The organism is uncultured Psychroserpens sp. (assembly GCF_947494225.1).
In the GTDB taxonomy this organism is placed as follows: domain Bacteria; phylum Bacteroidota; class Bacteroidia; order Flavobacteriales; family Flavobacteriaceae; genus Psychroserpens.
Window position 1 is genome coordinate 1 of record NZ_CANLUG010000006.1, and the last position, 57,671, is coordinate 57,671.

The 57,671-nt window shown below is 34.4% G+C and carries 47 protein-coding genes and 2 tRNA genes (1 of these 49 running past the window's edge); 29 read left to right on the forward strand and 20 right to left on the reverse strand.

Going from position 1 to position 57,671, the window contains the following annotated elements; translation table 11 throughout:
* The 6 genes from Q0893_RS13620 to Q0893_RS13645 form a co-directional block, all read left to right on the forward strand.
* Positions 1-4,737: LamG-like jellyroll fold domain-containing protein (locus Q0893_RS13620; protein ID WP_299276569.1), on the forward strand; the 4,737-nt coding region annotated here is incomplete at its 5' end.
* Positions 4,738-4,868: 131 nt separating this feature from the next.
* On the forward strand, positions 4,869-5,684 hold the full coding sequence (locus Q0893_RS13625; RefSeq protein WP_298903080.1) for a T9SS type A sorting domain-containing protein: 816 nt from the start codon (positions 4,869-4,871) through the stop codon (positions 5,682-5,684).
* A 70-nt stretch (positions 5,685-5,754) separates the two neighbouring features.
* Complete coding sequence (locus Q0893_RS13630; RefSeq protein WP_298903079.1) at positions 5,755-6,921, forward strand: PLP-dependent aspartate aminotransferase family protein; 1,167 nt, start codon at positions 5,755-5,757, stop codon at positions 6,919-6,921.
* Entirely contained in the window at positions 6,914-7,804 is an 891-nt protein-coding gene (gene rlmF, locus Q0893_RS13635) for a 23S rRNA (adenine(1618)-N(6))-methyltransferase RlmF (protein WP_299276575.1), read from the forward strand. The genes Q0893_RS13630 and rlmF overlap by 8 nt, the downstream gene beginning before the upstream one ends.
* A 43-nt stretch (positions 7,805-7,847) precedes the next feature.
* Entirely contained in the window at positions 7,848-8,564 is a 717-nt protein-coding gene (gene bshB1, locus Q0893_RS13640) for a bacillithiol biosynthesis deacetylase BshB1 (RefSeq protein WP_298903076.1), read from the forward strand.
* 131 nt (positions 8,565-8,695) lie between these two features.
* Positions 8,696-8,771, forward strand: a tRNA-His gene (locus Q0893_RS13645).
* A gap of 54 nt (positions 8,772-8,825) precedes the next feature.
* On the opposite strand, the gene Q0893_RS13650 is transcribed toward Q0893_RS13645, so the two are convergent.
* The 5 genes from Q0893_RS13650 to Q0893_RS13670 form a co-directional block, all read right to left on the reverse strand.
* A complete protein-coding gene (locus Q0893_RS13650; RefSeq protein WP_299276580.1) occupies positions 8,826-9,956 on the reverse strand; it encodes a sterol desaturase family protein in 1,131 nt (376 codons plus the stop codon).
* Between the two features lie 163 nt (positions 9,957-10,119).
* Positions 10,120-11,694, reverse strand: a complete 1,575-nt coding sequence (locus Q0893_RS13655; protein ID WP_299276583.1) for a M28 family peptidase — start codon at positions 11,692-11,694, stop codon at positions 10,120-10,122.
* A gap of 95 nt (positions 11,695-11,789) precedes the next feature.
* Complete coding sequence (locus Q0893_RS13660; RefSeq protein WP_298903073.1) at positions 11,790-12,827, reverse strand: M28 family metallopeptidase; 1,038 nt, start codon at positions 12,825-12,827, stop codon at positions 11,790-11,792.
* Positions 12,828-12,906: 79 nt separating this feature from the next.
* Positions 12,907-13,248 carry an FUSC family protein gene (locus tag Q0893_RS13665; RefSeq protein WP_299276588.1) on the reverse strand — a complete coding sequence of 114 codons (342 nt, stop codon included), beginning with the start codon at positions 13,246-13,248 and terminating at the stop codon, positions 12,907-12,909.
* Between the two features lie 4 nt (positions 13,249-13,252).
* On the reverse strand, positions 13,253-14,032 hold the full coding sequence (locus tag Q0893_RS13670) for a DUF3108 domain-containing protein (protein ID WP_298903070.1): 780 nt from the start codon (positions 14,030-14,032) through the stop codon (positions 13,253-13,255).
* Between the two features lie 186 nt (positions 14,033-14,218).
* Between Q0893_RS13670 and Q0893_RS13675 the strand changes: the two genes are divergently transcribed.
* The 14 genes from Q0893_RS13675 to Q0893_RS13740 all read left to right on the forward strand — a co-directional run bounded on the left by Q0893_RS13675 (position 14,219) and on the right by Q0893_RS13740 (position 31,032).
* Entirely contained in the window at positions 14,219-15,076 is an 858-nt protein-coding gene (locus Q0893_RS13675; protein WP_298903068.1) for a universal stress protein, read from the forward strand.
* A gap of 92 nt (positions 15,077-15,168) precedes the next feature.
* Positions 15,169-15,486: a DUF6660 family protein gene (locus tag Q0893_RS13680; protein ID WP_298903066.1), complete on the forward strand. Its 318-nt coding sequence runs from the start codon at positions 15,169-15,171 to the stop codon at positions 15,484-15,486.
* Between the two features lie 49 nt (positions 15,487-15,535).
* The gene (locus Q0893_RS13685) at positions 15,536-17,722 is read left to right on the forward strand and encodes a TonB-dependent receptor (protein ID WP_299276596.1); all 2,187 of its coding nucleotides are present in this window, start codon (positions 15,536-15,538) and stop codon (positions 17,720-17,722) included.
* Between the two features lie 2 nt (positions 17,723-17,724).
* Complete coding sequence (locus Q0893_RS13690; RefSeq protein WP_298903063.1) at positions 17,725-18,138, forward strand: Fur family transcriptional regulator; 414 nt, start codon at positions 17,725-17,727, stop codon at positions 18,136-18,138.
* Positions 18,139-18,199: 61 nt separating this feature from the next.
* A complete protein-coding gene (locus Q0893_RS13695) occupies positions 18,200-20,152 on the forward strand; it encodes a heavy metal translocating P-type ATPase (RefSeq protein WP_299276601.1) in 1,953 nt (650 codons plus the stop codon).
* Positions 20,153-20,217: 65 nt separating this feature from the next.
* Positions 20,218-20,631 (forward strand): hypothetical protein, encoded by a 414-nt coding sequence (locus tag Q0893_RS13700; protein ID WP_298903060.1) that lies wholly within the window; start codon positions 20,218-20,220, stop codon positions 20,629-20,631.
* Between the two features lie 108 nt (positions 20,632-20,739).
* Positions 20,740-24,447 carry an efflux RND transporter permease subunit gene (locus Q0893_RS13705; protein ID WP_299276605.1) on the forward strand — a complete coding sequence of 1,236 codons (3,708 nt, stop codon included), beginning with the start codon at positions 20,740-20,742 and terminating at the stop codon, positions 24,445-24,447.
* Positions 24,444-25,682 carry a TolC family protein gene (locus tag Q0893_RS13710; protein WP_298903058.1) on the forward strand — a complete coding sequence of 413 codons (1,239 nt, stop codon included), beginning with the start codon at positions 24,444-24,446 and terminating at the stop codon, positions 25,680-25,682. Before Q0893_RS13705 ends, Q0893_RS13710 begins: the two co-directional genes overlap by 4 nt.
* Positions 25,682-26,419, forward strand: coding sequence for a heavy-metal-associated domain-containing protein (locus Q0893_RS13715; protein ID WP_299276610.1), 738 nt, complete (start codon positions 25,682-25,684; stop codon positions 26,417-26,419). Before Q0893_RS13710 ends, Q0893_RS13715 begins: the two co-directional genes overlap by 1 nt.
* 2 nt (positions 26,420-26,421) lie before the next feature.
* Positions 26,422-27,006, forward strand: a complete 585-nt coding sequence (locus tag Q0893_RS13720; protein WP_299276613.1) for a DUF2911 domain-containing protein — start codon at positions 26,422-26,424, stop codon at positions 27,004-27,006.
* 1 nt (position 27,007) lies between these two features.
* Positions 27,008-27,718: a PepSY domain-containing protein gene (locus tag Q0893_RS13725; protein WP_299276616.1), complete on the forward strand. Its 711-nt coding sequence runs from the start codon at positions 27,008-27,010 to the stop codon at positions 27,716-27,718.
* 6 nt (positions 27,719-27,724) lie between these two features.
* On the forward strand, positions 27,725-29,497 hold the full coding sequence (locus tag Q0893_RS13730; protein ID WP_299276619.1) for an efflux RND transporter periplasmic adaptor subunit: 1,773 nt from the start codon (positions 27,725-27,727) through the stop codon (positions 29,495-29,497).
* A gap of 190 nt (positions 29,498-29,687) precedes the next feature.
* A complete protein-coding gene (locus Q0893_RS13735; protein ID WP_299276622.1) occupies positions 29,688-30,512 on the forward strand; it encodes a hypothetical protein in 825 nt (274 codons plus the stop codon).
* A gap of 79 nt (positions 30,513-30,591) precedes the next feature.
* Positions 30,592-31,032, forward strand: a complete 441-nt coding sequence (locus Q0893_RS13740) for a heavy-metal-associated domain-containing protein (protein WP_299276625.1) — start codon at positions 30,592-30,594, stop codon at positions 31,030-31,032.
* Positions 31,033-31,129: 97 nt separating this feature from the next.
* Here Q0893_RS13740 and Q0893_RS13745 read toward each other — a convergent pair.
* Positions 31,130-31,214 (reverse strand) — tRNA-Ser (locus tag Q0893_RS13745).
* A gap of 178 nt (positions 31,215-31,392) precedes the next feature.
* Between Q0893_RS13745 and Q0893_RS13750 the strand changes: the two genes are divergently transcribed.
* The 4 genes from Q0893_RS13750 (at position 31,393) to Q0893_RS13765 (ending at position 35,417) form a co-directional block, all read left to right on the forward strand.
* The gene (locus Q0893_RS13750) at positions 31,393-32,022 is read left to right on the forward strand and encodes an NAD(P)H-dependent oxidoreductase (protein ID WP_298903048.1); all 630 of its coding nucleotides are present in this window, start codon (positions 31,393-31,395) and stop codon (positions 32,020-32,022) included.
* A gap of 84 nt (positions 32,023-32,106) precedes the next feature.
* Positions 32,107-32,526 (forward strand): thioredoxin family protein, encoded by a 420-nt coding sequence (locus Q0893_RS13755; RefSeq protein WP_298903047.1) that lies wholly within the window; start codon positions 32,107-32,109, stop codon positions 32,524-32,526.
* A gap of 7 nt (positions 32,527-32,533) precedes the next feature.
* A complete protein-coding gene (locus Q0893_RS13760; protein WP_299276631.1) occupies positions 32,534-33,733 on the forward strand; it encodes a DegT/DnrJ/EryC1/StrS aminotransferase family protein in 1,200 nt (399 codons plus the stop codon).
* A 121-nt stretch (positions 33,734-33,854) separates the two neighbouring features.
* Positions 33,855-35,417, forward strand: a complete 1,563-nt coding sequence (locus tag Q0893_RS13765; RefSeq protein ID WP_299276634.1) for a family 16 glycosylhydrolase — start codon at positions 33,855-33,857, stop codon at positions 35,415-35,417.
* On the opposite strand, the gene ribB is transcribed toward Q0893_RS13765, so the two are convergent.
* Genes ribB through Q0893_RS13785 form a run of 4 tightly spaced genes read right to left on the reverse strand, consistent with a single transcriptional unit; the run spans position 35,414 to position 42,067 of the window.
* A complete protein-coding gene (ribB, locus tag Q0893_RS13770) occupies positions 35,414-36,568 on the reverse strand; it encodes a 3,4-dihydroxy-2-butanone-4-phosphate synthase (RefSeq protein WP_298903042.1) in 1,155 nt (384 codons plus the stop codon). The two genes, Q0893_RS13765 and ribB, sit on opposite strands and share 4 nt — an antisense overlap.
* Before the next feature lie 41 nt (positions 36,569-36,609).
* Positions 36,610-38,967, reverse strand: coding sequence for an LptF/LptG family permease (locus Q0893_RS13775; RefSeq protein ID WP_299276639.1), 2,358 nt, complete (start codon positions 38,965-38,967; stop codon positions 36,610-36,612).
* A gap of 15 nt (positions 38,968-38,982) precedes the next feature.
* On the reverse strand, positions 38,983-39,624 hold the full coding sequence (locus Q0893_RS13780; RefSeq protein ID WP_298903038.1) for an outer membrane lipoprotein carrier protein LolA: 642 nt from the start codon (positions 39,622-39,624) through the stop codon (positions 38,983-38,985).
* A 40-nt stretch (positions 39,625-39,664) separates the two neighbouring features.
* Complete coding sequence (locus Q0893_RS13785) at positions 39,665-42,067, reverse strand: DNA translocase FtsK (protein ID WP_299276644.1); 2,403 nt, start codon at positions 42,065-42,067, stop codon at positions 39,665-39,667.
* Positions 42,068-42,186: 119 nt separating this feature from the next.
* On the opposite strand from Q0893_RS13785, the gene Q0893_RS13790 reads away from it, so the two are divergent.
* The gene (locus Q0893_RS13790; protein WP_298903036.1) at positions 42,187-42,639 is read left to right on the forward strand and encodes a hypothetical protein; all 453 of its coding nucleotides are present in this window, start codon (positions 42,187-42,189) and stop codon (positions 42,637-42,639) included.
* Here Q0893_RS13790 and Q0893_RS13795 read toward each other — a convergent pair.
* The 4 genes from Q0893_RS13795 to pheT all read right to left on the reverse strand — a co-directional run bounded on the left by Q0893_RS13795 (position 42,636) and on the right by pheT (position 46,899).
* A complete protein-coding gene (locus tag Q0893_RS13795; RefSeq protein WP_298903034.1) occupies positions 42,636-43,004 on the reverse strand; it encodes a diacylglycerol kinase in 369 nt (122 codons plus the stop codon). The two genes, Q0893_RS13790 and Q0893_RS13795, sit on opposite strands and share 4 nt — an antisense overlap.
* Positions 43,004-43,504 carry a thiol peroxidase gene (gene tpx, locus Q0893_RS13800; protein ID WP_298903032.1) on the reverse strand — a complete coding sequence of 167 codons (501 nt, stop codon included), beginning with the start codon at positions 43,502-43,504 and terminating at the stop codon, positions 43,004-43,006. Before tpx ends, Q0893_RS13795 begins: the two co-directional genes overlap by 1 nt.
* A gap of 110 nt (positions 43,505-43,614) precedes the next feature.
* Entirely contained in the window at positions 43,615-44,427 is an 813-nt protein-coding gene (locus Q0893_RS13805; RefSeq protein ID WP_298903031.1) for a phosphatase PAP2 family protein, read from the reverse strand.
* Positions 44,428-44,472: 45 nt separating this feature from the next.
* Positions 44,473-46,899 carry a phenylalanine--tRNA ligase subunit beta gene (pheT, locus tag Q0893_RS13810; RefSeq protein ID WP_299276650.1) on the reverse strand — a complete coding sequence of 809 codons (2,427 nt, stop codon included), beginning with the start codon at positions 46,897-46,899 and terminating at the stop codon, positions 44,473-44,475.
* A 201-nt stretch (positions 46,900-47,100) separates the two neighbouring features.
* Here pheT and Q0893_RS13815 point away from each other — a divergent pair, with 201 nt between their 5' ends.
* Positions 47,101-48,315: a peroxiredoxin gene (locus Q0893_RS13815; protein WP_299276653.1), complete on the forward strand. Its 1,215-nt coding sequence runs from the start codon at positions 47,101-47,103 to the stop codon at positions 48,313-48,315.
* A gap of 17 nt (positions 48,316-48,332) precedes the next feature.
* Here the strand turns inward: Q0893_RS13815 and Q0893_RS13820 are convergent, their stop codons facing one another.
* The 6 genes from Q0893_RS13820 to Q0893_RS13845 all read right to left on the reverse strand — a co-directional run bounded on the left by Q0893_RS13820 (position 48,333) and on the right by Q0893_RS13845 (position 53,897).
* Entirely contained in the window at positions 48,333-48,914 is a 582-nt protein-coding gene (locus Q0893_RS13820) for a peroxiredoxin (protein WP_298903027.1), read from the reverse strand.
* A gap of 3 nt (positions 48,915-48,917) precedes the next feature.
* Positions 48,918-49,499 carry a tRNA-(ms[2]io[6]A)-hydroxylase gene (locus Q0893_RS13825; protein ID WP_298903026.1) on the reverse strand — a complete coding sequence of 194 codons (582 nt, stop codon included), beginning with the start codon at positions 49,497-49,499 and terminating at the stop codon, positions 48,918-48,920.
* Between the two features lie 27 nt (positions 49,500-49,526).
* Positions 49,527-50,498, reverse strand: a complete 972-nt coding sequence (locus tag Q0893_RS13830; RefSeq protein ID WP_299276658.1) for a kelch repeat-containing protein — start codon at positions 50,496-50,498, stop codon at positions 49,527-49,529.
* 32 nt (positions 50,499-50,530) lie between these two features.
* Positions 50,531-51,760, reverse strand: a complete 1,230-nt coding sequence (locus tag Q0893_RS13835; RefSeq protein WP_299276661.1) for a hypothetical protein — start codon at positions 51,758-51,760, stop codon at positions 50,531-50,533.
* 5 nt (positions 51,761-51,765) lie between these two features.
* Positions 51,766-52,683: a WD40 repeat domain-containing protein gene (locus Q0893_RS13840; RefSeq protein WP_299276664.1), complete on the reverse strand. Its 918-nt coding sequence runs from the start codon at positions 52,681-52,683 to the stop codon at positions 51,766-51,768.
* Between the two features lie 113 nt (positions 52,684-52,796).
* Entirely contained in the window at positions 52,797-53,897 is a 1,101-nt protein-coding gene (locus Q0893_RS13845) for an AraC family transcriptional regulator (protein ID WP_299276668.1), read from the reverse strand.
* Between the two features lie 245 nt (positions 53,898-54,142).
* On the opposite strand from Q0893_RS13845, the gene Q0893_RS13850 reads away from it, so the two are divergent.
* The 3 genes from Q0893_RS13850 to Q0893_RS13860 all read left to right on the forward strand — a co-directional run.
* The gene (locus Q0893_RS13850) at positions 54,143-55,234 is read left to right on the forward strand and encodes a DUF2911 domain-containing protein (protein WP_298903019.1); all 1,092 of its coding nucleotides are present in this window, start codon (positions 54,143-54,145) and stop codon (positions 55,232-55,234) included.
* Positions 55,235-55,378: 144 nt separating this feature from the next.
* Positions 55,379-56,221: a helix-turn-helix domain-containing protein gene (locus tag Q0893_RS13855; RefSeq protein WP_366915893.1), complete on the forward strand. Its 843-nt coding sequence runs from the start codon at positions 55,379-55,381 to the stop codon at positions 56,219-56,221.
* A 72-nt stretch (positions 56,222-56,293) separates the two neighbouring features.
* Positions 56,294-57,671, forward strand: partial view of a M20/M25/M40 family metallo-hydrolase gene (locus tag Q0893_RS13860; protein WP_298903017.1) — the 5' portion only. It continues 266 nt past the right edge of the window; the window shows 1,378 of its 1,644 coding nt (coding positions 1-1,378); it begins with the start codon at positions 56,294-56,296; its stop codon lies off the right edge, out of view.

The following is a 57,671-nucleotide window of genomic DNA, read 5'->3' on the forward strand; positions in this document are numbered from 1 at the left end:
TTAACAGCACCAACAGCCACAGATAACTGTGGAGGCACAGTAACTGTAAGTCATAATGCAACACTTCCAATTTCAGGCGAAGGGACAACAACGATAGTGACATGGACTTATGATGATGGTAATGGAAATACAAGCACGCAAGATCAAAATGTGATTATAGATGATACAACTGGACCAGTTGCTCCTAGTTTGCCAACGATTACTGGTGAATGTAGTGCGACCGTTTCTGTACCAACAACAACAGATGGTTGTTCGGGAACTATTACAGGAACCACAAGTAATCCTTTAGTATATAACTCGCAAGGCTCTTTTGCAATCACATGGAATTTTGATGATGGCAATGGTAATGCAATTGATGTGGTTCAAAATGTAGTCATCAATGATACTACAGATCCAGTGCCTGTTTGTCAGGATTTAACTGTTCAATTAGATAATATAACTGGAACCGCTACGATTACGGGAGCGCAAATTGATGACGGATCAACAGATAACTGTGGTACAGTTAATTTCACATTATCTCAAAGTGTATTTGATTGTACAGATATAGGAACTAATGTCATTGTACTTACTGTTGATGACGGAAATGGGAATTCTGCTATTTGTACATCTACAGTGACTGTGGTTAGTCCAACAATAACAGGAGGGACTGTATTAGGTTACTTAAATAATACAGAAACTATAGCTGACGCCGATAATTTGGTAGAAGTAACGGCATGTCCAGATGAACCACAAAATGCAACGTTTAATTTGTCAGGTCACACAGGAAATGTGGCGTATTGGCAAGCATCAACTAATGGTGGTCTTATTTGGACTAACATCGCAAATACAACAACATCTTACTACTTCGCTGATATATTGGAGACAACATTGATAAGAGCCGTTGTGCAGATAGGATCTTGTCAGGCGACATCTTCTATAGTTAGAGTCGTTGTGATACCACCAGACATTCCGCCAACAATTATTGGTCCAGATACATTTGATACGTGTTTAGGAGCAGATATTACGGTTGTAGCCCAAAGCTCATTTGCTACTAATCCAGAATTAAATGATGGTGGTGAATTTAACCAAGCTAATTTACCAGGTTGGTTAGTTGATGGAAATGACGGTGTCTCTGGGTGGAGTGCTTCAGGCAGTAATACATCACCGACCCCTTGGAGAGGTATTAGTAATGGTAATGCGAATAATTCTAGTAATATTACTGAAGGCGTAAGGTATAAAAATCAAGGAGGAGGTAAGTTTGCCATAACTTATGGTGATTTTAACGGAGCCGATCCGTCACCACCTGTAACAACACTTGAGACTGCCGTATTTAATACGTTAGGTTTGTCTTCTGCTAGTATTGATTTTCAATCGGCATATTACCTACAGTCTGGTGCCGTTGGAATGGTTGAGTTATCAGTTGATGGAGGCGCAACATATCCAATAAGTTTAATGAGCTTTAGTGGGCCTGGTGATTCAGGTGGATTTGTGAATTTAGGAGGAGGAGCTAATAATGTACCAACGATTGACCTTCAAGATGCAGGTAATGCTGTGTCTCTTGATTTAACAAACTATATAGGACTAACTAACCTTAGAGTAAAGTTCACATTCACATCAACAGTTGGTAGTTCATGGGCTATTGACGGCATTACGATTCCTCAAGCTCCAGTTGATGAAGTTATTGAATGGGAAGATGGTACAGGAACTGTAGTAACAACAGGAGCAACAACAACGATTACACCTGTGACACCTGGAATTCAGACTTATGGTGTAACTTCTCTAATAAATGGATGTAGAGCAATAGGTTCAGAAGGAACCGAATTTATTGATGTTAATGCATCTCTGGCTTATGCTGGGGAGGATATTACCCAGATTATAGGAGAGTGTGGAGAAGACATCAACTTAAACGCTTATGATAACAACTTGACCGCAGCTCAAAATGTTTCCAATGGTGTGTCTAATCCAGCCGTGTTTACAACAGGAACTTATCCTGGAACGGGAGAAGCTGGCGTATGGTCTGCAACACAAACATCAGGTTGTGGTGGGAACTATACTTTCTCTGATGTTGGTAGTCCAACTTCTAAATTTTCGGCAGACCCAGGAACATATCAATTAACATGGACCGTTCCTACTATTGGCTGTTCAGATAGTATCGAAGTAATTATTCAGAGTTGCCCAACGATAGATTTCGACGGAACTAATGATTATATTACGTTCAAGGATAATTATAATCTAACAAATCAGTTTAGTATTGAAACTTGGATTAAGCCTGAATCTGTTACAGGAACACAAACGTTGTTTTCTAAACGTGATGCCAATAACTTATCTACGGGATATGATTTAAGGTTAGTAGGAACGACAGTACAGTTTAATTGGAATGGTGCTGGTTCAATTCAATCTTCTTATCCAATATCAACAAATAGATGGTATCATATAGCGGTTACTAATAATAGTGGTAGTTATAGATTATATATTGATGGTGTCGAAGTAAGTACACCAGTGGCAGGTTCTGCCCCTTCAACAAATACAATGAATAGTTTAGCAGGCGCAATGGATCAAGCTAATAACGCTCCAAATCGACCAGTGAATTATTTTAACGGATGGATGGATGAGCTCCGTATTTGGAATACAGCGTTGACAACAGCTCAAATTCGTCAGATGATGAATCAGGAGATTCAAGATAATACTGCAGTAAGAGGGACAGTAGTTCCTTTAGATATTGCTGGTTTATCTTGGGCAGATTTAGACGGATATTATAGAATGGATGTGAATTGTGGTACTCTAGTGGCTAATAAAGGGATTAGAGGGCTATTAAGAAATATGACTTCTGCACAACAAGAAACCGCTCCTTTACCATATACGTCTAGAGTAGATGGTCAAAATTGGGCTACAGATAATACATGGACAAACTTTAATGTTTGGGATGCACCTAACAGTTTAGGTATTGATAATGCCACACCAATTGATTGGAATATTGTTGAAATATCTCATGATATCAATTCTGGAAATAAAGATATTACTGTTTTAGGGTTGATTTCAGATACACCAAATAAAGTTCTTGATATTAAGGATCCTGGGTCAGCTCAGGATGAAACAAACGACGGACAGTCATTGCGAGTTACACATTACCTGAAGTTAGATGGAGATATTGACCTATTTGGTGAGTCTCAATTACTACAAGATGAAGGCAGTATTTTGGATGTTACTAGTGCTGGTAAGTTAGAACGAGATCAACAGGGTACAGCCAATCTATATAATTATAATTATTGGAGTTCTCCTGTAAGTACATTAAGCATTGCATCAAACAATAATCCATTTAATGTAAATGGTATTTTAAGGGATGGATCGAATTCAAATAGTCCTCAAACCTTACAATGGACTGGAGCTCATGACGCTAATGGAACAACAACACCTATTACCTTGAGTAGTTACTGGTTGTTTGCTTATGAAAATTATCCTTTCGATAGTTATGCGTCATGGAGAGGTTTAAGCGAGACCGACAATATTGCTACAGGTTTAAGTTTTACAATGAAAGGGAGTGGTGTAGGAAACCCTGTAAGCGCTGTTCAAAATTATGTGTTTATAGGAAAACCAAATAATGGAACAATTACAACGCCCATAACTATTGGTAATCAAGCCTTAATTGGAAACCCATATCCATCGGCAATAGATGCCAATGCTTTTATTCTTGATAACATTCCTGGAGGAAATCCAGGTACATCTCAAAGTACAGATGGAACTTTGTATTTCTGGGAGCACTACACATCAAACTTTACTCATATTTTAGAAGACTATGAAGGTGGTTATGCCACATATAATTTAACTGGTGGAAATCCAGCAGTATCGCCACCATTAGTAAGCGGGAATGGAACACCAACCAAATTACCTGGACGATACGTACCAGTATCACAAGGGTTCTTTGTTACAGCGAGTAATGTTGGTGGTAATATTCAATTTAAAAATAGTCAGCGTACGTTTGTAAGAGAAACATCGGCAAGCTCAACGTTTATAAGATCCAGTAATCCAAATTTGTATTCAACAGATGAAGATCCTAATACAGATATTAAACGTGTACGTCTAGAATTTAAAACAACTGAAGGTGCCAAACGACCATTATTACTTGGTTTTGTTCCAAATAATCTTGCTACAGATGGTATAGATTATGCCTATGATGCAGAAAATTCTGATTCGGTATTTCCTAATGATATGTTCTTTAGAATTCAGGAAGGAGATTTTACAACTCAAGGTGTTGGTGATTTTGATGATACCAAGGAATATCCTTTGGTGGTCTATGTTGATACTCCTGGATTATATGAAATATCCCTTATAGGTTTAGAAAACTTCGAAGACGCTATTAACGTCTATATCTATGATGCTCTCTTAGATGACTATGCTGATATAAGCAGTAATACTTTTCAGATCGCTCTAGATGCAAATACCTATGAGAATCGATTTTATGTAACATTTTCTTCGGAAACAGCCTTATCTATTCCAGAGGAAGACTTAAACAAACATCTCATTGCATTCTTTAATACTACTCAAGAAATTTATGTGAATATGGCTAACATTTCAGATGTTAAGACTATAAAACTTATAAACTTATTAGGCCAGGAAGTTCAAAATTGGGATAACACATCGACATTCGTGATTGATGGAGCCATTAGAATTCCGGTGAAGAATATAGCTGAAGGTTCATATATCATCAAAGTAAACACTAATGATGGTATTTATAACACTAAAGTTATTATTAAAGAATGATATAAATTCTTACAAATATAAATCCATTAAATGCATTTCATCGAATATTTATGCATTTAATGGATTTTTTTATATTTAATTACTACATTGGCGCTTAACTAAAACTAAATTTTCATTAAAGCCCTAATGTAATGAAAACGATTGCCTACATCTGTTTAGCAGTGCTGTTATGCACTACTTTAGAACCAGTACATGCTACTGCAAATCATAATGCACCCACTGTAAATTCTGAAATTCAACGTGTTCGAATTGATATTACAACACCACTAGGTTATACCCGACACTTACTTTTAGGGTTTACCCCTGATAATGCGGCGACAGATGGTTTTGACTTTGGCTATGATGCTCAAAACATAGATAATTATAATAACGATTGCAATTGGCTTATCAACGATAATCGTTACGTTATTCAAGGCGTTGGCTCGTTTCATGAAAGTAAAACATATCCCTTAGGTTTATTTTTGACAGATTCTGGCGATGTTGAGTTTTCTCTGTTAGGATTAGAAAATTTTGATGATACTATAAATGTTTACATTTATGATGCTATGGATGATTCGGTGACTTCAATTTCCGATAGTAATTTGGTAGAAACCATTGCGCAAGGAAATCACTTAAATCGTTTTTTTATTGCATTTACAAATGATGTCAACTTAATGAGTTTTGCTAATAGTCAGTTATCGGTAAATGACTTCAATCAACAAACTACTGAAATTAGCTACATTTCATCTACTAAAGAGTTACGAATAAAAACCACTAATGCTTTAGAAATTCAAGACATCAGACTGTTTAGTATTTTAGGAAAAAAAGTGAAACATTGGAAAAACTTGAAATCGGATTCATCTGGAATGCTTAAGATCCCAGTATCTAATATTTCCGAAGGCACTTATCTTGTAAGCGTTAAAACGAAGGCTGGATTGTCTAATAAACGTCTTATTATCTCCCATTGATTAAAACTATAATGCATCCATAATTCTTTGGTCTTCTTTTTGTAAATTTAGTGTTCACAAATTAAAAGCTATGTCAAAGAAAAAACTAGGGATACATACCATTTGTACACATGTTGGCGAAATTAAAGATGAGCAATTTAAAGGTGCTATCTCTCCAATTTATATGTCTACATCTTATGAGTTTGATAATGTGGACATAAAGCGTTATCCACGTTATTTTAATACACCAAATCAAGAACATTTATCAAAAAAGATTGCAGCTTTGGAGCGCGCAGAATCTGCCATGATTTTTGGAAGCGGAATGGCAGCTATTAGTCATATGTTTTTAGCATTTCTTCAAAAAGGCGATCATCTTGTTGTGCAAAACACCCTGTATGGCGGGACGAGTAATTTTATTCGTGAAGAGTTTCATAAATATGGTATAGAATATACATTTACTAATAGTCATAAAGAAGCCGATTTTATTGCTGCGATAAGGCCTAATACAAAGGTGATTCATATTGAAACACCATCAAATCCTTTATTAACAATTACAGATATTAAAGCCATTGCCAGTTTGGCAAAATCAAAAGGGATTATTACTACTATTGATAATACCTTTGCGAGCCCTGTAAATCAAAACCCGTTAGACTTAGGGATTGATATAGTAATGCACTCGGCAACCAAATATTTAGGTGGTCATAGTGATATTCTGGCTGGAGCAGTAGCAGGTTCTAAAGACCATATTGATCGGATCTGGAATGTCTCTAAAAACTTGGGAGGAAGCCTAAGTGATATGACAGTTTGGCTCTTAGAACGAAGCATGAAAACATTAGCACTTCGGGTGAAGTCACAAACAAAGAATGCCAAGAAATTGGCTAAATTTTTAAATAAGCATTCAGATGTTACCAAGGTTTACTATCCTGGTTTAAAAAGCCACCCAGAACATGAACTTGCCAAATCGCAGATGCATGATTTTGGAGCAATGATTTCTTTTGAATTAGCCAATGGTATAGATGCTATGGCATTTCAAAAACAACTGCATTTAATTAAATCATCTATGAGTTTAGCAGGAGTAGAGAGCACCATGTTATTACCATCAGAAACGTCTCATGCTTTACTAACGCAAGAACAACGTGATGCTGTAGGTATAAGTGATCGACTCATACGTTTTTCGGTAGGTATAGAAAATTATAAGGACCTTAAAAAAGATATCGAACAAGCTATTACTAAAACTAAAGTCGCCGCATTTGCATAAACATAATAAACATTCAAAAGGCTATGATTTTGAAGTCTTAGTAGCTAATTCTCCAGAATTAGAAACATTTGTATTCACAAATTCGCATGGGAAATCAACCATAGATTTTGCTAATCCTAAGGCCGTTAAATCTTTAAATACAGCATTATTAACATTGTATTACGGCGTGTCGTATTGGGAATTTCCCGATGATCATTTATGTCCGCCAATTCCTGGACGCGTAGAGTATATTCATCTTTTAAATGATCTCTTGGTAGCCTCTGGGTTACGTGAGGATGTCACTGTTTTAGATATAGGAACAGGAGCAACATGTATATATCCACTCTTAGGACAAGCCGAGTACGGATGGCGTTTTATTGCTACGGAAATAGATAAAGGAGCTTATAAAAATGCTCAAAAAATTATAAATAAGAATGGGTTGGATGAGGTTATTACATTGCGATTTCAGAATAATCCACAGTGGATTTTAAATGACGAGATTTTACCTTCTGAACGCGTTGCCGCTAGTATGTGTAATCCGCCGTTTTATAAAAATGAAACAGAAGCATTAGAAGAAACCAAACGGAAATTGAAAGGTCTTGGGAAAAATACCGATACTATAGTTAGAAACTTTAGCGGAACAGCTCAAGAATTATGGTATCCAGGTGGAGAGAAGGCATTTTTACATAATTATTTGTACCAAAGTTCTCAATTAAAAAAGAATTGCTTTTGGTATACGAGTTTAGTGTCTAAAAAAGACCATGTTAAATCCATGGAGACATCGCTTAAAAAATTAGGAGCTACAAAAATTAAAAAATTAGAACTGTCACTTGGAAATAAAATAAGTAGAGTCATGGCGTGGACATTTTTATCGGATAAAGAACAACGCGATTGGAACTCATAAATTATGACAGAATTTGTAATTTGCATATTATTAAATTAAATAGATGAAATTAGATATATTGGCATTTGGCGCTCATCCTGATGATGTAGAATTGGGTTGTGGTGGAACAGTTGCGAAAGAAGTTGCTAACGGCAAAAAGGTTGGAATTATTGATTTAACACGTGGTGAGTTAGGAACGCGAGGTACGGCAGAAACTCGAGATCAAGAAGCAAGTGATGCTGCACATATTTTAGGTGTCACCGTTAGAGAAAATTTGGGTTTTGCTGATGGTTTTTTTATAAACGACAAAGAGCATCAATTGGAGGTTATTAAAATGCTTCGGAAATACCAGCCAGATATAGTATTATGTAATGCCTTTGACGACAGACACATTGATCATGGTAGAGGAAGTAAGTTGGTAAGTGATGCTTGTTTTTTAAGTGGTTTAATTAAAATAGAAACAACACTTGATGGTGTGAATCAAGATAAATGGCGGCCTAAACAGGTGTATCATTACATTCAATGGAAGAATTTAGAACCCGATTTGGCCGTAGATATATCTGGACATATTGATGTAAAAATGGCTTCTGTCTTAGCTTATAAAACACAGTTTTATGACCCAAAGAGCGATGAACCACAAACACCTATTTCGAGTAAAAACTTCACAGATAGTATTAAATATAGAGCTAGAGACCTTGGGAGACTCATTGGAACAGATTATGCCGAAGGATTTAATGTAGAAAGACATATTGCTGTAGATAGTTTGTTTGATTTGAAGTAATAATTTAAAAAAAGTCTTTGTAGAAACTACGAAATAATTTACATTTGCAGTCCAATTTAAATGGTGGCTCGGTTTCAGCTAATTTGAGCATTCCTTTTGGGAACTTTTAAAAGTTTAAATAAAATAAAAATGGTGGTTGTAGCTCAGCTGGTTAGAGCGTCGGTTTGTGGTACCGAAAGTCGCCGGTTCGAACCCGGTCTTCCACCCAAAATTACAAAGCCTTTCACTTGTGAAAGGCTTTTTTTGTAGTATTATTTTTCATTAGCGCTCACTGGCATCTTCTAAATCTTCTTGTGGGTTTTTTACAAAAGGATATATAAATTGTTTGCCATAACCTTTTGGGTAGTGAACATCGCCTAAGCCTGTGCTTTCTGGCCAATCTTTACCTTTATCATAATAAGTGCCGAAAATCATATCTATAAACGGAAAATGAATTGCGAAATTTTTGTCATACGCTTTGGGATCGTCAGAGTGATGCCAATGATGAAATTGTGGTGTCACAAATATGTATTTTAAGAATCCAAAGTTAATTCTTGTATTGGCATGAGCTAAAACAGCTTGAAAGGAGACAATAACGATATATGTAAAAAAGACAGAACTATCGAAGCCACATACATATATTGGAATGAATGACATTGCTCTAACCACTACTAAATCGAAAAAATGAGTTCTAGAACCAGCGAGCCAATCTAAGTTTTTGGTAGAATGGTGTACCGCATGAAAGCGCCAGAGATAAGGTATTTTATGAAAGAAATAATGTGCTGTATATTGGAATAGATCTGACACCAATAACGCTACAAATAATTGTGGTAAAAAAGGTATGGATTGAATGGTGTTTTGAAAACCTTCCAAACCAATATTCCTAAACATTGTTGTTGCTGGATATTGTACAATGACACCAATAATTTGTATGAATAAATGACTTACGATAAAGTAGACAAGATCAGTTCTCCACTCGCTATGAAATTTGGACTGTTCTGTACGTTTTGGTAAAAAGAGTTCTATGGGAACAAATACAATGGCAGAAACTAAGACATCAATAAGTAACCAATCTAGACCTATGGTGAACGTTTTGTCTTGAATACCTGTGCCTTCTGGTAATGCCGATCCTAGTAAAATTGTTGCGGCAATGATAATTGTGGAAATAAAACCGTAACGTTTTTTCTTGCTTAAAATGAAACTCGTAAAGGCAAAAATGAATGAAAGTATTAGAACTACAAGAATAGACCATTTTACAATTTGTGGGTTGTAAATGTCTCTAAAATCTTTGGTAGTAAATACATCTGGAAAATAGGCGCAAATAACAAAGCCTAAGGACACAATGGCCAAAAAAATAGAAAGATATCCGCTAATTTTCCCTTCACCAATTTTAAGTCTTTTGTTCTCACTCATAATATGTGTATTATATAAAGAAAGGTTCAAGATAATTAAAAATTTGTCTTGAACCTTTCGATTGCGTTAGCGATTGAGGTATTTGTTGAAGCTCCTCGCAGAGAGCGACTACCGAAAGCGCGACCCTAAGACGTTATAACGAAGTAGGGTAACGCCCACCTCGTTATTTGGTTTCGGCTTTATCGACTATAAGTCGGCCTTCGCGATTAGCAACCTCCCAAGCTGTATAAAATACTAATCGTGTTCTATTTTCTAGTAAGTCATATTCAATTTTGTCTGCTGTGTCTGATGGTCTATGATAGTCATCGTGAGTTCCATTAAAATAGAAAATAACTGGAATATTATTTTTTGCAAAGTTGTAATGATCACTTCTGTAATAAAAACGATTTGGATCATTATCATCGTTGTAGGTGTAATCTAACTCTATGTTTGTGTATTTTTTATTGGCCTCTTCTGATAGGTTATGCAGTTCGGTACTTAATTTATCACTTCCAATGAGATAAACATAGTTCCTGTCGCCTTTACGTTTTGGATCTACACGACCAATCATGTCAATATTTAAATCGGCTACCGTATTTTCTAATGGAAAAATAGGATCGTTATCTGTATAATGTCTAGACCCTAGAAGCCCTTTTTCTTCTCCAGTAACATGCAAAAATAGAATTGAACGTTTTGGTCCATTACCATCGTTGGCCGCTTTTTTAAATGCTTCGGCAATTTCTAAAAGTGCTATTGTTCCAGAGCCGTCATCATCTGCGCCATTATAGACTTGCCCATCTTTTACACCTTCATGATCTAAATGTGCGGAAATCACTAAAATTTCATCAGGTTTTTCTGTACCCTTAATGAGTGCTACAACATTTTCTGATGATACTTTATCTGACTGGCTCTTAATGTCTAGTTTTACAGAAGTTGGCGCTTTTTTAGATGTTTTATCTTCATTGATTTTTGGAAATAATTTAAAAGCCAGATTTTGGTTTATCATTATAAATGGGGCAGAAGGTGCATTCGATTTTAATGATATTCTACCAGCTTCACCAGACTGTGCAACGGCACGATAATAATTGTTGTACCTCTCGAAAAGTGCTGCATCTAAGTAAAATATAGCTTTAGCACCTTTTTCTCTTGCTGTACTACGTTTTGAAGATATTGAAGACCTACCAGAACTCCATTTTGTTTCTTCGGCTGTTCCTGTAGTCACGTAGTTTCCATTGGCATCCTTGGGTTCGCCAGATTTTGCCAATACAATTTTACCTTTTACATCAACACCTGTGTAGTCTGAGTAGTTTTCTGAGTCGATACCATATCCAACATATACTATGTTTGAAGCATCGATAGTTTGTGATTCAGAGGCACTAGTGACTATAAAATCTGTAAACTGCTCGAAGCTAGTTCCATTGACTTTTAATGTGGCTTCAGGTGATTTTCGTCTTTGAAGCGGAACCTCTTGGAAGTAGTCGTCTCCAGATAATGGAGAAGAAATTCCCATTTTCATATATTGTTCTTTGAGGTAGTTTACGGCTTTTTTCTGACCTGGTTCTCCAGTCTCGCGACCTTCAAATTCATCGGAAGCGTAAGTATAAAGCATTTCTTTTAATTCATCTGAAGTAATGCTGTTTCCGTATTCTGTTGGGTCAACTGGGGCCTTAGCATTTGCTTGCTTTGTTGCGTTTTGATTTGAACTACCGCAGCCTACAAGGAGTAAGGCGATAGCTAAAGTTTTTAGTGACGTCTTCATTATTTAAGTGTTACTTAGTTTTGTAGCACTAATATTACGAAATTTCTAGGTGACTTCTAGTATGGTAGCGTGGTCTTTAAATAAAATTTAACAGCTTAGATTACATCTTTGTCTACAACAATTCTGTTTTCAGAATTTGCTAAGTACCAGGCTGTGGCAAATATTAGCTTGGTTCTTTTTTCTAAAAGAGAATAGTTGATTTTGTCTGGTGTGTCTGTTGGTTCATGATAATCTTCATGTTCACCGTTAAAATAGAAAATTACAGGAACACCTTTTTGAGCAAAATTATAGTGGTCTGATCGGTAATAATAACGATTAGGATCGTTGTCGCTATTAAGTCTATAATCCAACTCTAAGTTTGTGAATTCATTATTGGCTTCTTCTGAAATATAATGCAGTTCGGTACTTAAACGATCTGCTCCTATAATGTAGAGATAGTTCTCATTATCGATGTGAGCATCGTCTACACGTCCAATCATATCTATATTTAGGTTGGCTACTGTATTTGCCATTGAAAATACAGGGTATTGCGTGTAATATCGAGAGCCATTAAGACCTACTTCTTCACCAGTCAAATGCAAAAAAACAACACTACGTTTAGGTCTGTGTCCTTCCATAGCTGCTTTTTTGAATGCTTGCGCCATTTCTAAAACCGCTGCAGTGCCAGAACCATTGTCGTCTGCACCATTAAAAATTTCAGTGTCATTGTACCCTTCATGGTCAGAATGTGCCGATATAATAATAACTTCATCGGGATATGTACTACCTTCTATAAACGCAATAACATTTTGGGAATCTTTTATATCTCCTGAAAAATAAGATTCAGGAATCCGTTGATAATACTTTGAACCTAAAGGCGATTTAATCTCTTCACGGATATAATAATCTTTAATAAATTTTGAGGCTTTGTGATGTCCTGGTTCGCCAGCTCTTCGTCCTTGGAAATCATCGGATGAAAATGCATAAACATGTTCTTTTAGTTCATCTTCCGTAATGGTATTTAGGTAGGTTTGAACTGTTTCGGAATCGTCAAAGTAGATACTTTCTTTAAGTTGCTCTATCTTTTCTGTATGTCTAAGTGTTGCGCATGAACCAACAAGGGTAAGGGACAATGCAACAAGATGAACTTTCATTTGCGGACTAATAAATGGCTGATTATGATTCAAATAAAATAAAAAAAAAGGTAATATCGAAAGTATTACCTCATTTTATTTATTCGTTATCTATCTCGTCTAAATCTAGACCCTCGAGTTCATCAATGGATTCTTCTTCGAGTTGATCTTCTTTTTGTTCTAATTGTTCTGTGTTTCCAACTTCAGATTCGGTAAACACTGCTTTGTATGTTGTTAGAGCCAGAGCAATAATTGTCATTAAAAATACAAGTTGAATAGCTCTTTTACCTGTTTGCTGCCCTTTTGATGTGACTAAGGCCAGAATACCAAATATAAGAGCCAATATTGAAGGGATGTACGCAATTTTAAATAAAGGTGTCACCGCTAACACTAGTGCTAGAATTGCTGCTATATATCCTAAAATTATAAGTAGCTTTTTCATGATATTAATGTTTTAGTCCTGTTGCGCTTTTTATTTTTAATTCACCATTTCCAACGGCAATTTTGAATTTTGCATAAACAGGTATTTTATTGGCATCTGCCGTTAACCAAAGTAGGTTGTCATTATTACCTTTAAGAACATTGCTATTGTTAATTGAAATAGACAATTTGTAGCATTCTTTTTTACCAATGGCAGTATTAATAGTTTCTTTGCTTAAATACTTTATGCTTACAACAGACTCTTTGTTGTCAAATAATACCGTAAAACTCTGGCTATCACCAATACTTGCTTTATGAATATCTAAATTTCTGATATGATATAACGTAGTAACTAGATCTCGAGTAGAGCCTCCTATTTTTACCGATTTCTTTTCTTCCCACTCGGTACCATCACGTCTGGTTTTTCGTTTTAAACTTGCTACAGTTCTTGTTTTATGGTTAAACTTATATTTCATGAATTTCTTGTAACCACCTTCATAAATATCTCTATTATATAGAAAAGGGGTTAATGTCTTGGGACTTACATAGCTTTCATATAAATCACGAATCTTAAAGAAACTATCCCAATTACTGTAAGTTACCGCTGTGCACTTTAATTTTAGTAAGGTCGATTTTGATGTTTTGACTTCGCTAGTTTGCATTGTAACTTCGGCCAATTCATTGAGTATGCCATTCATATTATACGATGCGCTATAGGTTAGCTTTTCACCAGCAGCAATAGTTTTATTTTGAGCTAAAGAAAAAAATGAACTCAAAATAATAAGTGTAGATATCAAAAATTTCATTGTAATACGTTTAGTTGTAATAACGATTATACTAACATTTATTATGCCGAAAATACAATCCTTTATTATTTCTAACTAATATTTTTTCGAAGTTTTGACTTTGAATCTTTGTATAGCAGATGATATTTATCATGATTTTTTAGTCTTATGCTTTGTAATTTAGAGTAAGATCAAAATCATTGTATTATGAAAAATATATTGTTACCAACAGATTTCTCGGAAAACGCATTAAACGCTATTCATTACGCGATGTCATTTTATCAATATGAACCCTGTAAGTTCTATTTGCTGAATGTTCAAAAGGTGTCATCATTTGTAACAGACGATTTGATGGCGATGCGACCTTCCGATACATTATTTAACTCTTTAATAGATGCCTCTATGAAAAGACTGGAAATCTTAATTACGGAATTAGAAGAGCAATATGCAAATGTGCTACATGAATTTGAACCCAAAGTAGATTACGATAACTTTATTGATGCCATACAACAGGTAGTTAATAAGAATCAAATTGATATGATTGTTATGGGAACAAGAGGCGCTTCTATTATAGGTAAGAAACTGTTTGGGTCACATACAGTAAGTGTATTTCAGCGATGTTCGTGCCCTGTACTAGCCATTCCTAACGATTATAACTATAGAACTATAAAGACCGTTGCATTTACGTCTAACTACTATACGGCTTATAATTCTGAAGACTTATTACCTCTAATCAATTTGGTAGAGCATCATAATTACGACGTTCATATTATTCATGTTAAAGAAGCCGAACGCCTCAGTGAATATCAGGAGAATAACAGAGCATTCTTAGACTCGTGCTTTTCAAATGTGAATCATTCATTTATTATGCTTGAAGAAGAGCGTTTGTTTGATGCCGTTACTAATTATATGACAGCTAATAATATTGATTTATTGGCAATGATGAGTCGAAAACATTCGTTTTTAGAGCGGCTGTTTATAACACATCCAGCAGAAAGTTTTGCTTTTAATTTGAAGGTTCCTTTACTAGTGATGGAAAATACGGGAGACTTTTATTTAAAGTAAGCGATTGGAAAAACTAAAAGTTCGTAACTCAGAATCCTTTAATATTAGTATTTGCACAACCATTGCATCTTTAAATTTTTATCTTTGCCTTAATGAAATTTGTAACAATCATATTGTCATTATTAATATTATCGCTTTCGGCAAAACCTTGTTCTGATGGTCAAAATAGTGAAGATCTGCACCAAGAAGATATAAGTGTTAATCATAACCATCAAGAAGATAGTGATGATTCTTGTCCTGCAACTTGTATTTGTAATTGTTGTGGTACGGCAATTACTTACGAACCTTTGGCAACTTACAACCTCATTGATTATTATAAAATTTCTACCAAAATAGCATCTTCATATCAGTCTATATATAGATTTGATTTTCATTCGAATATTTGGCAACCACCACAAGTAATCAGCTAAAACAACGCGATTTTAAATCAATTAATTAGTTAATTACAATTATATTTCAATGAATAAATACACATTGAGCATAACGCTCATTATATTACTTTGCCTATCATTAAAGGCACAAACATCAGATATACAAATAAAAATTATCGCAGAAACTGAGAATGAACCGTTAATAGGTGCTACAGTTTACTTTGAAGCATTAGAAAAAGGGGCTGTTACCAATTTTGATGGTATCGCTGAGTTTACCGAAATACCAAACGGTCAGCATCAAATAATAATCTCCTTTTTAGGATTTGAAACCATAGAAACTACAATCCAAGTCCCGAGTACTTCAGCATTAGTATTTAAACTAAAAGAAGGGGGTAATCAATTAGACGCGGTGGTACTACAATCTACAAGAAGTACGAGAACAGTTAGAAAAATACCAACGCGTATTGAGTTTATAGGTACAGAAGAATTAAGCGAAAAGGCCATAATGAATCCTACCAATATCTCCATGGTACTTCGTGAAAGCACAGGAATACAAATGCAACAAACATCTTTAAGTAGCGGAAGTACTAACATTCGTATTCAAGGTTTAGATGGTAGATATACCCAGCTATTAAGGGATGGATTCCCTCTATATGGGGGTTTTTCAAGCGGTTTAAGTATTTTGCAAATTCCTCCTTTAGATTTAAAACAATTTGAAATTATTAAGGGAAGCTCTTCAACACTTTATGGCGGTGGAGCTATAGCAGGCTTAGTAAATATGGTATCTAAAACACCAGACGAGGAACCTGAATTAGATATTATGCTTACTCAAACCCAAGCGCTGGGAAGTACCGCTAATATATTTTACAGTAAACGAAATGAGACATTTGGTTTTTCGCTTTACGGTTCTGGTCACTACCAAAAAGCATATGATCCCGAAGATGATGAATTTAGTAACCTTCCTAAAACGACATCCATTTCATTTAACCCTAAGTTGTTTTATTATCCATCGGAAAAAACAACGATTTGGCTTGGATTAAACGGGACATACGATGATAGAGTAGGCGGTGATATTAGCAAAATTGAGAATGGTGAAGAAGGGATACATCAATATACCGAAGAAAACAACTCAAAACGATTAAGTAGTCAGTTTGTGTATCAAACACAGTTAGATGAGTTGCGTTCATTACAATTTAAAAATAGTGTCTCTTTTTTCGATAGAAATTTATCAGTTCCAAATTTCAGCTTTGATGGTAAGCAAACGAATACATTTACTGAAATTACTTATAACAAGACATCGGAAAAAACCGATTGGATATTCGGAGCTAATCTATATACCTCGAATTTTGATGAAAATGACAATGCGACCCTTCAGCGCGATCAAAAAGATGTCACCTTTGGTGCTTTTGCAAATAATATTTATGACATTTCAGAACATTGGATTTTAGAAACAGGATTGAGGGCCGATTATAATTACGATTTTGGCTTCTTTCCTCTTCCCAGAGTGTCATTGCTTTATAAAAATGATAACGGGTTTTCAAGTCGAATCGGTGGTGGTTTAGGTTACAAAATCCCTGATATTTTCACTGAAGAAGCCGAATATATTAATTTTGAAAATGTGCTCGCCATTGATAAATCTAAAGTTGACGCAGAGCGTTCTTATGGTGTTAATTTCGATTTGAATTATCAAACACGTTTGTCTGATGCTATTGGTTTTTCTGTAAATCAATTATTCTATGTCACAGCAATAAAGGATGGATTGCTTTTAAATTCAACAGAAAACGGTTTATTTCAATTTGAAAATGCACCTGATGAAATCTTTAGTAAAGGAGCAGAAACCAATATTAAATTTACTTATAAAGATTTTAGATGGTTTTTAAACTATGCATTTATTGATACCAAACTAAATTATTTACCAGGTAACCCACAAAAGCCATTAACAGCAAAACACAATGCAGGTAGTGTATTAATGTACGAATCTGATAAGTGGCGCATCGGTTACGAAACCTATTACACAGGAAAGCAATTTCTTTCAAATGGTACTGAAACAACAGATTTTCTAACAATGGGTTTACTATTAATGCGTAACTTTAAATTGGGTAGCGTATTTGTGAATTTCGAAAACTTTACAGACAGAAGACAAAGTAGGTTTTCGCCTCTGGTTTTACCACCACACGAAAACCCTGTTTTTCCTGAAATATATGCTCCTACAGATGGTTTTATATTTAGTGTCGGACTCATAATTAAACCATTTGGAAACGAAGATCACGACTAGTTATGGAAACAATTGAACAAGTACTAGAATCTAAAAATATTCGCGTAACGGCAATGCGTTTATTGATTTATAAGTTCCTTGCAGAAAAGCAAGTAGCCGCAACTTTAAGTGATATAGAGAAAGCTTTTGAGAAAGCAGATAGAACAACACTCTATAGAACAGTTAAAACCTTTGTAGAGAAAGCTATAGTACATCAAATAGACGATGGTACAGGAATAACAAAATACGCATTGTGTGAACAGGACTGTAGCTGCGAAATTGAAACCGATTTGCATTTGCATTTTCATTGTAATAATTGCAACGAAACGATTTGTTTAACAGACCATAAAATACCTAAAATTAAAGTGCCAGATGGTTTTATTTCTGAACAAATAAACTTGGTCGTAAAAGGTTTATGCGATAAATGCAGTGCATAAAAATGCACTTCTATTGCATGGGTTTTTTGAGCACCTTTGTTGTTATTAATATGAGTTACTAATGAAAAAAAAGAAGGTCAATTTACGGGATTTAAAACAAAACTCGAAAGCGGGACATAGCCACGATGATGGACATAATCACGGAGGTTCTTCCAGTGATTTTAAAACCTATATTCCTGCTATTGTAAGTTTCATTATGCTTGTCGCTGGTATAGCATTAGACTATTTTAATGTTACTTTTTTTAAGGACTGGATACGGATAATTTGGTACTGTATAGCGTACTTACCTGTGGGCTTTCCCGTTGTAAAAGAAGGCTGGAAGAGCATAAAAAAAGGTGATGTGTTTACAGAGTTCTTTTTGATGTCTATTGCTACTATTGGAGCGTTTATTATTGGTGAATACCCTGAAGGTGTTGCAGTAATGCTCTTTTACGCAGTTGGTGAGTTATTTCAAAATGCAGCTGTCAATAGAGCTAAAGGAAATATTAAAGCCTTGCTGGATGTTCGTCCAAAAGAAGCAAACGTTTATCGTAATGGTGCTTACACAAACGTTTCACCAGAGGATGTCAGCATTGGCGAGAAGATTCAAATTAGGGTTGGCGAAAAAGTGCCTTTAGATGGTGAGCTATTATCTGAAAAAGGATCATTGAATACAGCGGCTTTAACAGGGGAGAGCAAACCTAATTCAGTTTTAAAAGAAGACAAGGTTTATGCAGGTAGTATTAACTTAGACAGTGTAATAGAAGTCGAGGTGACTAACAATTTTGAAGACAGTTCTATTGCTCGAATATTAGATTTAGTTCAAAACGCTACAGCGCGTAAATCGAAAACGGAATTGTTCATTAGGAAGTTTGCTCGAATCTATACGCCTATTGTTGTGTTTTTAGCTATTGGAGTTACCTTTCTTCCTTATGTCTTTGTAGATGATTATGTCTTTAGAGACTGGCTGTATAGAGCCTTAATTTTCTTAGTAATTTCCTGCCCTTGTGCTTTAGTGATTTCTATTCCACTCGGGTATTTTGGTGGACTAGGAGCGGCTTCAAAAAATGGGATATTATTTAAAGGGGCTTCTTTTTTAGATGCAATGACCAAAATTAACACCTTGGTAATGGATAAAACAGGAACAGTTACCAAAGGTGTTTTCAAAATAAAGGAAATCAAGATTATAGGTTGGGAAGAACACGAATTCATGAAATACCTAACAGCCATGGAAGAACAGTCTACCCATCCTATTGCAAAGGCTATCATGGAGTATAAAGGCAATGGAAGTAATTATAAGGCAGAAGACGTTTCTGAAATTGCAGGAAAAGGTCTAAAAGGAACGGTAAACGATAAAACTGTTTTAATAGGAAATAAAAGTTTAATGATAGCCAATAATATTGAGGTGCCAAATGAAACCGAATCTATTGTGGAGTCTATTGTGTTGGTCGCCATTAACAATGCCTTTGTGGGTTATGTTGTTATTGCCGATGAATTGAAGGAGGATGCCAAAGACACAATCACAGCATTACATGAAGTGGGCATAAAAGACATAATGATGCTTTCTGGAGATAAGAATTCGATAACACAGCAAGTGGCTAAATCGTTGCATATAAAAAATGCTAAGGGTGGTTTGTTGCCAGAGGAAAAACTAAATGAAGTAGAAATTCTAAAACAAAACCCTGAAAATAAAATTGCATTTATTGGTGATGGTATTAATGATGCGCCTGTTTTAGCCGCAAGTGATGTGGGTATTGCTATGGGCGGCTTAGGTAGCGATGTTGCTATCGAAACGGCAGATGTTATTATTCAAACCGATCAACCATCAAAGGTGGTTAGAGCTATTAAAATAGGCAGATCTACTCGAAAAATTGTATGGCAAAATATCATATTAGCTTTCGGAGTTAAAGCTATTGTTTTAATATTAGGAGCAGGCGGCTTAGCTACGATGTGGGAAGCCGTTTTTGCAGATGTAGGTGTGGCCTTATTAGCCATTCTAAATGCAGTAAGATTACAAAGAATGAGTTGGGATTGATGAATGTTTAAGTTTCTGTTAAACAAAAATGACATTAATTAAAATTTAATACCTTTGTAGTCGTTATGAAGCATATATCTCATAAAATAATGTCTTTTATAATGGCTTTTGTAGTGTTATTCTCTACTATGTCATTTACTGTAAACATGCATTATTGTGGAGATACTTTAGTGGAAACGGCTATTTTCCAAAAAGCTAAAGGTTGCGGTATGGAAATGGACAAACCATCAACAGAAGGTTGTTCTATTACGAAGAAAAACTGTTGTGATGATGAACAATTAGCATTTGAAGGTCAAGACGAATTACAATTACAAGTTGACAAAATTGCGTTTGAGCAACAAGTATTCATAGCTTCATTTGTTTACACCTATATTAACCTTTTTGAAGGTTTAGATAACAATGTGTCTTCTTACGAAGAATACAAACCACCACTCGTCGTCAGGCAAATCTTCAAGATCGACGAGACGTATTTAATTTGATTTTTAAACAATAGACTGTGTTGTCCTATGGCTTTATGTCATAAGGATAATTTGTTGTATTCGGTGTTTTCAGAACACCAATGTCTAACTGTTTAATAATCAAAATATATGCTTAATAAAGCAATTAAATTTCTTATTGAGAATAAACTCGTTGCAGTACTTCTACTCGCCCTTTTCATAGGATGGGGAACAGTAAATGCACCTTTCAATTGGGATACAGGATTTTTACCAAGTAATCCTGTCGCTGTAGATGCTATTCCAGATATAGGTGAAAACCAACAAATTGTATTTACCAAATGGGATGGTCGTTCACCTCAAGATATAGAAGACCAAATTACCTATCCATTAACAACATCCTTGTTAGGTATTCCTGGTGTAAAAACCATTCGTAGTTCGTCTATGTTTGGCTTTTCAAGTATCTATATCATTTTTGAAGAGGACATAGAATTTTATTGGAGTAGAAGTCGTATTCTCGAAAAACTAAACTCATTACCCAGTGGTTTATTACCTGATGGTGTTAATCCTGCGTTGGGTCCTGATGCAACAGGGTTAGGACAAATATTTTGGTACACGCTTGAAGGACGTGATGAAAACGGAAACGTTACTGGTGGTTGGGATTTACAAGAATTACGTAGTATTCAAGATTACTATGTAAAATATGCGCTATCCTCTGCGAGTGGCGTATCAGAAGTAGCATCTATTGGTGGTTATGTTCAAGAATACCAAGTAGATGTTAATCCAGAATTGATGCGTCAATACAATATAGGTTTGCATCATATTGTAAAAGCAGTTAAGGAAAGTAATAAAGACATTGGTGCACAAACTATTGAAATCAATAATGCAGAATATTTAGTTCGTGGCTTGGGTTATGTGAAATCTATCGCAGATATTGAAAATGCTGTCGTTACTTCCGAAGATTATACAGCAATACGAATTAAAGATATTGGAAAAGTTTCTTTAGGCCCTGCAACAAGACGTGGCTTATTAGATAAAGAAGGTGCAGAAGTTGTAGGTGGTGTTTTAGTAGCGCGTTATGGTGCAAACCCAATGGAAGTTATTAATAATGTAAAAGAGAAAATTAACGAATTAAGTGCAGGATTGCCTTCAAAAGTATTGGCAGATGGAAGAACATCACAAGTCACAATAGTACCATTTTATGATAGAACAGAATTAATTCAAGAAACACTTGGCACACTCAATGAAGCCTTAACTTTAGAAATTCTAATTACCATTTTGGTTATTATCATTATGGTGTTTAATCTTCGGGCATCGGTACTTATATCTGGACTGCTACCAGTTGCGGTTTTAATGGTTTTTATAGCTATGAAGTTCTTTGGTGTAGATGCAAACATTGTCGCATTATCTGGTATTGCAATTGCTATTGGTACAATGGTCGATGTTGGTGTCATTCTTTCAGAAAACATTATAAGACATTTAGATGAAGATGATGGAACACAATCCATTAATACAGTAGTTTATAATGCCACAGCAGAAGTATCTGGCGCAATCGTAACCGCAGTAATGACAACAATAATTAGTTTCATTCCTGTATTTACTATGATTGGTGCAGAAGGAAAATTATTTAGACCATTGGCATTTACAAAAACCTTTGCGTTAACTGCATCAATTATTGTCGCTTTATTTTTAATTCCACCGTTTGCTGCTTATTTATTCAGAAAGAAAAGCATTAAAAACACTTTTAAAACTATTTTAAATGGTGTTTTAATAGCTTCAGGAATCGTAGCAATAGTCTTTGGGTATTGGTTAGGATTGATTTTGATAGCTTTTGGAATTACAGCACTTCTAAATCTTCAAAATAAAATATCAGACAAACAAGCTAATCTTGTCAATATCATTATTTCAGCATCAGCAATCATATTTCTGTTAGCCGAATATTGGCGACCATTAGGCGTTGATAAAAGCATCTTTTGGAATCTCATTTTTGTAAGTGTAATTTGCTTTGGTTTATTAGGCCTTTTTACATTATTCATCAAATATTACACACATATTTTAAGGTGGTGTTTAGATCATAAATTGTTGTTTCTATCTGTTCCAACAGCTATTGTAATTGCAGGGTTTTTCATCATGAAGAACACAGGCAAAGAGTTTATGCCATCCTTAAATGAAGGCTCATTTCTACTAATGCCAACCTCAATGCCTCATTCTGGTGTGGAAGAAAACAAACGGGTTTTACAACAATTAGATATGGCTGTCGCCAGTATTCCAGAAATTGAAACAGTTGTTGGTAAAGCAGGTAGAACAGAATCAGCGTTAGACCCAGCACCTCTATCAATGTATGAGAACATCATTCAGTATAAATCAGAATATATGCTGAATGCAGATGGAGAACGACAACGCTATAAAGTAAATAAGGATGGTTTGTTTGAATTGAAAGATGGTCGCTTTATTTCTAATCCTAATAATTCCGAAAATGTTGCTTATAGCACAGTTAAAAGGTCTCAACTAATCGAAGATGAGGATGGTGAATACTATCGTAATTGGCGACCAGAAATTGAATCACCAGACGATATTTGGAATGAAATTGTAAGAGTTACCAAATTGCCAGGTGTTACGTCAGCACCAAAACTACAACCCATTGAAACAAGATTGGTAATGCTTCAAACAGGAATGCGAGCACCTATGGGAATTAAGGTAAAAGGTCAAGACTTAAAGCAAATTGAAGCCTTTGGTGTTCAATTGGAAGATATACTCAAACAAGCTGAAGGTGTTAAAAAAGAAGCTGTTTTTGCAGACCGTATTGTAGGTAAACCCTATTTGTTAATTGATATTGATAGAGAGAAAATTGCACGTTATGGTATTTCTGTACATGATGTTCAAGAGGTATTAAAAGTCGCAGTAGGTGGTATGGTATTAACCCAAACGGTCGAAGGTCGTGAGCGATATGGTGTTCGTGTGCGATACCCAAGAGAATTAAGAGCAAATCCAACAGACTTACAACAGATTTATGTGCCAGTTGAAAAAGGCAGCCCTGTTCCGTTAAGCGAATTGGCAACCATTCGTTATGAGCAAGGTCCACAGGTCATTAAAAGTGAAGACACCTTTTTAGTAGGTTATGTGTTGTTTGATAAATTGGATGGTTTTGCAGAAGTAAGCGTTGTTGAAAATGCACAAGCACTGATTCAAGAAAAGATAGATTCTGGTGAATTAATAGTTCCAAAAGGTATCAACTACGAATTCACAGGAACGTATGAAAATCAGTTACGAGCAGAAAAAACGCTTTCTGTTGTAGTGCCATTAGCATTGGCAATTATCTTTTTAATACTGTATTTCCAATTCCGTTCTGTGGCAACCTCATTAATGGTGTTTACAGGTATCGCAGTAGCGTTTGCAGGTGGGTTCATAATGATATGGCTCTATGGCCAAGATTGGTTTTTAAACTTCAATTTCTTGGGCGAAAATATGCGAGACTTATTTCAGATGCATCCCATTAATTTAAGTGTAGCGGTTTGGGTTGGGTTTATTGCACTCTTTGGCATTGCAACAGATGATGGTGTAGTAATGGCAACCTATTTAACGCAAACTTTTGATAGAAATATACCAGAGAACAAAAAGGAAATTAGAGCATCCATAGTAGAAGCAGGAGAAAAACGAATCAGACCCTGTTTAATGACAACTGCGACTACAATTTTGGCATTGTTACCAGTACTAACCTCAACAGGACGAGGAAGCGATATTATGATTCCAATGGCAATACCAAGTTTTGGTGGAATGCTCATAGCCTTAATAACCTTATTTGTAGTTCCAGTATTATACAGCTGGAAATCCGAAGTTCAACTTAAAAGAGTAACAAAATGAAACACATAAAAATGAATATAAGAACGGTCTTTGTTCTTTGTCCTTTATGCTTTGTTCTTTCTGTGCAAAGTCAAGAGTTAGAAACGCTTATTGATGTTGCATTAAATAACAATCCAGAAATTCAAAAATTTGAGTTGCAATACAAAAGAGCTTCCGAAAAGGTAAACGAAGTCAATACCATTCCTAATACCGCATTTGGTGTAGGTTACTTTGTGAGCGAACCAGAAACACGAACAGGAGCGCAACGATTTAAAGTATCGGCTAAACAAATGTTACCGTGGTTTGGTACAATTACTTCACGAGAAAACTATATCAGTTCATTAGCTGATGCAAAATATGAAGACATTGTTATTGCAAAGCGAAAATTGATGGCTTCTGTATCACAATCCTATTATAATTTATACGCCAACAAAGCGAAACAGGAGGTTTTAAACGAGAATATTAATCTTTTGGAAACCTACGAAACGTTGGCTTTAACATCGCTTGAAGTTGGAAAAGCATCAGCTGTAGATGTGTTGCGATTACAAATGCGTCAAAATGAAATGCAACAATTAAAAGATGTTTTAAGTCAACAGTTTTTAGCAGAACAAACGAATCTTAATAATCTTTTGAATAGAGAAAATAATGTTGCTGTTACTGTGGTAGATAGTTTAATGATGCCTTCGGAAGACTTTGAAATCATTACTGAAAATTTAGCATTACATCCTGAATTGTTGAAGTATGATAAACTATATCAATCCATAGAACAATCAGAATTATTAAACCAAAAAGAAAGCAGTCCAATGATTGGTTTTGGTTTGGACTATATCAATGTTTCCGAAAGACCAGATATGAATTTCTCGGATAACGGAAAAGATATTGTGATGCCTATGGTTTCGGTGTCAATCCCGATTTTTAATAAAAAATATAAATCTCAAACCAAGCAAAATGAGTTGCAACAGCAGGAAATTACAGTTCAAAAACAGGAACGATTAAATATGCTGGAAACGCTTTTAAGTAAAGCGATCAATGAACGTATTTCAGCAAGAATAAGTTATACCACGCAAACCAAGAACTTAAAACAAGCCAAAGATGCAGAGGACATCTTAATCAAAAGCTACGAAACAGGAACGATTGATTTTAATGATGTTTTGGATATTCAAGAACTACAATTAAAGTTTCAAATGAACCAAATAGAGTCAGTCAGAACTTATTATGTGCAATCAGCGATTATTAATTATTTAACACAGCAATAATGAAACATACCTATAATATAACAGGAATGACCTGCAATAACTGTAAGGCTTCCGTAGAAAAATATTTAAGAGAAATAGACCAAGTATCAGAGGTGTCTGTTAATCTTGAAAAAGGTGAAGCAGAAGTGAAAATGAATACCCATGTTTCAACTGAAATATTACAAAATGCATTACCAAAAAAGTATACCTTATCTGAAAAGAAAGAGAAAAATGTGTTTGCGTCTTCAAGTATGTCGGCAATGCCAATGGAAGAAGAAAAAAGTAAGCTGCAACAATTAAAACCTCTTTTGCTTATTATTTTTTATATCGCTTCAGCGTGTATTTTACTTCACTATAAAAATTGGTCTTGGAGCAACTTTATGCTTGACTTTATGGGCTTATTTTACATTGTATTTAGTTTCTTTAAGATGTTGGACTTAAAAGGGTTTCCTGATTCTTTCAGAATGTATGACCCATTAGCAAAACGTGTTCCTGTTTATGGTTGGTTTTATCCATTTATTGAAACAACTTTAGGATTAATGTTTTTAATGCGATTTGAAGTTAATCTTGCTTTAATCATCACACTAGTTGTATTAGGCATTACAACCGTTGGAGTTACAAAAACACTATTAGATAAGAAGTCAATCAGATGTGCTTGTTTAGGTACTGCTTTAAAGTTACCTATGACAGAAGCTACTTTTATTGAGAATGCCATAATGATTGTAATGGCAATATTAATGTTATTAAATATCCTTTAAGAATGAAAAAAATACTACAAATATCCGTGATAATTACACTTCTTTTCGCCTGTAAAAACGAATCCAAAAAAAAGATAAAAGATGAGCATCAACACCACAAAGTTGAAAAGAAAGAAACACCAAAGAAGAAACCATTAAGCCCACATACATCTACAATGGCAATGATTGGAGATGCACATATTCATATAGACTATTCATCGCCAGGAGTTAGAGGACGAATCATCTTTGGTGGATTAGTTGGTTATGATAATGTCTGGCAGGCTGGAGCACATATGGCAACGTGGATTGAAACCAATAAAGATTTAATTATAAATGGTGAGGTGCTTCCAAAAGGAAAATATGGGTTTTTCACGATTCCTTCAAAAGAGGATTGGACTATAATGATTAATAAAAACTGGAATCAACACGGTAAAGACGATTATAATGTAAATGATGATGTGATACGATTTAAAGTGACACCAAGTATTTCAGACAAAATTACAGAGCATTTAGAATATAAAGTAAATAAGATTAGTGAAACAGAGGGAAGTATTTCTCTTGCTTGGGAAAAGGTGACAATTAGCTTTCCATTCAAAATAAATCAATAAAATGGTAAACAGGCATACAGCATTAAAAATTAGAAAAACCCATAGATATTTAGGCTTGTTTTTGGGTATTCAATTTTTGTTTTGGACAATTAGTGGATTGTATTTCAGTTGGACAAATATCGATGATATTCACGGCGACCATTTCAAGAGTTTAGATTATCAACCACAAGCTTTCAATAATTTAATTAGTCCATCACAACTCAATGTTACTAATGGCATCAATACTATTGAATTGAGAGACATTAACAATACACCTTACTATTGGGTAAATAAAAAACAATTATACAGTGCTATTGATGGAAGTCCAAAGAATAGCATCACAAAAGATGAAGCACTTTATATAGCAAAAAACTATATGAAAAGCGATTTGGTAGTTGAAAATGTAGAGCAAATTAATGAGACTGGAAAGCACCACGAGTATAGAGAAAAGTTATTGCCAGCTTATGTGATTTCTTATAAATCTGACGAAGCATTAAGAGCTTATGTGTCCGTAAAAGATGGAAAATTTCAAACTGTAAGACATCGTAGTTGGCGTTGGTTCGATTTTTTATGGATGACGCACACAATGGATTATGAAGGTAGAGATAACTTTAATACATTAGTTTTAAGAGCATTCTCGTTGTTAGGCTTAATAACGGTTTTGAGTGGCTTTTTACTATGGTACACATCGTCACCATCAATCAGAAAAATATTAAAAAAGAAGAAAAAATAATTAGTGATGAAAAAATATATCATTTATATAGGAATATTAGCTGTAGGGCTACTTTTAGGGTGGATACTTTTTGGTAACTCATCAAATAAAGAAACAGAGCACAATCATACGGAAACAATAGAAACCAATCAAATGTGGACCTGCTCAATGCATCCACAAATCATGCAACCAGAACCAGGTGATTGTCCCATCTGTGGAATGGACTTAATTCCCGCCGAAAGTAGCGCAGATGGTTTATTAGCAGACCAATTCAGGTTAACAGAAAATGCGATGGCATTGGCCAATATTCAAACAACTGTTGTTGGCAAAGGAAATGTTGGTGACAACACGATTAAATTATCGGGTAAAATTGCTGAAAATGAAGAAGCAAACGCAGTACAAGTCAGTTACTTCTCGGGTAGAATAGAAAGATTGAATGTCAGTTTTACAGGCGAAGAAGTTCGTAAAGGTCAATTATTAGCAACCATTTACTCGCCAGAATTGTATGCAGCACAACAAGAGTTAATTACAGCAGCATCTTTAAAGGAATCGCAGCCCGCATTATACAAAGCGGTTCGCAATAAATTGAAATTATGGAAGCTCTCTGACAATCAAATCAATCAGATTGAAGAAACAAAAAAAGTGAAAGAAAACCTTCCAGTATATGCAACCGTTTCAGGTACAGTTACGGAAAAATTAGTAGAACAAGGCGACTACATCAAACAAGGTCAACCATTGCTTAAAATTGCAAATCTTAATACAGTTTGGGCAAACTTTGATGTCTATGAAAATCAAATTAATTTATTTAAAAAGGAACAAGAAGTTTTAGTGACTACAAACGCTTATGCTAATAAGGAGTTTAAAGGGGAAGTAGATTTTATTGACCCAATTTTAAATACCAAAACAAGAACGGTAACCTTACGTGTGGTACTTATTAATAAAAGCGATGTATTTAAACCAGGAATGTTTGTAACAGCAAATATTGAGCGAGTTGCAAGTAGTAATAATGAGGTAATAACAATTCCAGCATCTGCTGTACTTTGGACAGGTGAGCGTTCTGTTGTCTATTTAAAAACCAATCCAGACCAAACTATTTTTGAAATGCGTGAAGTTGTTTTAGGCAACCAAATTGGTAATGAATATGAAGTTTTAGAAGGATTGTTTGTTGGCAATGAAATCGTAACTAATGGAACATTTACGGTTGATGCAGCAGCTCAATTACAAGGCAAAAAATCAATGATGAATAGGGAAGGTGATAAAGCAATGACAGGTCACGAAGGACATTTAGGAGTGGATAATAATGCATCAGAAAAAGAAAGTGACCATACTAATATGAACGAAAGATTGACAGTGTCAGAGAAATTTCAAGAACAATTAAAAGTTGTTTACAATGATTATATCAATTTAAAAGATGCTTTAGTTAAAGAAGATTCAAAAAACACTTCAGTTAATGCAACAAGTTTTTTAAACAATTTAAGTAAAGTGGATATGAAATTATTATCAGAGAATAATGCTCATATACATTGGATGTCATTAGTAAAAGAAATACAATCTTCGGCAACATCTATTTCTAAAACGTCAGATATAAAAGAACAAAGGGATCATTTCAAACATCTATCATCACACCTAGTAAATGCTGTGCAACTTTTCGGTGTTAAGGAAAAAGTGTATGTAGAATATTGTCCAATGGCAGATAATAATAACGGTGCATATTGGCTAAGCAAAGAGGAAAAAGTGTTAAATCCATACTTTGGAAAAGCTATGTTGAATTGTGGCAGTGTAAAAGAAGTTATTGAGTAAATACGATTAAAATTAGCGAGTTAACAAACAAATAAATATCATGAAAACAATAAATTTATTATGGGGATTTATAAGAGGGAAAGCAAGATTGTTATATAAATTATTATTGACCAATTCTTCAGTAGCCAGAAGGTTGCTTAGAAAAGATAATGTTGCAGGTAGTAGTAGTTTATACTGCTATAGAATTTGGATGAAACATCTAAAGAATTGGTCTAGACTTAGCAACGAAACACCAAAATTTGTTGTAGAAATTGGACCAGGAGATTCTTTAGGTGTAGGGTTAGCAGCATTAATATCTGGCTCACATAAGTATTATGCATTAGAGAAAACTCAATTTTGGAATATAGAAACTAACATTAGGGTTTTTGATGAATTGGTGATTTTTTTTAAAAATAGAGATAAGACTCAGGCAATTCAGATAAATGAAGACGAAAACAACGATTTGATGCAAATGGATTTTCCTTCGAATATTCTAACCGAAGAATATTTGTCAGAGTGTTTAACAGAGGAAAGACTTAATGCGATTCGCATGGAATTATTAGACCCTGAAAACTTGAACAATATATATATTCATTCTATAATCCCTTGGAATAGTAGAGATATTATTGAAAACAATACAATAGATTATATTTTTTCTCATACTGTTTTGCAGCATTTGCACGATTTACCTTATGATTACAAAACTATGAACCTGTGGTTAAAAAGTGGTGGTTGTATGTCGCATACCATTGATTTGACATGTTTGAATAGAACTAAATTATGGAATGGACATTGGACACTCAGTAAATTGGAATGGAAAATAATTACTGGTGGAGTGAACTTAATAAATCGAGAACCCTTGTCCACGCATTTACAGCTATTAGAAGCAAATGATTTTGAAATCAAATACCAAAAATCAGTTCTAAGTGACAATATGCTTAAGGTAGAAGATTTGTCTGATGAATTTAAACATTTAGATATCAAAGATTTAACTACAAGTGGATATTACTATTTTGCTCAGTTGAGAAACAAATAAGAGTAATTAATCGTGTATGAATGATGTAACACTTACCTATGAAGAATTAAACTCAATATATTAATTAAATTTTAAAACAATGAAGAAAGTAATTTTAAGTGTAGCTATAGTAGCAGCATTAGGTTTAACAAGTTGTAAAAACGATACCAAAAAAGAAACTGAATCATCAATTACTGAAATGTCCAAAGAAATGGCAATGACAGACCTATCTTTTGGCGTAAGAGGTAACTGTGGAATGTGTAAAAGTACCATTGAAAAAGCTGCAAACGGTGTAAATGGTGTTGCAAGTGCTAATTGGGATGTTGATAAAAAGAAAATTGATGTCTCTTTTGATGATACCAAAACAGATGCAATGTCAATTCATAAGGCAATAGCGGCATCAGGCTATGATACAGAAAAAGTTGTTGGTGATTTAGAAGCTTATGATGGTTTACCAGGTTGTTGTAAATATGATCACGAAATGGCAATGAACCAAACTGGTGATGAGAAAGATAATGACCATTCTAATCATGACCATTAATCTTTAGTGACTATTGATTAAATCGATTGTATTGTCAACAATACTGTCAACTCAAAAAGCAAAACCCTTGTAAATTTTACATTTACAAGGGTTTTCGCGGAGAAAGAGGGATTCGAACCCCCGGAGGTGTGACCCTCAACAGTTTTCAAGACTGCCGCATTCGACCACTCTGCCATTTCTCCTGAGTGCCTCATTGGGTATTTCCCAAATGCGAGTGCAAATATAGAACCCTTTTTTATTTCTTTCAAATAAAAAATGCCTTTTTTTAAAGTTATTAATGTAACTATTGATATATTTTATTGAACAAAGGCTGTTTAATGATTCTTCTCGTCTTATTTTTGCAGTAAATATTAAAACGAAATGACAACCATAGATAAATTAAAATGGCGTTATGCCACAAAGAAGTTTGATGCAACGAAGCAGCTTACTGAAGAGAAACTTAATATTCTCAAAGAAGCTTTTAATTTAACAGCCACATCGTATGGTTTACAGACCATTAGTTTGCTTGTGGTTGAAGATAAGGCGATTAGAGCAGATTTGGTGGCTCATGCTTATAATCAAAAGCAGGTTGTTGATGCTTCTCATTTATTAGTGATTTGTATTCAGGATAATATTACAGCAGAGGATGTAGATGAGCATTTTGACAATGTGAAGTCTATAAGATCAACTCCAGAAACCATTTTGGAGCCTTATCGTAAAGATTTAAAACACATGATAACTGGAATGACCTTAGAAGAACGTCAGGAATGGTCATCAAAACAAGCGTATATAGCGTTAGGGAATCTTATGACGGTTTGCGCGATGGAGAACATAGATTCTTGTCCAATGGAAGGTTTTAGTCCAATAGAATATGACAAAGTTTTAAACTTGAAAGAGCGAAACCTTAAATCTGTTTTACTTTTACCAGTAGGTTATAGGGCTAATGATGATAGCTTCGCAGTTTTTAAAAAAGTTAGGAAACAAGTTGATAAAGCTGTTATAGAAATGTAATTAAAACCTTTCAATGTGTTTTTGATTATGTTATATTTGTTTCAACCTTAATTGCGATTGGAGTCGCATGTATTAAAAATTGCTATGAAAAAAATACTATTTATCTTACTATTCGCTTTCACAGTTCAAGTGTTTGCTCAGGATCAATCTAATTGGATTACGGATAATACCGTTGCTTTAAAACAAGCAGAAACTCAAAACAAACCTATTTTAGTTTTTGTAACTAATAATCAAAAGACAGAGGCTTCCGAAGAATTGAAGACTAACTTTTTTAATGCTGATACCTTCAAAAAATTTGCTGCAAAGTCTATTTTGCTGAAATTAGATGTTTCAGATAAAAATTCTACAAATGCACGTTTAGGGATTCATTATACGAAACAGTATGGAGCACCAGGAGTGGCATTAATTAATAGCAAAGGAAAAGCGATTATAGATCCACTTGCCTCAAACTTTTCTACAGAAAAAGTGATGAAGTTTTTAGCCTTGTGGAACGAAACTTTATAATTAGCTAATGCCTGGATTTGAATTATTTGGTGACCTCGAGCGCAAAGAGGTCAATGACGTGTTAGATAATGGTGTGCTTATGCGCTATGGTTTTGATGGTATGCGAAATGGTCATTGGAAAGCCAAAGCACTAGAGGCCGAACTCACAAAAACTTTTGAAACTAAGCATGTTCAGTTAGTATCTAGCGGAACTGCAGCAGTTTCTGTCGCTCTTGCATCTGCTGGAGTTGGAGCAGGAGATGAGGTTATTATGCCAACATTTACATTTGTTGCGAGCTTTGAAGCTATAATGATGCTTGGCGCTATTCCTGTCTTAGTCGATATAGACGATACGCTTGCTATAGATCCAAAAGCAGTTGAAGCTGCCATTACACCAAAAACAAAAGCCGTTATGATGGTGCAAATGTGTGGTAGTATGGGCGATTTAAATACAGTCCAATCTATCTGCGAAAAGCACGATCTTATCTTTGTAGAAGATGCTTGTCAGGCTATTGGCGGAACTTATGATGGTAAACCTTTAGGAAGTATTGGAGACCTAGGTTGTTTTTCGTTCGATTTTGTAAAAACAATTACCTGCGGAGAAGGCGGAGCTGTGATCACTAATAATTCAGATTATTATCTCAATGCAGATCATTACAGTGACCATGGGCATGATCATGAAGGAAATGATCGCGGCGCAGAGACACATCCTTTTTTAGGCTATAACTTTAGAATTTCAGAATTGAATGCAGCCGTTGGTTTGGCACAGGTAAAACGCTTACCTGAATTTATAGGTATTCAAAAAAAACATTATACCATTATTCGTAATGCTATATCCCAAATTCCTGAGGTGACGTTTAGAACCGTTCCGGCTGGAGGAGAGGAAAGTTATGCGTTTTTAAATTTCTTTCTACCAGATTTAGAGATCGCAAGGAAAGTATCCAAAGGGTTTAAGGATAATGGCATTGATGTATGTTTCCATTATTATGATAACAACTGGCATTATATCAGAAAATGGGAGCATCTTAAAAATAAAAAGTCACTATTTCCTTTATCTGCGGAAATAAAGCAAGGCCTTGAAAACTTAAAGCACCAAACATTTGAGCAGTCTGATTATTTTATAGGTCGAAATATCTCATGTTTGATAAAAATGTCTTGGACAGAAAATGAAGTCGCTAAACGAGCAGAAAACATGGTGTCTATAATTAAGGACGCACTCAAGTCATAGTTACTGGCGAATTACATTTTTATCTTATTTAACATATTCATAGGGCTTTGTAGTGCTTTTGTATAGGTTAAATATTAGTCTGCGGTAACAACATTTTATAAATTTCGGAAAATCTTAATTTATGAAGTTTTATTACCTTATTTGCTGTTCGCTTTTATGTATGTCTCAGTTGGCGTTTTCGCAACAATTACCTCTTGATTTTTCAGATTCAAATGATAATTTTATAGCTTTCGGTAACAGTGGTTATGCTTTTAGTGTAAATCCGCAAGATGGTAATGATGCCGTTGGGCAATTTTTTAATGATGGTTCAGAACTTTCTCAAGGATTCTATTTGGACTTAGTTCAACCTATAAATTTGGATACGAATCAATCCATTACCTTATCCTTTTATTCGTTTGATCCTAACCAACATAACATCCTCTTAAAATTAGAAAATGGCATGCAACCAGATGTTCAGGTTAAAGAGATCTTTGGTGTGCCATCGCCATCAAACTGGATAACTGTTACGTTCGATTTTTCGAATGCGCAATACAGCTCAGATGGTACAGCGGTTAATGCAACAGGTTCTTATAATAGACTAACACTATTCATTGATGAAGGTACGTTAACACCAGGAACTTATTTAATAGATGATATTGATGATGGTACCGAACCAGGAGATCCTAATGCTTTGGATGTTATTTATGAAGACTTAGTTTGGGCAGATGAATTTGATATTGATGGAGCAATAGACGCTAGTAAATGGTTTCATCAAACACAACTGCCAGCAGGAGGGAGTTGGTTTAACGGAGAAGAGCAGCATTATACGAACCGAATAGAAAATTCATTTGTAAGTAATGGGTTTTTAAATATTGTAGCGATTAAAGAAAATTTCTCCGATCAAGGCGAAACAAAAGCCTATACTTCTGCACGACTTAATTCTAAATTTGCCTTTACTTACGGACGTATTGATGTTAGAGCAAAATTACCCTTAGGTGATGGAACTTGGCCTGCAATATGGACACTTGGAAAGAATATCAATGAAGATGGAGCCTATTGGGATAATCAATATGGTAATGTGACCTGGCCAGCATGTGGCGAAATTGATATTATGGAGCATGGTTTAGGCGCTGTAAATCATGTGTCGAGCGCATTACATACACCTTGTGCTGGATGTTTTGGTAATACGATGAATACAAACTCTATGGCCATTAGTGATGTTGCAAATAATTTTCATCTTTATTCTGTGAATTGGTCGCCAAACCAAATCACATTTTTAATTGATAATGTAGCCTACTATACTTACAATCCAGCTATAAAAGATGATACGACTTGGCCTTTTTATGAAGACCAATACATGTTATTAAATATTGCTATGGGAGGTATTGCAGGAAGTATTGATCCAAATTTCACTCAAAGCAGTATGGTTATTGATTATGTTAGAGTCTATCAGAATAATTTGAGCGTTAGCGACGCATTAGCTCAAGAATTCGTTGTGTCTCCAAATCCTGCCTCAGATTATATTAACATCACTTCAAATACCAAAATAGATGCGGTTGAAATGTATGATGCTCTAGGGAAATTAATTTTTAAGAAAAAGGGAGACATAAAACAGTGTCCTATTTCCCACGTTGAATCCGGAGTATATATATTAAAAATTTATGCAGGAAAGCGTATGACTTCAAAAAAGATAATTGTCAATTAATACGACACATAATCCACAATTTCCAACCCATAACCAATCATTCCAACACGTTTAGTTTGTTGTGTATTTGAAATAAGTTTAAGTTTATGGATATTTAAATCATGCAATATTTGTGCGCCAATGCCAAAGTCTTTAGCATCCATTTCTATTCTTGGAGCTTTAACAATTTTACCGTCAACCTGTGTGTCTTTTAAGATGCTGAGACGTTTTAAAAGATTCATAGACTGCGATTGCTGGTTGATAAAAATAATAGCACCTTTACCTTCAGTATTAATCACTTTAAACATGTCGTCTAACTTCTCATCTGCGTTGTTGGTCAATGTTCCTAGAATGTCATTGTTAACTAGCGTTGCATTTACTCGCGTAAGCACTGGATCATCTTTTGTCCAAGTTCCTTTTGTTAAAGCAATATGAATTTGATCGTTAGTAGTTTGTTGGTAAGCTCGTAATCTAAACTTGCCAAAACGTGTTTCAATATTAAAGTCTTCTTTTTTAACAATGAGAGAATCATGTTCCATACGATAGGCTACTAAATCCTCGATAGAAATTAATTTTAAATCGAATTTCTTGGCAACATCTATTAATTGAGGAAGTCTTGCCATCGTACCATCTTCATTTAAAATTTCAACTAAAATACCTGCAGGTTGAAATCCCGCAAGACGAGCTAAATCAACAGCGGCTTCGGTATGCCCAGTACGTCTTAATACGCCTCCGTTTTTAGCTTTCAAAGGAAAAATATGCCCTGGTCTACCTAAATCATGTGGTTTAGTGGTATCATCTACTAAAGCCTTTATGGTTTTTGCTCTATCCTGAACAGAAATACCAGTTGTACAGCCATGACCAATAAGATCAACCGATACAGTAAACTGCGTATGATGTAATACTGTATTATTTTGTACCATCATTGTGAGATCCAATTTTTCACAACGATCTTCTGTTAAAGGCGCACAAATTAGCCCACGACCATGCATTGCCATAAAGTTGATCATTTCAGGCGTTACGGCTTCCGCGGCAGCTATAAAATCTCCCTCATTTTCTCTGTTTTCGTCATCAACAACAATAATCACCTTTCCTTTCTTAATATCTTGGATAGCTTCTTCAATGGTGTTTAATTGAATGTTTGTTGTACGTTGTGCAGTATTGGTAGTCATTATATTCTGTTTATGAAATGCAAAGATATGGCTTATTTTTTCTATGCTGAAAAGTCTTTGGCGATTTTATTCCGTCTTAAAACATAGACATAAGGATATGCTATGAAACTAATTATCGTCCACTGCATATTTTGAGAATTATCTAAGTGATGCCCTTCATGGTATAGCCTATTAAAACTTAGGCTTGAAGCAATGGCGTAGATTATAAATAAAAGTGTCGAAATCATGAATAACTCTAACGCAGCTGTAGTTACAGCAGACAAATCACTTGATTTAAATCCGAAATAGGTTAGAAGTAAAACCAGTGCAACACAGAAGAAAATTAAAGCAAATCGCGAATATGTATCATAGTCCTTGCGTTTAGATATACTGTGTTGGTGGCTATTAGCCACATTATGTTTAGAGGTGTTTGTGCTTTCTTTTACCGTATTGACTTTAAGGTCTTCATTTATTTTTTTCTTCTGAAGAAAGTAAAAAAGTGTATATAATGGTAAACCTAAAAATAAGAACATTACAGCGTTCGAAATACTCTTTTTGCCAAGCTGTTTGTTTAGGTTAGAATAGTCTATAAACGATTTTATTAAAGCAAACAAATAAAATATTCCAACGATAATACCTGTAACAAGAATTGCCTGCCCTATAACAGGATATCCGTTATTTCTTAGTATGGCTCCAGGGAGCGTTAGAACAAGTGCAATTAAATAAAGAACAAATGCAAGTTTAGAGTTTTCCTCATAAGAATATTTAAGTCTTAAAGATTCTTCATAACTGTGATCGGTTAGGTTGCCACCAAATTTTAATTCTTGTTCTGTAATACCTCTAGAGTTTAAAATTTCTAGTGATGAGTTTTTATATTCAATACCATAGTCATATTGACGATAATGCTTTACAACGTCTATAAGTTTTTTATCATCAAGGGCGCTTAATGTTGTATACGCCTCAGAACCAGTATCTAAAAGAGCGGTATTATAGGTAAGTGTTTTTCGCTTAATACCAAAGAGTTTCTTTAACTGTTCTAGAATGCCTTCAGATTCAAATAACGGTCTGTCTTTTGTTGCTCTATTGGTGAGATATATGCTTAAAGGGAACATAATTGCAGTAGATAACCAAGTAGCCAATACAGGATTTAATGAATCATCTAATGAACTATTACGTGCAAAAATTCCGATAAAGTGATAGGTTAAAAACAACAAAATAGCAACAACTAAAGGTAAACCAATACCGCCTTTTCTAATTAAAGCGCCTAACGGGGCTCCAACGAAAAACAAAATGATACAGGCTAATCCAAGAACATATTTCTCATGAAGTGATTGTACATGCTTATTACGCCACTTGGTATTTATTAAGAAATTTTGCTTGTTGGTATCTATAATTTGCTTGGTACTATTAATGGTGTTTTTCGATAAATTGAGTATTTGATTTTTGGTCTTATCACTAAACAAACTTAAAATATCTCCACTAAAAATAGAATCTTTTTTAGGTGACATATTGTTGTTTAATGTAGGTATTGATGTTCTGTTATAGAGCGCATTTGCGAAGTTTTTTCGCGTTTCGTCTCTTTTGTCATAAAGGCTATCAATGGTATGGTTTAGTTCGGCAACGTCAAGCATGTTATATCTACTTTCGTAGCTCTTGTCATTAATATCAACATCATTTAAGCCTTCTAAATCTACATTTATTGTATACTCTTCAAAATAACTTTTTGCGTGAGGTCTTTTTTGAGATTGCCTTGGATTCCTTGTGAAAATCTCTTCGTAATAATTTCCATTATATAGAACCAGTTGTAAAATATTTGAACCTTCACTGCTTCTAAGCTCTCCGCTTTCAGAAACGATAACGGTTTTGTTTTTTCCGTTTTTATTTTTCTTATGTATAACGACATTTGTTAAAAACTGGTCGTTATCACCACTTTTATCCTGAACTTTGATATTATAATTTCCGATGTCATTAAACTGTCCTTTAGTAATGGCTAACGCTGGTTTTACCTGAGCGATGTTCTTTCTAAGATTATATACTCTATAATTGGCCCATGGAATAACATTATTAGAGAAAATAAAGGTTGTAACACCTAGAAGCACTATAAAGATGCTTAAACTTCGCATAGCACGCTGCAAGGAGATGCCAGTAGATTTCATAGCCGCAAACTCATAATTTTCTGCAAACTGCCCAAAAACCATTATAGATACCAATAAAATGGTAAGTGGTAAAATTAACGGAATAAGCGTTGGCGTAATGTAGAGTAGGAGCTTAAGAATAATAAAAGTGTCAAGATCCTTACCTGCTAAATCTCCAATATATAACCAGATAGCCTGTAAAACAAAAATGAACATGAGTATAATAAACACGCTCAAAAATGTCTTTAGGTATGTCGTTAGTATATACCTATCTAGTATTTTCATAAGTGGATGGTTAACCTAATCTAGCTTATTGATATAATAATCTTTGTACTTGGTTTTGTCAAAAGTAAATAAGGTTTTCGAAATCGGTTCGTTCGTTTTAAAAGAATTAACAGTTAAAGTGGTTTTTGTTCCATTTTTCCCAATTTCAATAAGTCTGTAAATATGCTTTGTTTTAGCATCGATACCTAAGAATACATCTTTTATTTCAGAATTAGTATCAATAGGATTTAGTTTTACAAACTGTATTTTTCTTCCGTTCACGTCTTGAATTATATCCATGGCGTAGGTATATCCGTCTTTATAAAAAGACATCATCTTACTTGGTGTTATAGTGTTTTCGTCTTCTGAATTATCTGAAGAAATCGTTACTTCTTCATCTTCTGGACTTATAGTATATAAATTTTTGCCATCAAATAAACGTGTTACACCAAGTATGTTTAACAAGTACTTTTCGCCTTGCATAGCAACATCACCTCGCGTTTCTTGTTTGATGTTTTCACTCGTGTTTTCTAAAACGTATTTAAAATCAATTGAAATATTCTCGTATGTATTTACTTTGTTGTAGACTTCATTGAGTAAGGCTTCTGCTTTTTTTGAATCTTGGGAAAATCCAAAAGCTCCAATTAAAAATGCTAATACTACAATTATCTGTTTCATGGTCTCTATTATTTTTTTTCGCTTTCGCGGAATATTATATTTAAGTTTCGTTTGATAATAATTCGTCTAGGGCCACTAAATCAGGAACTAAAACCTGTCTGGCTTTGCTTCCTTCAAAACCACCAACAATTCCGGCAGCTTCAAGTTGGTCTATTAATCGTCCAGCTCTATTATAACCTAATTTTAGTTTTCGTTGTAATAAAGAGGCAGAACCTTGTTGTGCTGTTACAATAATTTCGGCCGCTTCTCTAAACAACTTATCTCTATCCTCAATGTTATTATCAAGACTTGTGCCACTTTCTTCACCAACGTATTCAGGAAGTAAATGGGCTTCAGGATAAGCCTTTTGACCACCAATAAATTCGGTTACTCTTTCAACTTCGGGTGTGTCAACAAAAGCACATTGTATTCTTGTAATATCATTTCCAGAAGTGTATAACATATCACCACGACCAATTAATTGATCTGCGCCAGAACCATCTAAAATAGTACGTGAGTCAATTTTTGATGTTACTCTAAAAGCAATACGCGCTGGGAAATTAGCTTTAATAATACCAGTAATAACATTTACAGAAGGACGTTGGGTTGCTATAATTAAATGAATCCCAATAGCACGTGCAAGTTGCGCCAAGCGAGCAATTGGTGTTTCTACTTCTTTTCCAGCTGTCATAATTAAATCTGCAAACTCATCAACAACTAATACTATATATGGTAAGAATTGATGACCATCATTTGGATTCAATTTACGAGCTTTAAACTTCGTATTATATTCTTTGATGTTACGACACATTGCATTTTTAAGCATCTCGTAACGGTTGTCCATTTCAATACAAAGCGAATTTAAGGTGTTAATAACCTTTGTATTATCTGTAATAATCGCATCTTCACTGTCTGGTAATTTAGCCAAATAGTGACGTTCAATTTTGTTAAATAATGTAAGTTCTACTTTTTTAGGATCTACTAAAACAAATTTTACTTCGGCAGGATGTTTTTTATAAAGCAAGGATGTTAGAACTGCGTTTAAACCAACCGACTTACCTTGCCCTGTGGCACCAGCCATTAGCATATGTGGCATTCTGGCTAAATCTACAACAAAGGTTTCGTTGCTAATTGTTTTTCCAAAAGCGATAGGCAATTCCATTTCAGATTTTTGAAATTTTTGAGAAGCAATCACAGAACGCATCGATACGATCGTTGCATTTTTATTTGGAACTTCTATTCCAATGGTTCCTTTTCCAGGTATAGGAGCAATAATTCTAATTCCTAATGCCGAAAGAGATAACGCAATGTCATCTTCCAAGTTCTTGATTTTTGAAATCCGAACACCAGCTTCAGGAACAATTTCATATAATGTTACTGTAGGTCCAATCGTGGCCTTAATACTTGCAATACCAATTTTATAGTTGCTAAGTGTTTCTACAATACGGTTTTTGTTTTCTTCTAACTCGTCTTGATTGATAGTAATCCCTTCGGTATCGTATTTTTTTAATAAGTCTAATGGAGGAAACTGAAACTTGCTGAGTTCTAATGTTGGATCGAACTGACCAAAATCCTCAACGAGTTTATCTGAAAGATTGTCGGTTTCAGATACTTCCTCTTCAACAGCTTCTATTTGAATGTCGAGTTCAGACTCTTGTTTAATGGCCGCCTTAGTTTCAACTTTTAATTGAGGTTCAAGTTCTTTCTTTAAATCAGATTCTGGTTTTACAGCTTCTTCCTTTGGTTTAGACTCTTCGATATTGAGTTCAAAGGCAGATTTAATATCTTCAGCTTCAGCAGATAAGTCATTGTCTACTGTGAAATTATGGTCTTCATCTACGGTATTAATTTCATTTTTAATATCACTCTTTGCACGTTTAAATAGTTTCACAAACGATTCGCCATTAACGCCAAACCGAATGGCTAAATACGAGATAAGAACAAAAACGAGTAGTAAAACAGTACCTATTTTGCCTATGTAATCTTGAAAAAAAGAATTCATTTCAAAACCAATTGTACCACCTAGAGAATCATATTTATGTGAGAAAAAACCAAAAAAGATAGACAGCCAAATAACAATGAGTGTTCCCCATATCCAATGACGTCGTAAGCGTGCTTTATTAATATCTAAGGTGATATAAATACCCGATAAAAAAAACAGTCCAGAAAATATAAATGAAGCGATACCAAACCCTTTATTAATAAATAAATCGCTTGCCCATGCCCCAAGTTTATTTAACCAATTTTTTGCTTCAACATTGCGGGAGGTAATTTCTGTAAGTGTACTTTGATCTGCTTTTCCAGTGAAGAAAAAAGACAAAAAAGCAATAAACATTAAAACCCCAAGAATAATTAATAAGCTACCAAAAATCAATTTCTGCTGACTTGATAATTTAAAGTTTGGTTTTTTTAATTTAGGTACGGTCTTAGTTTTTCTTTTAGTCTTGGTTTTTTTCTTGGCCATTAAAGGGTAATTAATATAAAACAAAAATACAAATAACTAACGTTAATCCTAGAGAGATGTTTTAAATTTGACGCAACCTTTTATAGATTTTTGCATCTAGTAAGTATATCGATCAAATTATGAGAAAATTTATAGTTGTTATTTTATCGTTTGTTTTAGTTAGTTCTTGCTCAGATGATGACCAGTGCTCACCAGTAGTTCTTGATATTACTAGCCTAGAAAATGAATATGGGTGTATTAATACACCATATCAAATGGATATTGATTTAACAGAAGAGTTCATTATTATTAGGTCTCAAGAGGTTTTTGACGACTTAGTTACTGGAAACTGCATGCCTCAAATTGATTTTACAGCTTATGATTTACTTATTGGTAAAAAGGGGCTTACAAATGGATTTGACAGTATTGTTTATGATGGTCTTGTGAAGAATTGTGAAAACGGACAACTCTCTTTAGCCGTAACGTTCACTTTAAATGCAACGGCTGAAGCTCCAAATGTTACTTATCATGCATTAGTACCTAAGTTAGGTGTCAATGATATTATTAATGTCAGTCTTGTAACGATAAATTAGAAAATTTTCGGGATATAAATGACTAAAGCGGCAATAGCAGCCGAAACAGCAGCTATAAATACAGCTCCTGCTGCAATGTCCTTAATTTTTCCAATAGTTTCATGCCTGTCTGGATGAATAAAGTCGGCTATATATTCGATAGCAGTGTTAATACCTTCAAGACTCATAACTAATCCTATAAAGGCAATTTGAAAGAGCCATTCGGTTTTTGAAATGTCATAGTAGAATCCAGCGATAGTAACAGCGATAGCGCAAAAAACTTGGATTTTTATACTTGCTTCGGTACGAACTAAATACACAGCACCTTTAAAGGCATATCCAACACTTTTAACTCTATTTACTAAAAAGGATTCTTTTTTCGACATTACTTTAAAGATTCTAAAGCGGCCTCATAGTTTGGCTCATCGGCAATTTCTGGAACTTGCTCTGTATAGATTATTTTTCCTTCAGAATTAACAACAATAACACATCTTGATAATAAGGAAGCAAACGCTCCATCTGTAAAATCTAATCCATAAGATTTTCCAAAATCACCAGTTCTAAAATCTGATAAACTCACTACATTATCTAAGCCCTCGGCACCGCAAAAACGAGCCATAGCAAAAGGTAAATCTTTAGAAACACAAAGTACTTTAGTGTTTTCTAGATTGCTAGCCTCTTTATTAAAGGCTCTAATAGATTGAGCACAAGTACCTGTATCTACGCTTGGGAAAATATTTAGCACCAGATTATGATTCGCATAATCGCTCAAGGATTTTGAAGATAAATCTGTTGCTGTTAATTTAAAATCTGGAGCTAATGATCCAATTGCAGGTAAAGTTCCCGATGTATGTACTGTATTTCCGCCTAATGTAACTGTAGCCATAATGTTGTTGTTTTTGAATGTTAAAATTAAGGATTATTTAAGTCCTAAAGGCAAGGTTGTAATAATATTTTACAATAGTTTAACAGAACATATAGCCTCTAAAAAATCGTTTAAAACGATCCAACAATTCCAATTTGATTAGGACTAAATCTAAGATTCCATGAAATTTGTTTCTTTTTCTTTGGGTAATCATAGGCCTCTTCGTTGTATAAAAATTTGTCGATACAATCTACAACTATAATACTAACAGCTGCACTAAAGACGATATCGGTTACCCAGTGTGCGTTATCTAACATTCTCGAAATTGGAGGAATAGATCCAATGGTGTAAATACCTGCTTTTACCCAAGGGTTATCAAATTGTTTTGCAATGGCATGAGCCATAGTAATTGATAAAATCGTGTGACCAGAAGGGAATGATCGAAACTCTGCGTCATTTGCATAGGGTCTAAATTCTAGGTGATCTTCACCAGAACTTGGTCGCGCTCTACCAAAGGCATTTTTGCTAAACGTTTGGATAAGCCCAGTTGTAATAGATGATGAAATGATTAGAACACTGGTTTTTCTTACTTTTTCATTTTTGGTAAGTAGACCAAATCCGTATAGCCCTGCATTAGCCATAAAATAGTTTTGCGGACTGCCGAAGTACCATCCGAAGTCTCTAATAACCTTAGGGAAGTCTTCTCTTTGGTTTTGAAAAAAATCACGTGTTGGGTTATCGGCAAGTGTTAAGGTCGCTGTACCAGCAACAAGAATACCTAATTTGGCAAAGTCTTTGCCTTTCCAATGAAGTGGTCTCGTTAAAGAATGTCCAACACCTTTTAATGTATATCTAAAGTCGTGTTTGGCCAATTGCCAAACGGTTAAAGAGTCTTGATGTTGAGGATTATCTAAAGATTGCGCCGTTGTTAATTGAACGCTCATTAGTGTTATTATTCCGAAAATTAAAACTCTTATTTTCAATAGATTTTATCTTAATTCTGCTCCAAGTTGCTTTTCAAAGTTGGCTTGTAGCTTATTCATAATTTTATCAATTTGTTTGTCTGTTAGCGTTTTGTTTTCATCTTGAATCATAAAACTAACAGCATAACTTTTCTTTCCTTTTGGAAGATTTTTACCTTGATATACATCAAACAAATCTACATCTTTAAGCAGATGTTTTTCGGTTTGCATGGCAATTTTATCAATCTCTTCAAATGTAATATGATCATCTAAAAGTAAAGCAAAATCGCGACGTACTTCAGGATATTTTGGGATACTTTTAAATTTAATTGAATTATGCTTAGACATATCCAACACATTATCCCAATTAAAATCAGCGAACAATACTTCCTGAGAAATACCAAAATGCTTTAATATCTTTTTATTGACGATACCAAACTCTACTAATTTTATTTTTCCTAAAGATAAACTAATACCTTCACTAAACACATCATTTTTTATTGGAGACACCTTAAATCTAGAAATCCCTAAACGTTGGAGTGTGCTATTTATAATACCTTTCATATAGAAAAAGTCACTTTTCTGTACTGGTGTATTCCAACGTAAACTATTCTTGTTTCCAGTTAAGAAAACAGATAAATGCTTGTGTTCTTGGCAACCATCGCTATAATTGTGGTATGTTTTACCAAACTCAAAAAGTTTTAGATTATCTCGCTTTCTGTTAATATTATGACTTACAGCTTCTAGGCCAGAGAACAATAAACTTTGACGCATAACACTTAAGTCGTTACTAAGTGGATTAAGCATTTCTACGTTATGATCTTCATTTAATTGAGCACTAAGCTCTACATATTGTGGCGTAGTTAATGAATTTGATAGAATTTCGAAAAACCCTTGTGCGGCTAATTGATTTCCAATAACATTTTGAAGTTTATAATCTTCAAATTTAGAAGTGTTAGAAATAGAAGCGTTTAATTTTTCAGTAGTATTAATATTGTTGTATCCGTATACCCGTAATACTTCTTCAATAACATCGGCTTCACGCTGTACATCATTTCTATAGGCAGGAACCGTAAGTCCAAGACCCGCTTCTGTAACATTATTAACTTTAATGTCAAGAGACGTCAAAATGCTTTTTATAGTTTCTCTAGGAATTTCTTCACCTATTAATTTCTTAGCATTATCAAAACTTAGACGTACCTGAAAATCCTCAATCTTTTTTGGGTAAAAATCAAGTACATCGCTAGAAATTTCACCACCTGCAATATCTACTATAAGTAAGGCTGCGCGCTTTAAGGCATAATCGGTAATGTTTGGATCGATTCCACGTTCAAATCTAAAAGAAGCATCTGTGTTTAAACCATGGCGCTTAGCTGTTTTTCTAATGCTCACAGGATTAAAATAGGCGCTTTCCAAGAAAATACTTGTAGTACCTTCGGTAACTCCAGAATGAGACCCGCCAAATACGCCTGCGATACACATAGGCTTTTCGGCATCACAAATCATCAAATCTTCAGCGTTTAATTCGCGCTCTATGTCGTCGAGAGTTGTGAATTTTGTGCCTTCTGGAAGTGTTTTAACAACGACTTTGTTTCCTGAAATTTTGGCGGCATCAAAGGCATGAAGCGGTTGTCCCAATTCATGCAACACATAATTTGTTATATCTACGATGTTGTTTTTTGGTGTTATACCAATAGCTTTTAACCTGTGTTGTATCCAATTTGGTGAATCTTCAACTTTAAGTCCTGTAATTGTTAATCCGCAATAGCGAGGTGCTAAATCGTAATCTTCAATGTCGATATCAATTTTTAATGTACGACTATCAACATGAAATGAACTTACAGACGGTGTTATTAATTCGGTATTAATATCCTTTTGAAGTAAACCTGCCTTTAAATCTCTGGCTGTTCCAAAATGACTCATGGCGTCAGCTCTATTTGGTGTTAATCCAATTTCAAAAACCTGATCATTTTCAATATCAAAGATATCGGCTGCTAAAGTACCTACTTTAATTTTCTCGTCTAAAACCATGATTCCGTCATGTGATTTTCCAAGACCTAATTCGTCTTCTGCGCAAATCATTCCATGACTTTCCTCACCTCTTATTTTACCTTTCTTTATTTTCCAAGCCTCACCTTCTTCTGTATATAGAGTTGTTCCAATGGTGGCAACGGGTACTTTTTGTCCTGCCGCTACGTTGGGGGCACCACATACAATCTGAAGAGGAGCATCGGTTCCAATATTAACGGTTGTTACTTTTAATCGATCTGCATTTGGGTGTTGTTCGCAGGTTAATACTTCACCTATAACAATACCCTCTAAGCCTCCTTTTACAGATTGGTAGCTTTCTATACCTTCAATTTCTAATCCTAAATCGGTAAGTAATTCACCCGTTTCTTCTGCCGACCAGTCCGTTTTTAAAAATTGTTTTAACCAGTTATATGATATCTTCATTATCTTATTTTATCAATGGCCAAAGATAATAATACTAATAATTTCAACGCTTCGATTTACATAAAAATTAAACGAATCCTTGTTTTTTTTACTGAAATATAACTTTTATCAAAGTCTTAACGATTGTCAATCAATATTTCCATCATCTTTGTAAGAATTATATCTTTGTTAAGACTACATTATTTTAAATCGAAAATCGGCATGAGAAAATTACTTATTGTACCTGTTCTATTACTTTGTTTCGCTTGTAACATGGATCGATCAGAAGCTCTTAAAGAAGGTGTTTGGAGAGCAGAATTAAAACTAACAGATACAGAAGTATTACCATTTAATTTTGAAGTGACGTCTCGAGACGCTCTTAAAATTTTTAATGGTGACGAAGTTATCCTGGTCACAGATGTTAATTATTCTAACGATACTATTGTTTTTAAAACTCCCGTTTTTGAAGGTTATATACAAGCTGTAGCAAAAGATAGCAGCTTGGAGGGGTTTTATATTAAAGAAAGTTTAGATCGTGTGGTGCCATTTTCTGCTAAATATGGTTTAAAAAATCGTTTCGATTTAAATACAGAAAAGACAATAGTAAATGTCTCTGGAAATTGGGAAACCGTATTTAGCCCAGATTCTGAGGACGATGCCTATATTGCAAAAGGTATTTTTAAACAAGAAGGTACTAAAGTCACAGGAACTTTCAGAACAACTACTGGCGACTATAGATATTTAGAAGGCGTTATGGATGGTACAACGATGAAGTTATCTACATTTGATGGAGCACATGCTTTTTTGTTTACTGCAGAAGTTAACGATAGTACCATGAACGGTATGTTTTATTCTGGAAATCATTGGAAAGAGCCCTTTGTTGCAAAACGAAATGATCTTTATGAATTACCTGATGCTAATGATCTGACTTATTTAAATGAAGGTTATGACGCCTTAGAATTTACATTTCCTGATGCTGAAGGCGAACAAATATCGTTATCAGATGATCGTTTTAAGAATAAAGTAGTGGTTGTTCAAATTATGGGAACCTGGTGTCCTAATTGCTTAGACGAAAGTAAATACTACACTGAATTTTATGATAATAATGCTGAAAAGGATATTGAATTTGTTGCTTTAGCATTTGAATACGCTAAAACCAAAGAAAAGGCCTTTGAGAGTATAAAACGTTTAAAAGATGATATTGGGATTAGCTACCCAATTCTATTGGCGCAATACGGAACTTCAAGTAAGTCTAAAGCACAAGAAAAATTGCCAATGCTCAATCATGTGTTATCATATCCTACGTCGATATTCATTGACAAAAAAGGGAAAGTACGTAAGATACATACAGGGTTTAATGGACCGGCGACAGGCTATAAATTTATCGAATTCAAAACAGAGTTTTCCGAATTTATAGATGAGTTGTTAGAGGAGTAATAGAGGTGTATTTTGTTTTAATTTTTTAATAATCCATTAATTTTTCGTTTTAAGCGATTTATGATATTGAAACTTAGCACATCGCTTACATACTCCAGTCGACCTTCTTTACTAAGAATAACATTATAAGGGTAATGCGGGATTCTAAATTGTCTCGCTAAGGAGCCTCCGCTGGGGATAATATTAAAATCAAAAGTAGTATTTTTTAAAAACTTATCCAGCGACTTTTTGTTGTCTAAAGCGATAGCAAAAAATAAAACATCTTTATCTTTAAATTGGGCTTTCAATGTGTTTAAATCAGGAATTTCGGCAACACAGGGTTTACAATTGATAAACCAAAAATTCATGACCACCACTTTTCCTTTCATACTGTCTAAAGTATAGGTGTTACCATTAATGTCTTTTAGATTAAGTTCTGGGAGTAACTTGCCTTCTAAACCTTTTCTGGTAACTTTGTCCTTTTTCTTTTTAATCTTATAGTCTGTCTCAAACTGAGCCATTTCTTCCTTAGTGTAAGTTTTTTTTTGTTTGTTTTGACTAAAGCTAATATTGATGGTTAAGCCTATGATGAGTACAATAAATAACTGATGTTTTGTCATAAATTATCCGTGTATGGTTTCTGAAGTACCGTAACTCTTAATAAGCTCACCTTCAAAAGCTACAAGTTCCTTCCATCGTTTATTAACGTCAATATCCTGACCATATTTTCTAGCGTAGGTAATAAAAGTAGTGTAATGTCCAGCTTCACTTACCATGAGATCGTAATAGAATTTTGCAAGTTCTTTATCTTTTATTCGTTGAGATAGCAATTTAAAACGTTCGCAACTTCTGGCTTCAATCATCGCTGAAAATAACAGTCTATCTACCATGCTTTGAAGACGATTTCCGCCTTTATTCATAAACTTATAAAGTTGATTAACGTAATGATCTTTTCGTTCTCGGCCTAGGGTATAACCACGCTTTTTAATGATGTCATGAACCATTTGAAAGTGCTCTAATTCCTCTTTAGCCAATTCTAATAAATCGGTCACGAGGTCTTCATATTGGGGGTTATGTGTAATAATCGTAATAGCGTTTGTACAGGCTTTTTGTTCGCACCAAGCATGATCTGTTAAGATTTCTTCTATGTTGTTCTCGGCTATTGTTGTCCAACGTGGATCTGTTTCCAATTTAAGATGTAGCATGCTTTACTTTTTTAGTAAAGATACTGTTTAATATGTTTCCCAATTCTTATTTTCAATATTGTAAACCCAAAAATCTGTCAAAGGTTTGTTGGTAGAATTCCATCCACCAAACAGGATGATTTTTTTCAGGGCATCATGATATATTAACCCCGGTTTTCCTGCTCTTGCTAGTGTTTCGTTTGTAGAGTCTAAAATCCAATTCCTGCCATTCCAAATTTGTGTATCTCCATAATAACCATTGTTATAACCTCCAAATAAAATAACTTTTTCAATGGTGTGATTATAGACCAAGGCGTGATGATCTCTAGCTAGTTCCTTGGTATTAGATTTTAATGTCCAACCCGTTTTATCTAACTCCCAAGTGTCTCCATAAACATGTTTTTCATTTTCAGTGCGGTTAAACCCTCCAAATAAAACTATTTTGTTTTGCGATGCGTCATATGCGGTTTTATGTTGAAGTCGAGGAGGGGGATCTGTTTTGAAATTTAATTGTGTCCACATATTGTGTTTCAAAACCCATGTGTCATTTAAAGACGCTTTTTCAATATGAGATCCGCCAAAAATGTAAATACCATGATCCGTAGAATGATAGGTCATGCTATGCGACTGTCTTTTCGGAGGGCCTTTGATTTTTAACTGTGTCCATTTTTTATTTTTCCATTCCCAAGTATCGTTAAGTAATTCTTGGTTGTCATTTTTTCCTCCAAAGAGAATCAAACTTTGATTTTCACTATTGTAAACCATCGTATGGCCACTTCGAGGTTCTGGAGAGGTTGGTGTTTCTATTTGATTCCAATTCTTACCATCATAAGCCCAGAGATCATTGAGTCTTTTTTTATGTGTAGAGCAGTAGCCTCCAAAAAGGTAAATAATATTATCTGTTTTATGATAAGCAATTACAGGTTGATTTCTAGGACAAGGAGTGTCTTTAAGAGTCTTTTCCGTTGTAAATAAAAATGTACTCAGTATTATAATTAAAGCGATTAGTTTTGTATTCATAACGCTGTTTTACAATTGTGTAACTATTTAATTTATGGTTTGTAATAAGGCTTCAGGAAAGTTAATACAATTTTCCAAGTTTCACTAACATCTTCTTTTACGCGATCACTGACCAACATAGATGAACCATGAACACCGTTTATAGCAATATAAGTTTGATGGTTATGTGCTTTTGCTAATTTAAGCTGGTCAATTGAACTTTGCCTTTCCATTTCTCTTTGAGGTCTTAGTAATAAGAGCGGTATTGATATGTTTTTCAAATACGGATTGGGGTGGCAGTTTTTTACTGCATTACCTGTTGATGGAGAAAATGCCAATATCGCCGAAATGTCATTAGAGCGGTTGCTGGCAAGTTGTATGCCTAGAGCAGCACTGTAACTACTTCCCCATAAAATTTTATGTCCGATATATTGGTTTTTTATTAAGTAGTCTAATGCGCCTTCTATATCTGGGTAAGCCTCACAATAGTCAAAATCATTCTTTTTTAAGTTGTCGACAGTTCTGTTATGACCGCCATAATATGATGCACCTCCAACTCTTTGATCTATGGCTAAAACATTAAATCCTTCATTAAGTAATTTAGGAATTATGGTTTGATACTCTCCTTTAGCATTAGAACCTCCTTGATGTGTTAAAATTATTGTAGACCATGCTTTGTTTGTTGTGTACATGTCACCATAAACTGTGATGCTGTCTTTTGTGTCAAAGGTTATTTCTGAATGTACTATTTTGTGATAAACCCTCTGATGAGTTAAGGCCCATTGTTTACCATAATCTGTTGAGAGATATGAAGAGAATTCAAAATTATTAGAGCTATTTAGAGTAAGTATATATTTAGATTGTACTTTTCTAATGTCTTTGTTTCTGTACCAATATGTTGTCATTGCGTCGTTTCGTATGGTGCCTTCCAAGTTGGAAAAAGAACCATGCTCTGAATCTAATGCTATCATTTGAACACGTGTAGAGTCTTGACCGGTAATGACAACTTCACGTGCATAGGGATTGTTTCTATATGTACCTCTGTAGGATTCTTTAATTCCACAACCTTCGATAGAATTTGTAATAATCGCTGTACCATGATTGTCTTCATAGTTTCCAGGCGAGGTACGGTCTTTGGTGGTGACAAACCACGTGCCTGTTGTTGATTTTAAGAAATCGTAATTTTTGTTTTTACACGTGAATTGTGGTTGCTGAGAAATGGCAAAGTGAAACCATAATATTATGGCTGCTTGAAAGATGATTTTTATAGTATTTGGCTTCATAGTTTTTAAAGTTTTAGCTTCCATATTTTTACGTTATTTTCAGGGTGGTCGCCTGCGGTAACTAAAATGCCTTTTGCATATGATATACTGCTCACCCAAGATTGATGACCTTGAAAAGAAGAGATTAATTCTCCAGAATGTTTCCAAACTTTAATTAATTTATCTGCACCGCAACTAATAAAGATATTGTCATTTTCAATAAATATTATGGCACTTACCATATCGCTATGAGCGTTTAAGATACGAATCTTGTTACCGTTTAAATCAAATATTGATATTTTCCCGTCCCTATGACCTGCAAGAATTCTATTCTTTTTAATTGAAATTGCAGCCGTTCTTATCCCTTCTCTATGACCTATTATTGTCTTTATGAGTTTTCCATTATAGTCCCATAGTTTTAAGGAGCCGTCCCAACTAGAGGTTAAAATTCTCTTTTCTTGAGGAATAAATTCAATCGAATTCACTTGTTCTTTATGATCATCAAGAGTGAATTTAAGAGAACCATCTCTATACCATACTTTGGCAGTTTTATCTCTGCTTGCTGTGCCAATGAAAGGACCATTTTGAGTAATATTTATAACGCCATTTGTATGACCGTTAAACCTGGATAAGATATTTCCATTCATATCCCATAAAATGGCTTTATTATCATAAGCACCTGTAAGGATTGTTTTTGTACTGTCATAATAATGAACCGATGACACCGAACTTTCATGACCTGTTAATTTCAAAATTCTTTTCCCTTCAATGGTCCAAACTGTAGCTGTAGAATCTTTTCCAGCCACAAATACTTGCAGAGCGTCATGAGATATTTTAGCCTTATATGGCGTGTTGCCAAAATCAATAGTATGTATGAGTTCCTGACTAAATGTTTTTGATGCTACTAAAAGTGAGAATAGAATTAAAAGATGTTTAGTTTTCATTTTGTGAGTTTCAAATATTTAGAATAAATGACATCTAAAATGAAAGATTAAAAGCCACAATTTTTGAATTGGTGATAAAAAGACATGTTTTTAACGTTTGTATAACACTAGCGTTATGCCGTTAATAGCATGCTGTTTTTGTATTCGGTAGGCGTCATTCCGGTATGTCTTTTAAAAACACGAGTAAACGTGTTTTTGGTGTTGAAACCAACTTCCATAGCAATGCCTAAAAAGTTGAGGTGATCAAAATTTTCATTTTTCATCATGCTTTTTGCTGCTTTGATGCGATAAGAATTTACTAAAAATGTCAAACTGCAGTTAAATTCACTATTTATAATATGTGAAAGATACTTCGAATTTAATTCGAGTTTTTTACAGAAAAATTTAGAATCTAAATGGTCATATTTAAAAGCTTCTTCTTGTTCTAATAAATAAATGATTTCATTCTTAATATGATTGATTTTTTCATTGTTAAGTATGGGTTTGTTGTTTGAATTGGAATTTACGCTTGTAAATTTAGATTCTTTAATAGACCAAAAACCAACAAAATGAATAAGTGTTGAAAATACCAGAAATGTACTTAAAAAGACATTAGAGTGATGATACCAAGTGAAGGATAATATAATAAGTGTTATAAAATAACATACTGAAATAGATGAAAAGAGCCATACATAATGTTTTATCCATTTGTGACTATTGTTTTTGTGTGTTCTTTTATCAACATGACCCAATTTGTCATATACTAATAGTGTAGATTTATAGCTGTAAAAAAGTAAGAGCACCCCAAAACACCAATAGTAAAGACCTTTATATGGGAAGTAATGATGGCCTTCTATGTAGATTGCATACTTCTCAACACCTGATTTCAAATAAAACGGTAAAATTAGTAATAGACTGCCAATTGCAGGTAAAAAATGCAAGTAGTTTGCGGTGTTCCATTTGTTGTTTTTATGAACTTCATATTTAATAAAAAAGTAAAATAATGGACCAATTAAAAAGAGAAGCGGTATTAACGAGCCAATAAGGTGAGGCAATGCCTTAATACTAAATTGTTCAATGAGGTACTGATTAAAAAGAAATCCAGAGATGATAATAAGTAGCGCTCCAAGACATGTGTTCTTATCTAGTTTTTTTGAACTATTTAGAAACAAAATAGTGGCCAGCATAAGACCGTTAAAAGCTCCTAAAAGAAAAAGTGTTGAATACAAAGTCATGAGATAAATATATTTCAAGCATTTAGTTATTCTTAGTTTTTATAAAAAATTTAACGAAAGAAATAGGTAAATGTCTCTTAGAATTTTGGATGACTGCTCACTGTTGATTTGAGATTACAATTAATTGTGTCTCGTATTATAAAAATATGTTAATTAACATTAACGCTTATCACTTTAACAAGATTGTAACACAGCTAGACTTCTTTTGTTTTTAACTTCAATTCGAATTTATAACTAATCAAATCATGAAAAACAAAACAATTACTAAATTATTTATGTGTTTAATGCTTTTTATAAGCGCAGATACATTTGCTCAATTAAACACACCAAGGGGCAGTCAACAAGCTACAGTTGCACAGCGCGTAGGTGTGTCTGACGTTTCTATTACGTATTCAAGACCTAGTGTTAAAGGCCGTGAACTTTGGGGTAAGCTCGTACCTTATGGTATGAATAATCTTGGATTTGGAACTGCAACGGCGGCGCCTTGGAGAGCAGGAGCCAATGAGAACACTACTATTACCTTTTCACATGATGCGGAGGTTGAAGGAAAGTCGATTAAAGCAGGAACTTATGGCCTGCATCTAGAGGTTAAACCCGATAATACAGCGACTTTGATTTTATCTAATGATACTGATGCTTGGGGAAGCTATTTCTATGATAAAAATAACGACGCTTTACGCGCAGATATTACTACCACTTCTGTGCCTCATCATGAGCTATTAACGTTTGCGTTCAATGATGTAAAGGCAAATTCTGCCACAGCGTCTTTGGCATGGGGAGAAAAAGCATTCCCTTTTAACGTGTCTTTTGATGTCACTAATATTGTATTAGACGATTTCCGACAAAAATCTAAAGGTCAAGCAGGATTCCAAAGACAAAACTGGGAGCAGGCGGCTAATTTCGCACTTAATAATGGTGGAGATTATAACGAGGCTTTAGGATGGATTAACAAAGCCATTTCTGGACAATTTTTTAGCCAGAAAACATTTAATAATGTTGCTATTAAAGCGCAATTGCTTAATAAATTAGGAAAAACAGCAGAGTTTGAAGCTGCTTTAGATGAAGCCGCAGCGATAGCTAATTCCAATCAGTTAAATAGAATGGGATATCAAATGCTTAGCTTGAAAGACAATGATAGAGCCATGAAATACTTTAAAAAGGCCGTAGAGATAGATCCGGAAAATCCGAATGTGTATGATAGTTTAGGAGAGGCTTATAAAACGATAGGTGATAAGAAAAAAGCAATCAAGAATTTCAAAAAAGCATTGTCTATGAATCCTTCAGCTAATGTGAAAGCAAATTCTGAAAAGCATCTAAAAGAATTAGGTGCATTATAAAGATTTCATCAATCAATCAAATCAATAAAAAACATGAATTCATGTTTTCAAGCTCAACTTTTTTAAAGAAGTTGAGCTTTTTTTAACTGAAATTTAACGAGACCAGTTCTTAATACGTTTAAGTTTGTTTTAAAAGTTTGACTATTGTACTTTAAAAAATATATACCGAGTCCATTATTTTCAAGGTTTGTTGATTGTTATTTTACAATGAACATGAATCTTCTAGAAACATCCATTCAAGATCTTGTAATTCCAGATGGTACTTTTGGTCTTATTTTTATTGAAAGCGATGATGCTTTAGGAAGAAGTTTAAGTACATCGACTACAAGTTTGCCATTAAAGCATGCTTCAATATTCGGACAAAAAACTCATGCCGTAAATTATGAGTTAAACTCTGTGAATTCAAAAGTATTTGGACTTAAGATAAAGCCTTGTGGAATATCGCTTTTTACAAAGGATATACGTGTATTGCAAAACACGTTTGCGAATATAGATACCTTAAGCGATACAGATTTATTAGATGTGGAGCACAAGATACTCGAAGCTCAGACTGTATTTGATAAGATTAAACTTATAGAGCAGTATATGTATAAAAAACTTAAAGTATTAGAGTTCAATACAAATTTTGAATTAATGGAGGCTATTGTTAGTTTTATCCATGAAAGAAAGGGGAATTTAAGATTTGATCAATTAACAACTCATTTTGGTTTGAACTACAAGAAAATGGAACGCTTGTTTCTTAAATACCTCGGATTAACACCAAAGCAATACCTTAGAATCATAAGATTTAATGCCAGTATTTCATCTACAATGACTTATGCTTCTGAGAACTTAACTCAAATGGCTTATCGCAATGGTTTCTTTGATCAATCTCACTTTATAAAAGAGTTTAAACAGTTTACATCATTAACGCCGAAACAGTTTTTTAATAAAGACCGTAGCCTTTCTGAAGGCGAGTATTTAAATATTATCAATGATCGCTGGTAAAGTTTCTGATGTCTAAAAATTACAATTCTTTTGCTTTTTAATGATTTATGTTTGGTTTTTAAACTAAACTGTATGAAAAATCATGTAACGTTACTTACTATATTGTTATTAGCTGCAATGTCATGTAATGCTCAAATTGAAGCCCCAGAATCTTTAATTACAGATGAAAATGTTGAAAAACATATTAAGGTTCTAGCTTCAGATGCATTCTTAGGAAGGAAGCCAGGAACAATTGGCGAAGAAAAAACAATACATTATATAAAGTCTCAATTGGAAGAATTCAAGGTGCTTCCAGCGAATAAGGGTAGCTATTTTCAAGAATTCAAAATTCAAAAAGTAAAATCTTCTAATTGCAGTAATATGACTATTAATTTCGAAAATGAAACTAGCGATTATAGTTTTCAAAAGGACTTTTATGCCAAAACGACTTACAAATTAGATGAAACTATTGATGTAAAAGGGGTAGAGATGGTGTATGCAGGCTTTGGTATTGTAGCGCCTCAATTTGGTTGGGATGATTATAAAGATATTGATGTAAAAGGTAAGGTTGTTGTCGTTTTGTTTAGTGATCCTGGATATCATTCAAAAGATCCAAAACTTTTTAAAGGGGAAAATCCAACGTATTATGCAGGTGTAAAGTATAAGAAAAAGGAGGCCGCAAAACGCGGAGCAATTGGTCTTGTAATGATTCATGATGACGCCATCGATTGGGAGGCAGTAAAGGATGATTCTGATGCTCCAAATTTTATAGAGGGTCAACCACAGTTGGCTTCAGATAATTTGAAATTCTCTGGTTTGATTTCTAAACGACTAGCTAATGATCTATTTAAAAACTCGGACTATTATTCTAACTATATTGAAAAAGCCCTATCTAAAGCATTTTCTCCATATCCTTTGAAAGCTAAGGTTTCTTTATCGTTAAGTGCAACATATGAGGATGTAATGCGCACTAAGAATGTTGTAGGAATGATAAAAGGAGCAAAGCGACCTGATGAATATGTATTGTATACAGCACATTGGGATCATGTTGGTTTTAGGGCTGGACATATAGGAAACGATTCGATTTTTAATGGTGCCATTGATAATGCTTCTGGTACAGCAATGCAACTTGAAGTGGCAAGGGCGTTTTCAAAATTAGAGAAGAAACCAGAGCGTACTATTTTGTTTTTGTTTACTTCAGCAGAGGAAATGGGATTATTTGGAGCAGAGCATTATGCTAATAACCCATTGTACCCTTTAAACAAAACAGCATGTGTTATTAATGCCGATGCCAGTTTTGCGGTAGATAAAATGCGTATGGTTATTAATGTTATCGAAAGTCATACAGAAATGGATACCATAGTTAATATGGCTGCATCTAAACTTGGAAGGGAAATTGTTCAAACGAAAGGGGAGAAGCTGCCTGGTAACGTTTTTCAGAGATCTGATCATTATCCATTTGTAAAAAAAG

Bases quoted from the DNA above. Each gene is read 5' to 3' on its own strand.
- Q0893_RS13625 (WP_298903080.1), top strand. From the start codon at position 4,869: ATGAAAACGATTGCCTACATCTGTTTAGCAGTGCTGTTATGCACTACT.
- Q0893_RS13630 (WP_298903079.1), top strand. From the start codon at position 5,755: ATGTCAAAGAAAAAACTAGGGATACATACCATTTGTACACATGTTGGC.
- bshB1 (WP_298903076.1), top strand. From the start codon at position 7,848: ATGAAATTAGATATATTGGCATTTGGCGCTCATCCTGATGATGTAGAA.
- Q0893_RS13650 (WP_299276580.1), bottom strand. From the start codon at position 9,956: ATGAGTGAGAACAAAAGACTTAAAATTGGTGAAGGGAAAATTAGCGGA.
- Q0893_RS13655 (WP_299276583.1), bottom strand. From the start codon at position 11,694: ATGAAGACGTCACTAAAAACTTTAGCTATCGCCTTACTCCTTGTAGGC.
- Q0893_RS13660 (WP_298903073.1), bottom strand. From the start codon at position 12,827: ATGAAAGTTCATCTTGTTGCATTGTCCCTTACCCTTGTTGGTTCATGC.
- Q0893_RS13665 (WP_299276588.1), bottom strand. From the start codon at position 13,248: ATGAAAAAGCTACTTATAATTTTAGGATATATAGCAGCAATTCTAGCA.
- Q0893_RS13670 (WP_298903070.1), bottom strand. From the start codon at position 14,032: ATGAAATTTTTGATATCTACACTTATTATTTTGAGTTCATTTTTTTCT.
- Q0893_RS13675 (WP_298903068.1), top strand. From the start codon at position 14,219: ATGAAAAATATATTGTTACCAACAGATTTCTCGGAAAACGCATTAAAC.
- Q0893_RS13680 (WP_298903066.1), top strand. From the start codon at position 15,169: ATGAAATTTGTAACAATCATATTGTCATTATTAATATTATCGCTTTCG.
- Q0893_RS13685 (WP_299276596.1), top strand. From the start codon at position 15,536: ATGAATAAATACACATTGAGCATAACGCTCATTATATTACTTTGCCTA.
- Q0893_RS13690 (WP_298903063.1), top strand. From the start codon at position 17,725: ATGGAAACAATTGAACAAGTACTAGAATCTAAAAATATTCGCGTAACG.
- Q0893_RS13695 (WP_299276601.1), top strand. From the start codon at position 18,200: ATGAAAAAAAAGAAGGTCAATTTACGGGATTTAAAACAAAACTCGAAA.
- Q0893_RS13700 (WP_298903060.1), top strand. From the start codon at position 20,218: ATGAAGCATATATCTCATAAAATAATGTCTTTTATAATGGCTTTTGTA.
- Q0893_RS13705 (WP_299276605.1), top strand. From the start codon at position 20,740: ATGCTTAATAAAGCAATTAAATTTCTTATTGAGAATAAACTCGTTGCA.
- Q0893_RS13710 (WP_298903058.1), top strand. From the start codon at position 24,444: ATGAAACACATAAAAATGAATATAAGAACGGTCTTTGTTCTTTGTCCT.
- Q0893_RS13715 (WP_299276610.1), top strand. From the start codon at position 25,682: ATGAAACATACCTATAATATAACAGGAATGACCTGCAATAACTGTAAG.
- Q0893_RS13720 (WP_299276613.1), top strand. From the start codon at position 26,422: ATGAAAAAAATACTACAAATATCCGTGATAATTACACTTCTTTTCGCC.
- Q0893_RS13725 (WP_299276616.1), top strand. From the start codon at position 27,008: ATGGTAAACAGGCATACAGCATTAAAAATTAGAAAAACCCATAGATAT.
- Q0893_RS13730 (WP_299276619.1), top strand. From the start codon at position 27,725: ATGAAAAAATATATCATTTATATAGGAATATTAGCTGTAGGGCTACTT.
- Q0893_RS13735 (WP_299276622.1), top strand. From the start codon at position 29,688: ATGAAACATCTAAAGAATTGGTCTAGACTTAGCAACGAAACACCAAAA.
- Q0893_RS13740 (WP_299276625.1), top strand. From the start codon at position 30,592: ATGAAGAAAGTAATTTTAAGTGTAGCTATAGTAGCAGCATTAGGTTTA.
- Q0893_RS13750 (WP_298903048.1), top strand. From the start codon at position 31,393: ATGACAACCATAGATAAATTAAAATGGCGTTATGCCACAAAGAAGTTT.
- Q0893_RS13755 (WP_298903047.1), top strand. From the start codon at position 32,107: ATGAAAAAAATACTATTTATCTTACTATTCGCTTTCACAGTTCAAGTG.
- Q0893_RS13760 (WP_299276631.1), top strand. From the start codon at position 32,534: ATGCCTGGATTTGAATTATTTGGTGACCTCGAGCGCAAAGAGGTCAAT.
- Q0893_RS13765 (WP_299276634.1), top strand. From the start codon at position 33,855: ATGAAGTTTTATTACCTTATTTGCTGTTCGCTTTTATGTATGTCTCAG.
- ribB (WP_298903042.1), bottom strand. From the start codon at position 36,568: ATGACTACCAATACTGCACAACGTACAACAAACATTCAATTAAACACC.
- Q0893_RS13775 (WP_299276639.1), bottom strand. From the start codon at position 38,967: ATGAAAATACTAGATAGGTATATACTAACGACATACCTAAAGACATTT.
- Q0893_RS13780 (WP_298903038.1), bottom strand. From the start codon at position 39,624: ATGAAACAGATAATTGTAGTATTAGCATTTTTAATTGGAGCTTTTGGA.
- Q0893_RS13785 (WP_299276644.1), bottom strand. From the start codon at position 42,067: ATGGCCAAGAAAAAAACCAAGACTAAAAGAAAAACTAAGACCGTACCT.
- Q0893_RS13790 (WP_298903036.1), top strand. From the start codon at position 42,187: ATGAGAAAATTTATAGTTGTTATTTTATCGTTTGTTTTAGTTAGTTCT.
- Q0893_RS13795 (WP_298903034.1), bottom strand. From the start codon at position 43,004: ATGTCGAAAAAAGAATCCTTTTTAGTAAATAGAGTTAAAAGTGTTGGA.
- tpx (WP_298903032.1), bottom strand. From the start codon at position 43,504: ATGGCTACAGTTACATTAGGCGGAAATACAGTACATACATCGGGAACT.
- Q0893_RS13805 (WP_298903031.1), bottom strand. From the start codon at position 44,427: ATGAGCGTTCAATTAACAACGGCGCAATCTTTAGATAATCCTCAACAT.
- pheT (WP_299276650.1), bottom strand. From the start codon at position 46,899: ATGAAGATATCATATAACTGGTTAAAACAATTTTTAAAAACGGACTGG.
- Q0893_RS13815 (WP_299276653.1), top strand. From the start codon at position 47,101: ATGAGAAAATTACTTATTGTACCTGTTCTATTACTTTGTTTCGCTTGT.
- Q0893_RS13820 (WP_298903027.1), bottom strand. From the start codon at position 48,914: ATGACAAAACATCAGTTATTTATTGTACTCATCATAGGCTTAACCATC.
- Q0893_RS13825 (WP_298903026.1), bottom strand. From the start codon at position 49,499: ATGCTACATCTTAAATTGGAAACAGATCCACGTTGGACAACAATAGCC.
- Q0893_RS13830 (WP_299276658.1), bottom strand. From the start codon at position 50,498: ATGAATACAAAACTAATCGCTTTAATTATAATACTGAGTACATTTTTA.
- Q0893_RS13835 (WP_299276661.1), bottom strand. From the start codon at position 51,760: ATGAAGCCAAATACTATAAAAATCATCTTTCAAGCAGCCATAATATTA.
- Q0893_RS13840 (WP_299276664.1), bottom strand. From the start codon at position 52,683: ATGAAAACTAAACATCTTTTAATTCTATTCTCACTTTTAGTAGCATCA.
- Q0893_RS13845 (WP_299276668.1), bottom strand. From the start codon at position 53,897: ATGACTTTGTATTCAACACTTTTTCTTTTAGGAGCTTTTAACGGTCTT.
- Q0893_RS13850 (WP_298903019.1), top strand. From the start codon at position 54,143: ATGAAAAACAAAACAATTACTAAATTATTTATGTGTTTAATGCTTTTT.